Source organism: Clostridium sp. YIM B02500 (genome assembly GCF_022324665.1).
GTDB lineage: Bacteria > Bacillota > Clostridia > Clostridiales > Clostridiaceae > Clostridium > Clostridium beijerinckii.
Genome location: NZ_JAKGTE010000001.1, coordinates 173,015 through 230,685, shown reverse-complemented (window position 1 = coordinate 230,685; position 57,671 = coordinate 173,015). Strand labels below are relative to the sequence as shown.

Annotated in this window: 35 protein-coding genes and 1 riboswitch (2 of these 36 running past the window's edge); of the genes, 24 read left to right on the top strand and 11 right to left on the bottom strand. The window is 29.7% G+C overall.

What is annotated here, in order from left to right; translation table 11 throughout:
- Nucleotides 1–662, bottom strand: partial view of a DUF4097 family beta strand repeat-containing protein gene (locus tag L1S46_RS00795; protein ID WP_012060943.1) — the 5' portion only. 265 nt of this gene lie to the left of the window's left edge; the window shows 662 of its 927 coding nt (coding positions 1–662); the start codon lies at nt 660–662; the stop codon falls past the left edge of the window.
- Entirely contained in the window at nt 659–1,654 is a 996-nt protein-coding gene (locus L1S46_RS00790) for a DUF1700 domain-containing protein (protein ID WP_238898850.1), read from the bottom strand. Before L1S46_RS00790 ends, L1S46_RS00795 begins: the two co-directional genes overlap by 4 nt.
- Nucleotides 1,655–2,501: 847 nt before the next feature.
- Here L1S46_RS00790 and L1S46_RS00785 point away from each other — a divergent pair.
- The 10 genes from L1S46_RS00785 (at nt 2,502) to L1S46_RS00740 (ending at nt 15,467) form a co-directional block, all read left to right on the top strand.
- A complete protein-coding gene (locus tag L1S46_RS00785; protein WP_012060941.1) occupies nt 2,502–3,176 on the top strand; it encodes a hydrolase in 675 nt (224 codons plus the stop codon).
- Nucleotides 3,177–3,354: 178 nt separating this feature from the next.
- Nucleotides 3,355–3,525: riboswitch (Lysine riboswitch) on the top strand.
- Nucleotides 3,526–3,840: 315 nt separating this feature from the next.
- Nucleotides 3,841–5,136, top strand: a complete 1,296-nt coding sequence (gene lysA / locus L1S46_RS00780) for a diaminopimelate decarboxylase (protein WP_077309753.1) — start codon at nt 3,841–3,843, stop codon at nt 5,134–5,136.
- 265 nt (nt 5,137–5,401) lie between these two features.
- A complete protein-coding gene (gene lepB, locus L1S46_RS00775) occupies nt 5,402–5,986 on the top strand; it encodes a signal peptidase I (RefSeq protein WP_051144800.1) in 585 nt (194 codons plus the stop codon).
- 207 nt (nt 5,987–6,193) lie between these two features.
- Nucleotides 6,194–6,736 carry a signal peptidase I gene (gene lepB, locus L1S46_RS00770; RefSeq protein ID WP_343217235.1) on the top strand — a complete coding sequence of 181 codons (543 nt, stop codon included), beginning with the start codon at nt 6,194–6,196 and terminating at the stop codon, nt 6,734–6,736.
- 207 nt (nt 6,737–6,943) lie between these two features.
- Nucleotides 6,944–7,168 carry a DUF3006 domain-containing protein gene (locus L1S46_RS00765; protein ID WP_238898846.1) on the top strand — a complete coding sequence of 75 codons (225 nt, stop codon included), beginning with the start codon at nt 6,944–6,946 and terminating at the stop codon, nt 7,166–7,168.
- A gap of 209 nt (nt 7,169–7,377) precedes the next feature.
- Nucleotides 7,378–9,510 carry an ATP-dependent zinc metalloprotease FtsH gene (gene ftsH, locus L1S46_RS00760; RefSeq protein WP_238898845.1) on the top strand — a complete coding sequence of 711 codons (2,133 nt, stop codon included), beginning with the start codon at nt 7,378–7,380 and terminating at the stop codon, nt 9,508–9,510.
- A gap of 267 nt (nt 9,511–9,777) precedes the next feature.
- Nucleotides 9,778–11,952: an RNA polymerase recycling motor HelD gene (helD, locus tag L1S46_RS00755; RefSeq protein WP_238898844.1), complete on the top strand. Its 2,175-nt coding sequence runs from the start codon at nt 9,778–9,780 to the stop codon at nt 11,950–11,952.
- A 548-nt stretch (nt 11,953–12,500) separates the two neighbouring features.
- On the top strand, nt 12,501–13,337 hold the full coding sequence (locus L1S46_RS00750) for an ABC transporter substrate-binding protein (protein ID WP_238898843.1): 837 nt from the start codon (nt 12,501–12,503) through the stop codon (nt 13,335–13,337).
- Between the two features lie 761 nt (nt 13,338–14,098).
- Nucleotides 14,099–14,758 (top strand): amino acid ABC transporter permease, encoded by a 660-nt coding sequence (locus tag L1S46_RS00745; protein ID WP_017212139.1) that lies wholly within the window; start codon nt 14,099–14,101, stop codon nt 14,756–14,758.
- Nucleotides 14,745–15,467 (top strand): amino acid ABC transporter ATP-binding protein, encoded by a 723-nt coding sequence (locus tag L1S46_RS00740; RefSeq protein ID WP_039770789.1) that lies wholly within the window; start codon nt 14,745–14,747, stop codon nt 15,465–15,467. The genes L1S46_RS00745 and L1S46_RS00740 overlap by 14 nt, the downstream gene beginning before the upstream one ends.
- 395 nt (nt 15,468–15,862) lie before the next feature.
- On the opposite strand, the gene L1S46_RS00735 is transcribed toward L1S46_RS00740, so the two are convergent.
- Together L1S46_RS00735 and L1S46_RS00730 are read right to left on the bottom strand one after the other, a co-directional pair.
- Nucleotides 15,863–16,669: a DUF2628 domain-containing protein gene (locus L1S46_RS00735; RefSeq protein WP_238898842.1), complete on the bottom strand. Its 807-nt coding sequence runs from the start codon at nt 16,667–16,669 to the stop codon at nt 15,863–15,865.
- 256 nt (nt 16,670–16,925) lie between these two features.
- Nucleotides 16,926–18,101, bottom strand: coding sequence for a cation diffusion facilitator family transporter (locus L1S46_RS00730; protein ID WP_077831797.1), 1,176 nt, complete (start codon nt 18,099–18,101; stop codon nt 16,926–16,928).
- A gap of 218 nt (nt 18,102–18,319) precedes the next feature.
- Here L1S46_RS00730 and dapA point away from each other — a divergent pair, with 218 nt between their 5' ends.
- From dapA to L1S46_RS00695, 7 genes are all read left to right on the top strand, one after another.
- Nucleotides 18,320–19,192: a 4-hydroxy-tetrahydrodipicolinate synthase gene (gene dapA, locus L1S46_RS00725; RefSeq protein ID WP_196774640.1), complete on the top strand. Its 873-nt coding sequence runs from the start codon at nt 18,320–18,322 to the stop codon at nt 19,190–19,192.
- 413 nt (nt 19,193–19,605) lie between these two features.
- Nucleotides 19,606–20,670 carry a phage replisome organizer N-terminal domain-containing protein gene (locus L1S46_RS00720; RefSeq protein ID WP_238898840.1) on the top strand — a complete coding sequence of 355 codons (1,065 nt, stop codon included), beginning with the start codon at nt 19,606–19,608 and terminating at the stop codon, nt 20,668–20,670.
- A 148-nt stretch (nt 20,671–20,818) separates the two neighbouring features.
- Nucleotides 20,819–22,105 carry a M18 family aminopeptidase gene (locus tag L1S46_RS00715; RefSeq protein WP_238898838.1) on the top strand — a complete coding sequence of 429 codons (1,287 nt, stop codon included), beginning with the start codon at nt 20,819–20,821 and terminating at the stop codon, nt 22,103–22,105.
- A gap of 1,075 nt (nt 22,106–23,180) precedes the next feature.
- On the top strand, nt 23,181–26,549 hold the full coding sequence (locus L1S46_RS00710; RefSeq protein WP_238898836.1) for an Ig-like domain-containing protein: 3,369 nt from the start codon (nt 23,181–23,183) through the stop codon (nt 26,547–26,549).
- Nucleotides 26,550–26,950: 401 nt separating this feature from the next.
- A complete protein-coding gene (locus tag L1S46_RS00705) occupies nt 26,951–36,196 on the top strand; it encodes a glucoamylase family protein (RefSeq protein ID WP_238898834.1) in 9,246 nt (3,081 codons plus the stop codon).
- Nucleotides 36,197–37,119: 923 nt separating this feature from the next.
- The gene (locus L1S46_RS00700; protein WP_103698805.1) at nt 37,120–39,237 is read left to right on the top strand and encodes a methyl-accepting chemotaxis protein; all 2,118 of its coding nucleotides are present in this window, start codon (nt 37,120–37,122) and stop codon (nt 39,235–39,237) included.
- Between the two features lie 217 nt (nt 39,238–39,454).
- Entirely contained in the window at nt 39,455–40,315 is an 861-nt protein-coding gene (locus tag L1S46_RS00695) for a YitT family protein (RefSeq protein ID WP_077854975.1), read from the top strand.
- A 199-nt stretch (nt 40,316–40,514) separates the two neighbouring features.
- Here L1S46_RS00695 and L1S46_RS00690 read toward each other — a convergent pair whose 3' ends face one another.
- From L1S46_RS00690 to L1S46_RS00670, 5 genes are all read right to left on the bottom strand, one after another.
- Nucleotides 40,515–40,781, bottom strand: coding sequence for a hypothetical protein (locus L1S46_RS00690; RefSeq protein ID WP_171787430.1), 267 nt, complete (start codon nt 40,779–40,781; stop codon nt 40,515–40,517).
- 325 nt (nt 40,782–41,106) lie between these two features.
- A complete protein-coding gene (locus tag L1S46_RS00685) occupies nt 41,107–41,250 on the bottom strand; it encodes a hypothetical protein (RefSeq protein WP_238898832.1) in 144 nt (47 codons plus the stop codon).
- Nucleotides 41,251–41,295: 45 nt separating this feature from the next.
- On the bottom strand, nt 41,296–41,547 hold the full coding sequence (locus tag L1S46_RS00680) for a hypothetical protein (protein ID WP_238898830.1): 252 nt from the start codon (nt 41,545–41,547) through the stop codon (nt 41,296–41,298).
- A 98-nt stretch (nt 41,548–41,645) separates the two neighbouring features.
- Nucleotides 41,646–41,867 (bottom strand): hypothetical protein, encoded by a 222-nt coding sequence (locus L1S46_RS00675; protein WP_023974352.1) that lies wholly within the window; start codon nt 41,865–41,867, stop codon nt 41,646–41,648.
- 20 nt (nt 41,868–41,887) lie between these two features.
- Nucleotides 41,888–42,145 (bottom strand): hypothetical protein, encoded by a 258-nt coding sequence (locus L1S46_RS00670; RefSeq protein WP_238898828.1) that lies wholly within the window; start codon nt 42,143–42,145, stop codon nt 41,888–41,890.
- A 233-nt stretch (nt 42,146–42,378) separates the two neighbouring features.
- On the opposite strand from L1S46_RS00670, the gene L1S46_RS00665 reads away from it, so the two are divergent.
- The 7 genes from L1S46_RS00665 to L1S46_RS00630 all read left to right on the top strand — a co-directional run bounded on the left by L1S46_RS00665 (nt 42,379) and on the right by L1S46_RS00630 (nt 54,384).
- Nucleotides 42,379–44,106, top strand: coding sequence for a cadherin-like beta sandwich domain-containing protein (locus tag L1S46_RS00665; RefSeq protein ID WP_238898826.1), 1,728 nt, complete (start codon nt 42,379–42,381; stop codon nt 44,104–44,106).
- 467 nt (nt 44,107–44,573) lie between these two features.
- The gene (locus L1S46_RS26250; RefSeq protein ID WP_275298943.1) at nt 44,574–45,875 is read left to right on the top strand and encodes a cadherin-like beta sandwich domain-containing protein; all 1,302 of its coding nucleotides are present in this window, start codon (nt 44,574–44,576) and stop codon (nt 45,873–45,875) included.
- Nucleotides 45,876–46,031: 156 nt separating this feature from the next.
- Complete coding sequence (locus L1S46_RS00650) at nt 46,032–47,306, top strand: cadherin-like beta sandwich domain-containing protein (protein ID WP_238898824.1); 1,275 nt, start codon at nt 46,032–46,034, stop codon at nt 47,304–47,306.
- Nucleotides 47,307–47,535: 229 nt separating this feature from the next.
- On the top strand, nt 47,536–49,083 hold the full coding sequence (locus L1S46_RS00645) for a cadherin-like beta sandwich domain-containing protein (protein ID WP_238898822.1): 1,548 nt from the start codon (nt 47,536–47,538) through the stop codon (nt 49,081–49,083).
- Between the two features lie 50 nt (nt 49,084–49,133).
- Nucleotides 49,134–50,378 (top strand): cadherin-like beta sandwich domain-containing protein, encoded by a 1,245-nt coding sequence (locus L1S46_RS00640; RefSeq protein WP_238898820.1) that lies wholly within the window; start codon nt 49,134–49,136, stop codon nt 50,376–50,378.
- Between the two features lie 143 nt (nt 50,379–50,521).
- Nucleotides 50,522–51,739: a cadherin-like beta sandwich domain-containing protein gene (locus tag L1S46_RS00635; RefSeq protein WP_236895888.1), complete on the top strand. Its 1,218-nt coding sequence runs from the start codon at nt 50,522–50,524 to the stop codon at nt 51,737–51,739.
- A gap of 845 nt (nt 51,740–52,584) precedes the next feature.
- Nucleotides 52,585–54,384, top strand: a complete 1,800-nt coding sequence (locus L1S46_RS00630) for an N-acetylmuramoyl-L-alanine amidase family protein (protein ID WP_238898819.1) — start codon at nt 52,585–52,587, stop codon at nt 54,382–54,384.
- A 996-nt stretch (nt 54,385–55,380) separates the two neighbouring features.
- On the opposite strand, the gene L1S46_RS00625 is transcribed toward L1S46_RS00630, so the two are convergent.
- Both L1S46_RS00625 and L1S46_RS00620 read right to left on the bottom strand, forming a co-directional pair.
- Nucleotides 55,381–57,225, bottom strand: coding sequence for an O-antigen ligase family protein (locus L1S46_RS00625; RefSeq protein WP_238898818.1), 1,845 nt, complete (start codon nt 57,223–57,225; stop codon nt 55,381–55,383).
- Nucleotides 57,226–57,489: 264 nt separating this feature from the next.
- On the bottom strand, nt 57,490–57,671 hold the end of the coding sequence (locus L1S46_RS00620) for an undecaprenyl-phosphate glucose phosphotransferase (protein WP_238898817.1). Its footprint extends 1,240 nt past the window's final position; 182 of the gene's 1,422 nt are visible here — the last part of the coding sequence; its start codon lies off the right edge, out of view; its stop codon occupies nt 57,490–57,492.

Genomic DNA, 57,671 nt, shown 5'->3' with positions numbered 1-57,671 from the left:
ATATCACCAGAAGAAGAAGATAGTTTGGTTTCAGTTGATGTTTCTATATTATCAAAGGTTATATTTCCGTTGGAACTATTTAAGTCTAAATAATTTAAAAATGAATCTGAAAGAGCTATAGATCCACTAGTAGATGAAAGATTAAGTGTATTTAATGATAAGCTAGAAATATTTATATCGCCGCTGCTTGTGGTTATTTTTAAAGTGCTCTTATCTTTAAAATTATAAGGTATACTTACTGAAATACTTGCGTCACTGGGAGTATCATATCTAGCGTTGAAAGCTAATCTATTACCACTTTGAATTTCATACAAGTCATTAGAAATATTATTGTTGCTTTTGATTTGAATTTTTAAATCATCACCATCATAATCAACGACTTTAATATCTTGCGAGTTTAAGCTGAAGTCAATCTCATTGACATTATCATTTAGGACATAATCTTTAGACAGATATGAAGTATTAAAATCCAAGTTGAAATTGTTAAAATTCAAATTATGTTCCAAGGCACTGGGGCTTAGATGAAGTTCATCGGCGTAGTTAGAAAGTTTGTAGCCACTTTGAACTAGAGCAATGCATCCAGAAGTATAAAATGTAATGGATAGAAGTAATAGTATTAACATAAATATCTTCATATTAGAAGAAATGAATTTCTTTTTCATAGCGACTCCCCACCTTTAAACTTTAAGAACTTATATGTTTTAGCCAAAATTAATATGAGAAATTTGCAGAGATAGAAAAATATAATCATTAAAAGCAGTGATAATGAGAGTGAACCTAAAGAAAATAGTACTATTACCGGGTATGGAAAATTCGAGACAAATGCTGGAATATTAGGTAGCGTAAAAAAGTTTGTAAAAGTTCCACCAATTAGTACTCCAATACTAGCGATAAAAATACTTATTGCTATTCCCAAGAGTCCGATAAAGCAGCCAATAACACCAGTTATAACTGGAAAGAATATTACTAAAGATAAGATTACAATAAAAAATTTTAAGATAATATTTATGTTGAAGTTAGAAATCTTATTTTTAGATTTATTATTAAAAATACTCATTATTTGACGCATATTAAAATTAAATTCTGAGATGAAGGAAATATGATTACTGCGTTTAAAGTTATTCTCATTATTGATATTATATTTTGATTCTTTTAATTCAGCACATTTATAATTGCTTTTTTGAATATCAAGTGATATATTTTCATTATGAAGGTCATAAAAACAATCATTTGAAGCATAAGAATTATTAGACTTAAAATCATTAAAGTTGGAATCAGTTTTTAAATCATTCTTGTTTTCTGAATAGATATTACTGAACTTTTTATTAGTTTTAAAATTGTGACATGCATTGATATGTTTATTATCAGTGCTAACATCAGTGGCATCTATGTTAGAAATCTCGTCGCTAGTTTCAGTGCTAGCATTATTAGTTAAATTATCTAAGGTAATGGTAATATGCAAATGTTCATTTCTAAGTTTATTAACTATTAAATTAGGATCACCTAATTCCTTTACTATATCGTCTTCTGTTCTTCCAACAGTTAATCTAGTTTTAAAGTAATTTTCATAATAAGAAATAATATCTTGCAGCTTTATTTCAGGAAAGTCTTTTAAACCATCCATTAAAATGTTAAAAAATTCATTTTGGGTCATTGCAATAAATCTCCTTTTACCTAACTTCAGAATATATTTCCTGATTAAAAGTATATGATAGGAATGAAAAGACCACAAGATATTACTTTATACTTTAATGTTTTATTAAGGTGTTGTAACTTAGAAATTAACAAAGTATTAAGAAATTCTTAAGTATGCCCATAGTATTTTATTGGTAGTGCTATTATTATCCACATAAATATGATTAATTATAAAATCGAATTTTGTAATTATACGCTTCAACAAGAAGTTTTGTGAATAAACTTGTGGACAAACTTAAATGATATAAAATAAAACTAAGGCTTAGCCTTGTAAATACAAGGCTTGTTTATACTGTTGATAATAGTATAAAATCTGTGGATAACTTAATTGTCAAATATGATATTCAATTAGTTCTTTATGAATGTTTTAAAATTAATTATGGACTTGATTTCAATAAATGTGGAGATAATTGATTATAGAGAGAGAAATTTGTAGAAAGTCTTTCCTGACAATTTTTCGTTGAGAAATTTAATGATATGTATTTATAAACAATATGCACATATTTGTGGATAAAAACTGTGGATATTGTGGATAAATAAAATTTAACTTTAAGAAATACGAGAAAGTAGTATAATATAAATAGTAATTAATGGAATTTAACATATTGTATGAAGATAAGTGATTTATTTTAAAAATATTATAATTATAAGTATATATGCGAAAGATAATTTTAATTTAGAAAATTTTTAATAGAGGTTTAATTTATAGGAAAGTATAACTATAAAGACAATAAAAGAAAAATGTATAACTAGAGAAATTTATTATAAAAATCTAACCGATAGTTAATGGGGAGGGGATAAAAATTATGACCAATAAAGATGTTAAATATGTTCCTCAAATAAAGGGTACGCTTAGGAATCATGTAATTGAGGTTCCGGCAGTTATAAGAAATTGTGGTGGAATTAAAATTTTTGGGAAGAGAATAAAATCATTGCTATTTAGTACAGATGTAGCATTAATAAGAAATAGCAATGCTGATGCAATTATTGCGGTATATCCATTTACGCCACAGCCTGTAATAACACAGGCACTTGTTATGGCCGCTGATGTTCCGGTTTTTTGTGGCGTAGGCGGAGGAATAACACAAGGAAAAAGAGTTGTGAATTTAGCTATGGATGCAGAATTCAAAGGTGCTATGGGAGTTGTTGTAAATGCACCTACGAGTAATGAAATTGTTAATAAGATTAGGTCAACAATAGATATACCAGTAATAGTAACGGTCATTTCTGAAGATGAAGATATTGCTAAAAGGATTGAAGCTGGAGCTACAATACTTAATGTTTCAGGTGGAAGAAATACCGCTAATATAGTCAGAAATATCAGAAAGAGATTTCCAGAGTTTCCGATAATAGCAACTGGAGGACCAACTGAAGAGTCAATTAAAGAGACAATTCAAGCTGGAGCAAATGCTATAACTTTTACACCACCAACATCAGCAAGTATTATGGGAGATCTTATGGATGAGTATAGGAAAGAATAGGAACTTAATAAGCTTGGGTTTTATACCATTAATTTAAAGTTAAAAAAGTATTGCTTTAAGTTTAATTTATGGTATCATATTTGTAACAGTTTAATAAAATGATATTGTGCAGATAATGATTTATAATGTCATTAATATTAAAATATTAATGAATTCTAATAATATAATATATAACATGACCTGGGGTAGAGGTGCTGCAATAAATAGTAGGTATGAGGAGTTGGCAAACGTTGATTTATACTAAAAGGTATTACAGCCGAAGAAAATAGATTATTATGCGATAATCTTTTTCTGGGTATTCATAGAATATGTGAATAACTGTCACGAAGAGTGTTGAGCTACAAGGTACTTTTTTCAGTTATAAATTAACAGTTTGAAAAGAATAATAATGATTTTGTTAGTATAGACGTTCAAATTCATTTATTAATCTTTTGCGAAGAATTGATAATTAATGAAAATATTGTGCATAAATTTAGCGTAAAGATCTACCACTCGTCACAGATATACTCTGTGGCGTTTGTTTTTTATTATAATTATTAGTTAATACAACAGCAATAATCCGGAGTTAATGCAAAAAACGGATATTTTTTATTGAAATTGGTGTTGTGATTTATTTTAATCAATGAAGCAATAGCTAATAAAATATAATTTGGGGGTTAATCAAATGAAGTTGTTTGGAACAATGAAAGTAGAAGACAATCAATTAATGATTGGAGGCATCAGTGCTAAAAATTTAGTGAGAGAATATGGGAGTCCGTTATATGTATTTGATGAAGATTTAATAAGAGAATACTGTAGGGATTATAGAAAATATTTCAAGTGCGAAGAGAATAATAATAGAGTAGCTTTTGCAGGAAAAGCATTTTTGACACTTCAAATGTGTAAATTATTGAAGGAAGAGAATATGTGTCTTGATGTTGTATCTGGGGGGGAATTATACACTGCATATAAGTCTGAATTTCCACTTGAAAAAGTTATGTTCCATGGAAATAATAAGACTCTATCTGAGATTGAACTTGGCGTAAGACTAGGTGTAGGTAATTTTGTAGTAGATAATTATTACGAAATAGACGCATTAAATGATATAGCTAAAGAATATAATAAGGTACAAAATGTTTATTTAAGAATAACACCAGGTATTGAAGCGCATACTCATGATTATATAAAGACTGGACAAATAGATTCAAAATTTGGCTTTGCTCCAGTTGGTACTGTAATAGAAGATGCTATTAAAAAAGCTATAAGTTTAGAGAATATAAATCTTGCAGGAATACATTGTCATATAGGTTCGCAAATATTTGACTTAGAGCCATATGAAGATGCTGTTGAAATAATGTTAGAACTTGTGAGAAATACAAAGGAAAACCTAGGTTACCTAATAAATGAAGTAGATTTTGGCGGAGGCTTTGGTATATACTATACTGAGGGAGACGAGCCAAGAAGTACTGAAGAATATTGCAGCACAATAATTAATAAAGTTGATGAAGTGTGTGCGAGAACAGGTCAAGAAAGGCCAATTCTTACAATAGAGCCAGGAAGAAGTATTGTAGCTAATGCAGGAACAACTTTATATACTGTAGGATCAGTCAAGGAAATTCCGAGTGTTAGAAAATATGTATCAGTAGACGGTGGAATGACTGATAATATAAGACCGGCTCTTTATAATGCGGAATATGAATGTATTCTTGCAAGTGGAGTTGAAGGAGATAGAGAAGAAACAGTTACAATATCAGGAAAATGTTGTGAATCGGGAGATATATTATTAGAAAATATTAAAATCCCAGAAGTTAAAAGCGGAGATATTCTAGCAATAATGACTACAGGAGCATATGGTTATTCTATGTCAAGCAATTATAATAGAATACCAAAGCCAGCGGTTGTAATGGTTAAAGATAATGAAACAAGACTTATTTGCAAAAGAGAATCTTATGATGATCTATTAAAGAATGATGTTGAATAGATATAAGTATTTGAATATGTTTAAGTAAGAATTTAAATTATATAGATTTCCTAAAAGGATTATGCACTAATTTTTAAGATTGGTGCATATTTTTGTTATAAAATTAACATCTTATAAATATTTTAGATAGTAAAATATGTTATACTAATATAGCATATTAAAATATGCACATTAGAAAAAAGCGCGAAGCGCAACTAAGAACTTTTTAAGTGAAATGATTTATATAATTAAGGATTATGAAAAAATGGGGTATTAATGAAAAATTATGTGTAATATGGGACATGGAGGTAATATTGTGGCAGAAAATAACGAAGATGAAATTGTAGCAGATAAAAAAGAAAAAAAGAAGTCCATATTAAATGAATGGATAATTGATATTGCAGTTGTTCTTTGCATAGCGCTTCTCGTATGGAATTTTGTGGGGTACGGTGTTTGGATTACAAGTGGATCTATGATTCCAACATTAGAAGTTAAAGATAGATTGCTAGTAACTAGGGTGCATAATCCTAAAAATTTAAAAGAAGGAGATATTGTATTATTTAAAAATGACGAATTTAAGGGTGAGATTTTAATAAAAAGATTAATAGGACTTCCAGGAGATACAATAGAAATTAAAAATGGTGTTGTTTATAGAAACGGTCAGGAGCTCAAGGAAGACTATGTGAAAAATAATGAGATATACAATGGAAGTTTTAAGGTACCAGATAATAAGTATTTCTTCTTAGGTGATAATAGAGCTAACTCAGATGATTCTAGGTATTGGAAAGATCCTTACGTTGATGAATCATATATAGAAGGAAAGGCTCAAGTAAAGTATTATCCTATAAAAGATTTTGAAATATTAAAATAATATGAGTTAAATTTTTTACAAAGTGTGAATAATACTTAGTATGTGGTATAAGATAAACGAATCTTGCAAAAGGGAGAACATTTAATGAATGAAAATGATTATGTAATGGAATCAAAGGACATAGATTTAAATTGTTCTGATAACATCACTAATAGGTCAGATAACGATTTTCTAAAGAAAAAATTAGACAAAAAAAAGAATAAAGAATTGCTATCTAATAAAAATATTATAGGAAGTTTTTCGTTTGAAAGCACTTTCTTTAGAGAGTGGATAATTCCTATAATAGCAGCTATAGGAATGGCTTTTTTAATAAATAAATTTTTGATTTACACCGTATATATACCTAGTGAATCAATGGTTCCTACTTTAAATATTGGTGATAAATTAATAGTAACTAGAATTTATGACACTAGTAGGATTAATAAAGGAGATATAGCAGTATTCTATTCAAAGGAACTTGATGAGGTTCTTATAAAAAGAGTTATAGGTCTTCCGGGAGATCACATCGAAATACACGGAGGTACTGTTACTGTAAATGGATCAGATATTAAAGAAGATTATGTAAAAAATAACGAAAATTTTGATGGTGTTTTCGATGTACCTGAAAATAAATTTTTCTTTTTGGGAGATAATAGGAACCGATCAAATGATGCGAGAAGATGGATTAATCCATATATAGATGGCTCAAATATACAAGGAAGAGCTGTATTAAAATTCTATCCATTTAAAGATTTTGGAAGCTTAAATTAATAGTAAGATTTAGGAATATAATATGGTGCAAGATAGACTAGCGTGCTCACTTGTTATTTTTTAGTGGTTACTAAGAGTTATTGGTGATATTTTCATAGATATACTGTATAATTTAGGTGATTAGAGGAAAACTTACTTGCGTTCGCTCTCTAAGTAAGCTATTCACTATTCTTGGAATTAATTTATACTGTGAAAAGAGGATGCTAAGTGAGTGAAAAGTATATAATAAATAGAGTAGAAGGAGATTATGTTATAATTGAAAATGAAAATGGGGATATAGATAAAATATCTATTAGTAATGTTACAGGGGATTTTAAAGATGGAGATATTTTAATTAATATAGATAGTAAATATTTTAAAGTAGATAAAAAATCCACAGAAATTCGCAAAAAACAAATACATAATAAGATGAAAGATATGTGGGAAGAATGAGCTAATTTATGAATATTAATAAATTATAAATTTAAAATCAATTCAGATATAAGTAAGTTTGAGCTTTAGACTAACTTGTAACAAAGGTCAAAAAGTAAATGAAATGCTATATTGTCTGAAATTGTGTTACTTATATAGGAAGTTGATGAATATAAAAGTATTGCAGTATTGGACATAATGATTAATAAATATAATGGGAAGGTGATTAGATGCAGAATAATAATAATGGTAATAAAAAGAATAATAAAAATAAGAATTCTTTTACTATAGCAATTACTTATTTTTTAATAGCTTTTGCATTTTTGATGGCATTTAACTATGCAAGAGAAGAAGCTACAATGAAAGAAATTAACTATAATGAGTTTTTAACTTTATTAGACAATAAGGAAATTTCAAAAGTAGTTATAACTAGTGAAAACTTATTAATAACACCAAGCGAAGATAATGAAGAATACAAAGGTAAAACTTTGTATACAGCAAATATGAAGGATGAAGCATTAATAACTAAGCTTAATGCAGCTGGAATTGATTTTACAGGTAAAAATCCTAAAGAATCACCAATGATGAATATTCTGCTTACTTGGATATTGCCTATGATTCTTATATTCTTCATGTGGAGATTTTTATTCTCTAAGATGGGCGGAGGCGGAGGCGGTGTCATGGGCATCGGTAAAAATAACGCTAAGGTCTACATGGAAAGTGAAATAAAAGTGACTTTTGATGATGTGGCAGGTCAGGAAGAAGCTAAAGAATCCTTAAAAGAAGTAATAGACTTCTTAAATGCGCCAGCCAAATATACTGAAATTGGAGCTAAATTACCTAAAGGTGTTTTACTTGTAGGACCTCCGGGAACAGGAAAAACTCTTATTGCAAAAGCAGTTGCAGGAGAAGCAAGAGTTCCATTCTTCTCGCTTTCAGGTTCAAGTTTTGTTGAAATGTTCGTTGGAGTTGGAGCATCAAGAGTAAGAGAATTATTCAAAGATGCAGTGGCTAAAGCTCCATGTATTATTTTTATAGATGAAATTGATGCAATTGGTAAGAGCAGAGATAATCAGATGCAAAGTAATGATGAAAGAGAACAAACTTTAAATCAATTACTTTCTGAAATGGATGGATTTGATTCATCTAAAGGTGTAGTTTTACTTGGAGCTACAAATAGACCAGAAATACTTGATAAGGCTCTTTTAAGACCAGGTAGATTTGATAGAAGAGTTATAGTTGATAGACCAGACTTTAAAGGAAGAGAAGCTATACTTCATGTTCATGCAAAGAATGTAATGCTAGGACCTGATGTGGATTTAGCTGAAATAGCTAAGAGTACTCCAGGAGCTGTAGGAGCCGATCTTGCGAATATTATTAATGAAGGTGCTTTAAGAGCTGTAAGAAGAAGAAGAAAAACAGTTCTTCAAGAGGACTTAAGAGAAGCAGTTGAGGTTATAATTGCAGGTAAAGAAAAGAAAGATAGAATTCTATCACCTAAAGAAAGAGAAGTTGTTGCATTCCATGAAGTTGGGCATGCACTTGTTGCAGCGCTGCTTAAAGGAGCAGATCCTGTACATAAAATAACTATAGTCCCTAGAACTATGGGAGCATTAGGTTATACTATGCAATTACCAGAAGAAGAAAAATATTTGACATCTAGAGAAGAATTGATAAATCAAATTACTGTAATGCTTGGTGGTAGATCTGCTGAAGAGGAAGTATTTGATTTAGTTTCTACAGGAGCTTCAAATGATATAGAAAGAGCTACTCAACAGGCTAGAAGCATGGTTTCTATTTACGGAATGAGTGATAGATTTGATATGATGGCTTTAGAATCAGTGCAAAATAGATATCTAGATGGTAGAGCTGTCAGAAACTGTAGTGAAGAGACTTCTACTATTTTAGATGAAGAAACACTAAGAATAATAAAGCATACTCATGCAAATGCTAGACAGATTCTTAGGGATAATAGAGATTTATTAGATAAAATTTCGGAAGTACTTTTAGAGAAAGAAACAATATTTGGAGAAGAATTCTTTGATTTAGTCTATGAAAAATATCCTGAAATGAAGGAAGAAAAAGAAAAGGAAAAATCAGAGAACGAAAAGAGAGTAAAAGAGTTAGCAGAAAGAAGAGCTAAAAAGCATGCTTTAGATATCGTTATAGATGATAAGTCTGAAAAGTCACAAAGAGATTTTCAAGATTTAGGGAAATCAGAATTAATAACAAGTAATCAAACATCTATAATTATGGAAAGTGACGCTAAGGCAGAGGGCGCAGCTGAAAATATTAATGATGATAAATTTATATCTAAAGAAGAGGAATCTGATAAAAAGGATTCTGAAACTGATAATATTTAAAGAGACAAATTGACATGTAAATATAGTATTTAATGCACAGTGGAGGAATGAAACCTAAAAAGAGTTTTTAGCCATACATTGTGCATTTTATAGTTTAAATGTATAATTAACAATACAAAATTCATGGAATTTGTGTGAAAATATTGGCATAAGGGTATAATAATATTTCACAGGAAGAAATAAAAGATTAGTTATTGGTAGTTAATGCCTTATATGGTACTTAAAGGTAATGAATTAACTGCCTATTGATCTAAGGGGGTCACAATATTGAGCAAACAAGTAGATTTTATAAGAGAAGAGGAAAAGTTAAGTGAAATTTTAGAAATTCTAAATAAAGAAATTTTAAAGTATTTAGAAAAAAGAAAGAATGTCACAAACTATATCCTTGAGGCTAGAAAAAAATACGTTGAGGAATATAAAGATGATGAAGACCAGATTATAGATTATTTTGATCACGAAAATTATGTGAAGGAAGAAGCCTATAGAACAATTGACAAAAGGCTTATGGAATATACAAAGCTTAAGGAAATACCTTATTTCGGAAAGGTTTCATTTAAAGAAGGAGAAGACATTCCAGAAGATATGTATGTGGGTAGATATGGATTGACGCTTGAAAATAGTTTTGAACCATTAATTGTTGATTGGAGAGCACCTATTGCATCACTTTTTTATAAAGGAACTCTTGGTAAATCAAGTTATAATCCACCTTCAGGAGAAATAGAAGTAGACATATTATCAAGAAAGCAACTTGTAATTAAGAAAGGTCAGTTAAAAGGAGTATTTGATTCAGCTATAGATGTTAAAGATGAAATACTACAAATGGTTTTAACAGATAATTCATCCGATAAATTAAAAGATATAGTAATGACTATTCAAAAGGAACAAGATGAGATTATAAGAGAGGATAGAAATAAAATAGTCGTTGTAAATGGGGTTGCCGGTTCAGGAAAGACAACTATCGCACTTCATAGAATATCCTATTTACTATACAATTTTAGAAAACAATTTGGAGATAAGGTATTAATCTTTGGACCTAATGATATTTTTATGGATTATATAGCTCAAGTATTGCCTTCGCTTGGAGAAAGTAATATTAAACAAACAACCTTTGAAAATTTTGCGAAGAAAGAAATTAATTTAAAATATGAAAATATAAAGAGCTTCGGTAGCTATATTGAAGATGCTATGAATGGAAAAGAAGATACTTTAGAAGAATATAGATATAAGAGTTCTAAGGCATTTGTTGATTTATTAAATTCTAACTTAGAAATTTTAAATAAAGAATATTTTAAGATACAACCAATTAGATTTAAGAAAGAAGAGATTGTTACAGCTAAAGAGATAGAAGAACTATTTACAAATTATTATAAAGATATGCCTTTGTTTAGAAGAAGTGAGAAAATAAAAAGAATATTAATATCTAAAATAAAAGATAAGAGAGATGAAGAAGTTTATAAGATAAATACTGAGTTTAAAGAAAAGATTAGCAGCTTATCAGAGAAGGAACTTGAAATAGAAAAAAATAATCTAGAATATTTAAAAAGAATTAAGATAAGAGAAATTGTAAGAGCGGTTATGAAATCTCGTGATGAATTAGATACTTGGATTAAGTACGAACCAGTAATAGATATTTATAAGAAAATTGTTAATTTAGATACTGATAAAAACTATATTAATGACTTAGAGAATCTTAATAATGAAGACTTAGGTGAGAATAAAGAAAGACTAAGCTATATGGATTTATCTGGCATACTTTATTTAATGATTAAGTTAAAAGGTATAAAAGTAAAAAATGAGATAAAGCATATTGTAATTGATGAGGCACAGGATTATAGTTTTATTCAATTTGAAATAATTAAAGAAATAACAGGTTGCAAGAGCTATACAATTGTTGGTGATTCAAACCAGAGATTAATAACAACTAGCGAAGAACCTGCAATGCTTCACTTTGACGATGTATTTAAAGATCTTAATGTGGAAATTACAAAGTATGAGTTAAATAAGAGTTATAGGTCAACTCAAGAGATAATGGAATATTCAAATAAATTCTTGGATAAAGACAAGATTGTTCCGTTGGTTAGAAAAGGAGAACCTGTTATTGAAGAAGAAGTTTCTAATAATGAGGAATTTGCGGATACAATAATATCATTAATTGAGGATTATGAAGAAGATGGATACGAGAATGTTGCAGTAATCTTTAAGGATAAAAATGAATTGAATAAATTCTCTCATGTTATTAAAGAAAAGATCAATATTCAAAGTTTAGATAATGATGATATTATGTATAAGGGTGGAAAAGTAATTCTACCAGCTTATTTGGCAAAAGGATTAGAATTTGATGGAGTTATAATAGTAGAAAGTGAAGAGATCGAACCGTTAGTTAAATATATAATGTGTACCAGAGCATTACACAGGTTGTCTGCAGTTAAGTATTTAATATAGTTATATTATAAACTTAACTCTCAGGCCTTATTATCTTAAAAGCTATACGGCTATATAAAATAAAGAATTTTATATAGAATGAGCTATGCTATCTGAAATTTATATATACTAAGCTAGATAATCAATTTTAAATAATAAGTAGGCGGCACCGATAATATGATATTTATGATGGTGCCGCTTTTATTTTTTATTATGTGAATAATTTTTCATAAAGTATGCAAAGTGAAAAATTATAATATAAATTTAATGAGAATAAAATTTCATGATTTTTTGTGAATTTTAAATTATAGAAATACTAAATAAAATTTTTTTATGATTTTAAAATGATTAAAAAACGCTTAAAGCAAGCTTGAAAGCCTTATAATACTAATATATATAACTATTTCCAATACATAAAATATATATTTAAATATATAATAAGTAATGAGGATAAATTTAATTTTAATGAATAATAATTAAACTTTTTATCATATTTCTATTGAGTAAATATAAAAAAGTGTGTATAATTATGCTATCGTTAGTAGAGTAAAGTTTTGGAGGTATTAATAATGAAAGTTGGTATAGTAAAAAAAATAGTTGCTATTGCAGCGGCATCAGCTATTGCAATAGGTATGGTAGGCTGTGGAAACAGCACTAAAGGAAACAAAGAAAACACAAGCAGTAATGCTTCTGCATTACAGGCAATAAAATCAAAAGGTAAGCTTGTAATAGGAACAAGCGCAGATTATCCACCATATGAATTCCATAAAGAAATAGATGGAAAAGATCAAATAGTTGGATTTGATATTGAAATTGCAAAAGAAATGGCAAAAGATTTAGGAGTAGAACTTGAAATAAAAGATATGGCTTTTGATGGATTGCTAGTAGCACTTCAATCAGATAAAATAGATATGGTATTTGCAGGTATGACTCCAACAGACGAAAGAAAACAAAATGCAGATTTCTCAGACATATATTATAATGCAACACATAGATTTGTACTTAGATCAGGTGATGAATCTGGAATAACTAAAATTGAAGATTTAAAAGGAAAGAAAATTGGAGTACAAAAAGGTTCAATACAAGAAGGTATAGCAAAGGATAACTTTGATGCAGCAAATATTAAGTCATTAGACAAAGTTACTGATTTAATGTTAGATTTAAAGAACAATAAAGTTGATGCGGTTTTAGCTGAACAGCCAGTTGCAAAAATAAATGTTGAAAAGAACCAGGGTATAGCAATTGCAGATAAATTAGAGGTTACAGATCCAAACGGCGGATCCGCTGTAGCTATGAAAAAAGGTTCAACTGATTTATTAGAGCAAGTTAATAAGACAATAAAGAGATTAAAAGATGAAGATAAGATAAACCAATTTGTAGTAGATGTAAATAAATTAGTAGACTAATCCTATTTGGCACTAAAAAGTACGATAGAAAATAACGAGTTAGAGATGTAGTATATATTTTGTTATTGACAAGGTGAATTTAGATAATATGATTTATTCCTTCATGAAAGTTATTTAAAATTTCAGAAGTTATATTGGGATTATTTAAAATCACTTTGTACCCGTTGTGGGTATAAGTTTGACTGAAACCGGGTGATAAAGAGAGCTTCACCTGAGAAGTTTTACCTTGTACTAAGTAATGAAAGTTTTTAGCATATAGAAACTATAAGGTAATACATACCAGTATAGTAGAATGCAAAATATACTGACATCATAGTTTGTTATTTTTTTGAGTATTAGATATATGTTGTAAATTTACAATGCACGTTTCACAATTCACAATTGTGGCTAAAATTCTTGTAATATTTTTAGAATTATGATGAAGGATTATTTTTTAAATATATATATTTAAAATTATTTTTATATTGGAAATTAACAACAGTTGAAAATTATCAGATAATGTCTTATAATTAAAAATTAGTGACTATTTTATTATATGTGTATTATTAAGTGAAGCTTGATTCAGATGGGGGGGAGTCCTTAGCTGGAGATTAGTTGAACTTATTTAGGGTCGTGTTACTGCATATATTACTTAAGCAGGTAGCCTAAATATATGATTCAGTGTGAATCGGTTACTCATCTGACTTTAGGAGGAGGAGTTTCATATATTGTGAGAGTATTACAGTGGCTAGACATCAGATAAAGAACTAGGAGGGAAAATATTGAATTTTACATTTTTAGGAAAATACTCTGAATATTATTTAAAAGGTGCAGAAATCACTATTGTATTAGCATTTTTTGCAGTGCTATGTGGTACAATCTTGGGTCTTGCATTAACTCTTTTAAGGCGTTCAAAATTTAAACCAATAAGCTATATAGCAACAGCTTATGTAGAATTTGTAAGAGGTACTCCACTTCTAGTTCAAATCTATATAATCTATATAGGATTACCTAAGCTTATAGGAATAGATATGCCTGATATGACTGTTGGATCAATAGCTTTAGCATTAAACTCAGCAGCATATATATCTGAAATAATAAGAGCTGGAATCGAAGCAGTGGACAAAGGTCAAATGGAAGCAGCTAGAAGTTTAGGAATGAATCAAGGGTTAGCAATGGTTCATGTTATAATTCCACAAGCATTTAAGAATATATTACCTGCTCTTGGAAATGAATTTATTTCTGTAATAAAAGAATCATCAATGGTTTCTGTTATAGGTGTCGCAGAACTTATGTACAATGCAAGTATTGTAAGAGGAAATACAGCTTTAGGATTAGAACCAATAATTGTAGCAGCAGTAGTTTACTTTGTTTTAACTTTCACTTTGACAAGATGTTTAGGTTATGTTGAAAGGAGGATGAAAGCAAGTGATATACGTTAAAGATTTACATAAAAGCTTTGGAAAAAATAATGTGTTAAAAGGAATAGATGAGCATATCAGCAAAGGTGAAGTTGTAGTTGTAATTGGGCCTTCTGGGTCAGGAAAAAGTACATTTTTAAGATGTCTTAACTTATTGGAAACTCCTACATCTGGGCAAATTACTTTTGAAGATAAGGATATAACATCAAAAGCAACTAATATAGATAAGATGAGAGAAAAAATGGGGATGGTATTCCAACAATTTAATTTATTTCCTCATAAAACAGTCTGTGAAAATATATGCCTAGCTCCTATTAAAGTAAAAGGAATTTCTAAAGATGAAGCTAAAAATATAGCAGAAAGCTTATTAAATAAGGTTGGTTTGATAGATAAAATAAATGCTTACCCATCATCATTATCAGGTGGACAAAAGCAAAGAATTGCAATAGCTAGAGCTTTAGCTATGCAGCCAGATGTTATGTTATTCGATGAACCAACATCTGCTTTAGACCCTGAAATGGTTGGAGAAGTTCTAAATGTTATGAAAGATCTTGCAAAGGAAGGTATGACAATGGTAGTTGTTACACACGAAATGGGATTTGCAAGAGAAGTTGGAGATAGAATATTATTTATGGATGAAGGAAAAATATTAGAATCTGGGACTCCAGAGGAAGTATTTAAGAATCCTAAAAATCCACGTACAATAGACTTTTTATCTAAAGTTTTATAATTAACTATACAACAAGGCGTTCACCATAATAACTATTTTTATTAGTTATTATGGTGAACGCCTAAAATTTTAATATAGGGTTCCGCAGTAAAAATGAAATTTATGTGGATACCAGCCGAAATTGAATACATATTTGTTCCATACGACTATGAAAATTTCGCTGGAAGGTTCTAAATGGTAGGTTGCACCCATCACCGCATGCTCCCACTTTCAGTGTGACAAGCAGTGAATAGAACAACCTGCCATTAAGAACCTAGGCAGCTTATTTTCAAATGCCTATTTAACAAATATGTATCCAATTTCTCTGCTTGAGATATTTCAAATTTTCAATGAGGAACCCTATATCCAACTAAGATGCATACTTTTGGATATACTCAAACTTTTAGTTTAATAAGCTAAAAGTAATACGAAGGAGAAGAAAATTTATGTGGTGCAATCCTAGTTGAAAGCCACATGCCAAGTGAAATTACTATAAACATAATATGGAGAGCTAATACAATTAATGGTGCGGCTAAATTAACTCCGCCTTTTTTACGTAATTTATTTATATATTCAGTATTGCTAAGATTTTGTATATTGATAACATTCATTTTGAAGTTTTTAATCTTACGTTCGCAATTGTTAAGATAAATAAAATTTGCATATAAAGTCACTATAATTCTTATGAGCAGTAGCAAAGATAAGTGTATTCCCTTTGGAAAAATCGCTGAAGATACTAAGGTTAAGAGTATCAAAGCAGCTCCTGGAACATAAAGTTTTCTGTATAATAACCAATAGTAACCGAAGAAAAAACATGGCCAGTTCCAAGATAAAAACTTATGTTTATCGTTATATTTGTTGAGGTGTTTAATATAGAAACCGCTATTATTACCGATAAAGATAGCTAGTTCGTCTTGAGAAATGTTGTTGCTTTTGTTGTAAGGAATAGAATATATATTTTTAAATCTGTTTGTATTATGATTATTATCATAGTTATTTCTATTATGATAGACTTTGTTTTGATTAAAGTTATCATTAGATTTGGAGTTGTTTTCAACATGATCTACTTTAATATCAGCATTAACTCTACTATTTAAGTTTTTTTCAGTATGATCTATATTAGTTTTTTCAGTATTTTTAATTGTAGTACCGAAATAAGAACACATAGGATTTATACACACATCATTTATTCCTAGTTCTTCTGAACAATGTGGACATTTCAAAATTATATCCTCCTTTTAATAGCACTTAATACTAAAAGAATATCACAAATTTATCCAATTAACAATGAAAAGGACAGCAAATAGGATACGGCAAAAAGGAATAATGAATTGAAAAAATTTAGGTGGGGGTTCAGCTTTATTTACACCTATAGTTTTAAGGATAAGAATATGTATTAAATGGGATTCAGCAATATAGAAAAAGTACAGCCATTATTTCAAACTAGAAGTTTCTTGGTTTGAAATAATGGCTGTATTTTTATGTGTAGTGTTTGTCTATAGTAATGACACAGTTATAGGAAGGATGATATTTCTTTACTCCTTCAGATATTATATTTATAAGTTCAGTATCAGTTATAGAGAGTTCTTTTGATGGTTCAATAACAACGTCAAAAATTAAGTTCTTAATATCACCTTCACCGACTACTCTAAAATCATGTATTGACTCTATATAATCATATTTTTCAATTATGGATAGAATTTCATCATAAGCTTCTTTGACTTCGCCTTCAATAATGCAGATAGGATCGATGTGAATAACTAAGTAAATCTTAAGTGCTTTTGAAATTTCTCTTTCAGCTTTATCAATCACTTCGTGAATATCTACAACGTTAATATTTCCAGGAATTTCAGCATGAATAGATGCCATACATTTACCAGGACCATAATTGTGAACTATTAAATCATGTGAGCCGAGGATGTTATCATAAGACAAAACCATTCTTTCTATGGATTCAACAAGTTCTGGATCTGGCGCTTCTCCTAAAAGTGGATTTATAGTATCTTTAACTAAATTGAAACCGGCATAAACAATGAATAATGCAACAAACATTCCTATATATCCGTCTATAGGGAAAGAAGTGAATTTTGAAGCTAAAAATGAAATAGCCACACAAGTAGTGGTAAATACATCCCCTAGAGCATCTGTAGAAGCAGCTTTTAGAGCAGAGGAATTAATCTTTTCACCAATAAATTTATTAAATTTAGAAAGCCAAATCTTAAAAAAGATAGATATAATAAGCAAAATAAAAGAAGTCATCTCAAAGGTAATAGGCTCTGGTTTAATTATTTTTTCAAAGGAAGATTTAATAAATTGAAAACCAACCAACATTACCATAAAAGCTACAATTAAAGCTGAAAGGTACTCAATTCTTCCGTGTCCAAAAGGATGCTCTCTATCTGCGGGTTTGCTTGAAAGTTTAAACCCTAAAATGGTTATTAATGACGATGCAGCATCAGAAAGGTTATTAAAGGCATCAGCCATAATAGCAATACTGGAAACAACAATTCCTACAGAAAGCTTTATAACAAACAACATAACATTCGCTAATATCCCAATAATTCCACCGAGTATACCGTAAGAACTTCTAACTGTGTCATCTTTAACATTAGAATTATCCTTAACAAATTTATTAACTATAAGTTCAAAAAACATGAAATACACTCCAATCATAAGAAATTACCAATAAGTATTACATCTATTATATTAAATATTTTTAGTTAAGCAAGTATTTTTTTACCAGAAGTTAAGCAATCTAACACTAATAAATATATATTTCATATTTTAAATATATTCTAAGTTTATAGTAGCACTTTACTGTGTTATAATTTATATAGAAAATATTCGAGGGGGCAATTTTTATGAAGGATATTATATTTACTGGTGCGGCAGTTGCAATTGTTACACCTTTTACAGAAGATGGAATTAATTTCTCTGAATTAAAAAAACTAATTGATTTTAATATAGAGAATGGTACAGATGCAATTGTAATTGCAGGAACTACGGGTGAGTCTTCAACTATGACTGATGAAGAACACAGGGAAGTTATTAGATTTACAGTAGAATATGTAAATAAAAGAGTACCAGTTATTGCGGGCACAGGGTCTAATGATACAGTTTATGCTGTTGAATTATCAAAATACGCTGAAAGCGTTGGTGCAGATGCACTTTTATTAGTAACACCATATTACAATAAAACTACTCAAACTGGTTTAATAAAACATTACAATTATATTGCGGATAGAGTTAATATCCCAATAATTCTATATAATGTACCATCAAGAACAGGAGTTAATATAACACCTGAAACATATGCAGAATTAGCTAAGCATCCACGTATAGTTGCAACAAAAGAAGCTAGTGGGGATCTTTCGGCGATTGCAAAGATAAAAGCGATATGTAAAGATGAACTTAATATATATTCTGGAAATGATGATCAAATAGTTCCGATCTTATCACTTGGGGGAAAAGGCGTTATTTCAGTCTTTTCAAATATTATGCCAAAAGAGTCTCATGAAATTTGTAGTTTATATTTTGAAGGAAAAGTTGAAGAAAGCTGTAACCTTCAAACAAAATATTTAGATCTTATTAATACATTATTTATAGAAGTAAACCCAATCCCAGTAAAGACTGCATTAGGAATTATGGGATATAACGTAGGACCACTTAGAATGCCATTATTTCCAATGGAAGGCAAGAATCTAGAAAAATTACGTGAAGAACTTGCTAAAAATAATCTTATATAAGTTTTAGTGTGTATTTTAAGTATAGATAAATAATATTTAATTTAGATTTACAAAATAATTCACATAAATAAGCAATGTATTAATGAACGCTTGGATATTATAAATTCGGGCGTTCATTTTCGTTCTTTTATAAAGAAAGTATAAAAAGTTAAATCTATAGATAATTATTGAAAACGTAAGAAATATATGTTTTGCGAGGCAGATGCATAAGAATTTTTTGTCCACGATTATCTACCATTTTACTATATCAAAATATTTTATGTATTAGATCCAAATTAAAATTTAGATGTATTTTACCCATGGAATAAAATTATTTCTAAAAAATATAAAAAATTTTAGAGAAATTATGTAATTGTTCATTTTTATACATATATTCCATATAGAAGACTAATTTAAATGGGAGAGTGTTAAAGATGAAAGAAAGAAAATTTGTTAAATTAAGAGTTGATATGTATGATGATACTAAATCTAAAATAATAGATACAATGAATGAAAGGGACCTTATTCAGTATATTTGGATTAGACTTATTGTCTTAGCTGGGAAGGTAAATTTAGAAGGAGAATTATTTTTGTCTAGAAATATTCCATACACAATGGAAACCCTTGCTATAGAATTCAATAGAGATATTGAACGAGTGAAATTAGCTATGAAAGTTCTAATGGATTTAGAAATGATTGAGTTTACTGAAGATAAAATCTATAAAGTAAAAAACTTTGCTAAGCATCAAAATATTAAAATAAATAAGAATATTGAAATTAAAGATAATGTAGTAAAAGAAAATGATTCTAGTCACAAAATGGATGAGCCTAAAATTAAAGATAGAGAAAATCTAATGGGTGTTGATTCAAAAAGTAGTGGATATAAAAGCATTGATGAAATTGTTAGAAATAAAACTGCTAAGATTGAAGATAAGAGTATTGTGATTCCTAAGGAAGAGATAAATGAAAAGAATAATAATGATAATAATAGTAACAATTGTAATACATATAATAAAGATTCTACCAGTGTGGATTCTGAATTTGTGGTTAAAGGTAATGCAGAAAATGAAAGCTTTGCAAATAGTAATAAAAATACTAGTAATATCATAATTGCTGAAAGAACTCAGAATAGTGATACTATAAATGCTAGTATAGATTATATCAATAATAAAGATAACAATAAAAACATAGAATGTATAGATAATACTAGAAATGTAGATGTGATAAATAGTAATATTACTTGCATAAACAACAATGCTAATATGAATATAAGCTTAGAAACTGAAAAAGGTTCTTGCGAAAGTAATGTAAATAATGCAAAGTCAAGTATACCAATCTATGTGAAAAAGAAGAATAGTAAGGGCAGAAAAAAATCCAATAATAAAAGCGACATTAACGAGATAAATTTAAGTGACGATGATGAAGAAATAGTTGAACTTTGTTCAGGAGATGTGACGCTTGGAAAAGATGAAAAAGTAGTTATGGCATTTACTATGTAGGTATTATCTAATATAAAATTTTCTAGATAATCACACATATAAAATATGCATTATTTTCTAAAAAGGTATATAATATTAAAAGTGAATTTAATATTGTTTAATGTTTTACGAGAAAAATTTAATTTATGTAGGGAGAGATAATAACTATATGAATAATGCGCAAGAATTATTAGATTTTATAAATAAGGGTAAGACGGCTTTTCAAAGTACTTATGAAATTAAAAATATCTTAGATAAGCAAGGTTATACAGAAATTAAAGAAGAAGATAAATGGGAGTTAAAAAAAGGTAGTAAACACTATATTATAAAAAATAACTCTGCATTAATTGCCTTTGAAATAGGAAATGGTGATATTGAAAAAGATGGGTTCAGATTAATAGGGGCACATACTGATTCACCAGGATTTAGAATAAAGCCAAATCCAGAAATGAAAGTTGAAGGACATTATGTGAAATTAAATACTGAAGTATATGGAGGGCCAATACTAAGTACTTGGTTTGATAGACCTTTAAGCATAGCAGGAAGAGTAACTTTAAAGGGAGAAAATCCATTCAGTCCAAGAGTTGAATTATTGGATGTAAATAAGCCAGTTTTAATTATTCCTAACTTAGCAATACATATGAATAGAAGCGTGAATGAGGGTTATGAATATAATAAGCAAAAAGATACTTTACCAATGCTTACAATAGTTGAAGATAAGCTAGAAGAGGATAATTATTTAATTAATTTAATAGCAGAAACTTTAAAGGTAGATTCTAGCGATATATTAGATTTCGATTTGTTTTTATATGAGTATGCAGAAGGTATGCTAATTGGCTTAAATGATGAATTTATATCATGCGGAAGACTAGATGATTTATGGATGGTATTTGCAGGATTAAAAGCTTTAATAAGCAGTAATGAAATTAAAGCAACGAAGGTATTAGTAGCTTTAGATAATGAGGAAATAGGAAGCTTAACATCCCAAGGTGCAAATTCATCAATTTTAGAAAATATTTTAGAGAGAATAACTTTGGGTCTTGAAAAAGATAGAGAAAGTTTCAAGAGAGCATTAAGCAACTCAATAATGATATCAGCAGACTTAGCTCATGCAATACATCCAAACTATGTTGAAAAATGTGATCCTACAAATAAGCCTATGCTTGGAAAAGGGCCTGTACTTAAAATTGCAGCAGGTGGAAGTTATTCAACTGATAGTTATGCAAGTGCTGTCTTCAAAGGAATCTGTGAAAAAGCTGAAGTTCCATGTCAGGTATTTGTAAATAGATCGGATTTAAGAGGGGGAACAACCATTGGACCTATTACTGCATCAAAATTAAATATACCAGTAATAGATATGGGAGCGCCACTACTAAGTATGCATTCAATAAGAGAATTAGCTACTGTAAAGGATAATGAATATACAATTAAAGCATTTACTGAGTTTTTTAATTAGTAGAATTTTTTTAAATAGAGCCTTACTCAATAAAACATAATTTGAGTAGGACTCTATTTTTTGTTATTTACAATTAGTTTAAATTAATAACTCAATAATATGAAAGTGATTGGTACAATGGGTGTTATATCCTATTAGATAAAGGTTCAAATGAATTGAAAAGAATATTGAAGATTTTATAGGTGCAACACTATAGCTAAGTTTTTAGATGAAAATATAGTTATTGGAGATGAAGAAAAATTGATAGAGGGTCTTAATGATCTTTTTGTTATTTACAGTTTTAAAACAAAAAAAATTAAATTATTGGGTAATATTTATATATATTGCGTAAAGAAAAGCCAATTATTAGTAATTAAAAGTTAAAAGAGAACTTTTTAATATGAAATTCACAATTTATTTAAAATGATTGTATTTGTATCTAAAAATATATAAAATAAATAAAGCGATATTTGTTTGAAATGTTGAAATTAGGTAATATTATGTAGTATAATGGCAATAATTAAATGATTAGGGCGTATCTAAAAATATAGTACTCTATACTATTTACAAGAATGCTTATATATACCGTTTTCCATAAACCAAAGCGTTCTGGTCAGTTAAACGATTCGGATTTGCTTGGTGCAACCGATAAAATTTCGTTAAACATCACCATATTGTTCATCCAAGGATATCCAGCTTTTGTACTGGGAATAAACCTCTTATTTGACTCTGATATTAATCAGATATTTCGTAATGCTTGTGTGCCATAATAGTCATCTCTAAGTTTTTTTCTTATTCTATATGGAATTTAGAATTTACTGAATTTCAATTTTTGGACAAACTGTAAATGATTAAGTATTCAAAATCCGGCATTGGGACCATGATATTAACTCTAGTTAGTAAGGATATCTATCAGTAAAATTAGATTTTTTCTCATAGAATTCAAATTTTAGTGATAAAGATTCTTCAAAAATAAATTTTAAAGGCGTATAAAATTTATTGCTTTAACGCTTTAAAAAAATTAAAACCAATTTAATGAGGAGGTATATTTATTAAATTCAAAAAAATGAAGCTAATTTATAGGGAGGGGTATTCATTGAAACAAAAAAGGATTTTAAGTTGGGTGATTGTCTTTGTAATGATTTTCACAATATTATTACCAATAAAAAAAGTTTATGCATTATCATCATATGTAATTGGGGGTCAAACAAGTAACGGATCTTTGAGAGTTACAATTGATGGTAATGGAGGAATTAATGTAGAAAAATATAATGGAAGTAGCTTTCAACAGCAATACTATGCACCATCTGGAGCAGTGTTAAATGTTGATGGTCAATTGTATACTTTGGGAGAATACTATTATATTGAAGATAGACAGATTAAAGCTACAATTAAAACTCAAATGGCAGACGGTAATTCAGTTACTACTGTTTGGGATGCGGGATCAATTGAAGTAACTCAAAAAGTAACATTGCCTTCTATAAATTCTCAGTACATAAAACTTGATTGGTCATTTAATAATATGAGTGGATCATCAATAAATAATATACACTTTTTACGAGGAGAAGATACTTATCTTAATGGTGGTGATAATGGAGCAGGATTTTGGGACGCTTCCACTCATACTATTGGTGTAACTAAAACAGATAATGGTGTTACTCAAAGATTAGGAATGCAAGGAATAACCACGCCTAATTCTTATACATCTCAAGAATATGATCTTGTAGCTAACGAAGTTTGTGGTGGTGAGACACTTAGTAATACTATTGATGATAATGTAAACACAGACAATGGCTATGCATTGGAATGGAATACTAGCTCATTAGCTGCGAACTCAATATGGAAAGTAAGTGCAATTGAAAGTTTTATAGCTTCTTCAATAACAGCATCAGCTGATAACAAGACAACGGCAGGGGACCCTGTTACTTTAACATTTAATGTAACCAATTCTAGTAATAGTTCACAAGATGTTACTTATTCTATATCTAATCCTGATGGATGGAGAGCTCAGTTACAAAAAGAAAGTGATACAATTGCATCTTATGCAACAAATTCATTAAGTGTAGTGGTCACACCTAGCGGGAGTATAAATAATGGAGTGTATGAAATACTATTAAATATATCATCAGATGGAGTTGAGACCCAAGCGGTTGGGACTGTGGCTGTAAATATAACGCAAGCAATAAATAGTGTTTCAGTAAATCCGGAAACTGTAAGCGTAGTACAAGGACAAACAAAACAATTAGGAGCAACAGTAAATGCAGTAGGTGGAGCAGCTCAAGCTGTAACTTGGTCGAGCAGTGATACAAATAATAAAGTAACAGTAGATTCAAATGGTTTAGTAACTGTAGCATCAGATGCAACACCAGGAGATTATACAATAACAGCAACATCAACAGTAGATACAAGTAAGGCAGGAACAGCAACAATAACAGTAACTGCAGCCCCAGTGGCACCAGCAGTAAACAGTGTTACAGTAAATCCAACAACTGCAAGCGTAGTACAAGGGCAAACTAAACAATTAGAGTCAACAGTAAATGCAGTAGGTGGAGCAGCCCAAGCAGTAACGTGGTCGAGCAGTGATACAAGCAGAAAAGTAACAGTAGATGAAGCAGGATTAGTAACTGTAGCATCAGATGCAACACCAGGAGATTATACAATAACAGCAACATCAACAGTAGATACAAGTAAGACAGGAACAGCAACAATAACAGTAATGACATCAGCAGCAGTAACATACACTCTTAACTACACAGCAGAAGCAGGTGGAACAATTGAAGGAGATTCAGCGCAGATAGTAGATGAAGGATCTGATGGAACTACAGTTACAGCAGTACCTGATACAGGTTATCATTTCGTAAACTGGAGTGATGGAAAAGCTAATGCAAGTAGAATGGATACTAATGTACATGAGGATATGAACGTAAGTGCAGAATTTGAAATGGATTTACCTAATAATACGGATATAACAACACCAGCAGCTGTAAGAATTAGCGGAAATCAAAAAGTAGATAATACTTTAGAAGCTCAGTTAATAGATGAAAATGGCCTAAGTGTAACAACATCTTCAGCAGTAACATATAAATGGTATAGAATATCAGGTAACGATGTTGATAATGGAACACTAGTTGGTGAAGGATCAACTTATAAGCTGATTAGCAGTGATATAGGTAAATATATTAAATTAGTAGTATCTTATATAGATAAAACTTTTGAAAAGATTACATCAAAGATTTCGGGGAATTCATCAAGTAGTAGCTCAGGTTCATCGGGTCATAGTAGTTCATCCAAAACTAGTAGTTCAAGTTCAACGGAAAAGATTACAGTAAAGGTTACAGATGGAAAAAGTGATACTTCGGTATCGCAAACTATAATAGAAAGAACTACATCAAGTGATGGAACTAAAAAGGATACAGTAACGTATACACTTGATAAGGCAAAAGAAACAATAGCAGCGCTAGCAAGCTCAGGAAAAGATACTGCAAGAATAGTTGCAGTAGATGGAGATACTTCTGTATCTGAAACAAGGGTTAATATTCCAAATGATACATTGAACGTACTTTCAAGTGGAAATGTAAATTTACAAATAGAAACAGGTAGTGCAATGGTTTCGTTGCCAAAAGAGTCTATACAAGGATTGGTTCAAAATGGAGAATTAAATGGGGATTTATATTTTAGATTAGTACCAATAAAAGATCAGACAAAGCAGACAGCAATTAAGGAAACAGCAAATCAACAAGCTGTAATAAGAGCTATATCAGGAAATAATGGAGTACAAGTATTAGGAACACCGATGACTATTGAAACAAACATGAGTCAAAGAGCTGTAGAAATTGTATTACCATTAAAGGGAATTAATCTTCCAAATGATCCAACTGAAAGACAAGCTTTTTTAAGTGATCTTGGAGTGTTCATTGAACATAGTGATGGAGAAAAGGTTCTTGAAAAGGGTCAAGTGGTTGAATATGCGGCTGGAGTCTTTGGAATTAAATTCACAGTAAATAAGTTCAGCGATTTCACCATAGTGAAATTAAACAAATCAAATCAAACTGGTTGGAAGAAGGACAATGGATATTGGTATTTCTTCAACAATACTGGAACTATGATAACTGGATGGTATAAGTCAGAAAGTGGAGATTGGGTATATGATGGAAAAGATACAGTAGGACAATGGTTCCACTTAGGCATAGATGGAAAAATGGACACAGGCTGGTTTAAAGATAGTGATGGTACATGGTATTTCTTATGCGATGGTGAAAACTATGGCGCTTTAGGCTATATGGAAACAGGATGGAAATTCATTGATGGTAAATGGTATTTCTTAAAAAGCAATGGAGCTATGGCAACAGGTTGGGCATATGTAGATGGAAATTGGTACTATTTATATACTGACGGTAGCATGGCAAGTAACACTGCAATTGATGGTTATAGATTAGATACAAATGGAGCTTGGATTAACAATTAAAACTATATATTCGTCAAAGTGTTTTTAAAACATGCTATTTAAATTTAAGGATGACTTCTGCATTAAGCAGAAGTCATTTTTTTCCTATTTATAAAATAAAAATGAGGTCTAATATCTTACAATTTTTTTATTCTGGCAGATAACATTTGAATATAAGAATACTTTTTATAATTTTGGTAAAAATATCTCCGTTGGGTAATTGTTATTAATGTTAGGTATATGAAAGAAAATAATAATCGATAATGCAAAATGTTGTATTTATCTTTAGATAAGAAAATATGATTTCCTTATAGCGAGGTACTTTTGGGAAGTTATGTTTATAAAGTATAAAGATAAATAGACTATCATATTAACCTATTATTTTTTTTGAATATACCAATAGTAAGAAGGGAGTTTTTTACTTGAGGAGAAATAATTCTTATGGAGTAAGAAAGAATGTTTTAAAAGAGTTAGCTGATGGATTTTCTTGCATCCATGAAAATTTTAGGTACTTTAGCAAATTATCTAAGAACGGATATAAAGTGCTTGGGGCATCTGAATGGCTTCTTGATAATATATACTTAATAGAAAAAGAGTACAAAGCGATAAAGATTGAGATGCCTATAGATTATTTTAAGGGACTATCTTCTATAGGTAATGTTAATTACAATAGAAATAAAGATAACAATACAGATGAAGATAATGAAAATAGGGAACTTATTCCACGCATTTTTGTAGTGGCAAAGGACTATATAAATAACGGGAATGAGATTGATTGTGATAAACTTATATCATATATAAACGGACTTCAAGGCGATATTGAAAGCGGAAATTTTAATAATAAAGAGAAAATTTTCACTACAGGAGAATTGTGGGCATTCCCATTAATGCTTAAAATAGCTATAATAATAAATTTATCTAAGTATACTAACGAACTTGTTGATATTCAAAAAGAAATCATAAGAGGAAGAGATATAGCTGAAAAGATAATAGATGCAATTAATAACAATAAGTTCGAAGAAAAAATAGGAAATATTAATGTTGGGAAAAATATTGGACCTTTATTTTTAAGAGAATTTTTTAGTGTATTAAGAGATAATTCTATAGAAGATCCAAGAATAAATGATCTTGTAGAGTCTAAATGGAAAGTAAATTCGGATTTAGATAAAAATAATATTAGAAGTGATTTAAGAGAAGAAGTTTTAGAAAGAAATATTGGAGAATACATAACATTTATTAGAAAGATTGAGGGAATAAGCTGGAGAAGATTCTTTGAAGAAACTTCTTTTGTTGAAAAAATACTTAAAAATGATCCTGCGAATATTTATGATAGCATGGATTTTGAATCTAAGGATTATTATAGGCATAAGCTCGAAAAGATGGCTAGAATATCAAACGCAGATGAAATTACTTTAGCTAGCAATATTTTAGAGCTTGCAAGAAATAGTAAAACTAATAAAGAAGAAAATTATAAATGCCATATTGGATATTACTTAATTGATGAGGGAATAAACGAGTTAAAGAAATATGGAAATAATATAAAAACAACTATATCTGCAAATACGTATGTAGCATGCAATATCTTTGGAACACTTTTAATAAGTTTTCTTATTTTATTAATAAGCAGCTTATTAGGTGTTAGATACACTTTGGTACAGTACGTAATTTCGTTCCTTATAATATTAATTCCAGTCAATGAAATAATAATTGGACTTACGAATTATACTGTGGGTAAAGTTGTTGATATTAGATTAATTCCAAAATTAAATTTTAGTTCAGGAATTCCTAAAGAAAATAAAACTGTAGTTGTAATACCGGCTATAGTAAATTCTAAAGATAAAGTTAAAGAACTTATGAATAAATTAGAAGTAGCATATTGCGGAAATAAGGATAAGAATATTTATTTTGCGTTGCTAAGTGATTTTCATGATTCTGAGCATGAGACTTCTCAGCAAGATGTTGAGATAATTAAATCTGGAGTTCAATATGCTAGAGATTTAAATGAGAAATATTCCGATGACTTTAAAAACGATCAAGGTGTTAGTGAAAATAGATTCTTTTTCTTTAGTAGAAAGAGAATCTATAATAAGAAGCAAAATGTATTCATGGGCAGGGAACGAAAACGTGGAAAGTTAATGGAATTTATGGCTCTTATTAGAGGAAGTAAGAATCATACTTATAATGTTTTTAGTTCGGATATTGAAGAGCTAAAACAAGTTAAGTATCTAATTACATTAGATGAAGATACTTTCATGCCTAGAGAAAGTGCATTTAAACTTGTAGGGGCTATGAGTCATATTCTTAATATTCCTCATATAAAAGATAATAGAGTCGTAAGAGGATATGGGATAATGCAGCCTAAGGTGAGCATTAGCCTAGAAGCTAAGAATCAAACTTATTTTTCAAAAGTATTTGGAGGAGAAGAAGGAGTTGATGGATATTCCGTTGCTTATTCTGACACTTATCAAGATTTATTTGGAGAAGGGTCTTTTACTGGTAAAGGTATAATATGTATAGATGAATTTTATAAAGTGTTAAGTAATTCAATAAAAGATGATACAGTCTTAAGTCATGATTTGCTTGAGGGTGGTATTGCAAGATGCGGATTATTAAGCGATGTGGAATTTATTGATGGATATCCAGCATTTTATGAATCTAGCTGCAAAAGATTGCATAGATGGGTTAGAGGTGACTGGCAGCTAATAGGATGGTTATTTTCTAATAAAATAAATTTATTATATAAGTGGAAGATATTTGATAATCTAAGAAGAAGTTTATTAGCACCTAATTTACTTCTCGCTCTTATATTATCTCTCACTGTTTTATTTGGAAGAAGTCAAGTTGCACTTCTTGCCTTTTTAGCTTTAATAACTCCATTAGTATTTGTGGTAACAGATTTTGTTGTAACACCTAAAAATAAATTAATGGGAGCATTTAAAACGCTAGAGCAGATAGTGCTAATAGTAAGCTTTATTCCTTATCAAGCTTTTTTGATGCTTGATGCAATAATAGTAACACTATATAGAGTGATGTTTTCTAAGAAAAATCTTTTAGAATGGCAGTCAGCAGAACTTGTAGAAAAAAACTCAAGGAATAATTTTATTAATTATTTGAAGAGAATGTGGATTGCTCCTATAATGGGTCTGCTTGTACTATACTTATCATTTTATAGCTCGTTAGGAGTAGTTACTTATAGTGTAGTGGTTGCGGCATTATGGATAGTTAGCCCTTATATGGCTTATACCATAAGTATTAAACGTCCAGAACACAAGAAGAATACTTTAAAGAATGAAGAAAAAACTTACTTAAGAAAAATTTCTAGAAGAATATATGCTTATTATGAGGATTTTGTTAATGAAGAAAACAACTACCTAGCTCCAGATAACTATCAGGAAAAACCATTTAAGGGAGTTGCACATAGAACCTCTCCAACTAATATAGGTATGGGAATTACTTCAAGCATTGCTGCATATGACTTGGGATATATAACCATGGCAGAGTTTGTTGACAGAATAGAACTTATATTAAATAGTATGAAAACTCTTCAAAAGGTAAATGGTCATTATCTAAATTGGTATGATACCAAAACAAAAGAACCTTTATGGCCTAGATATGTATCAACAGTTGATAGTGGAAATCTTCTAGGTAATTTGTGGGTGCTAAAGAAGTCCATGGAAGAGCTTAAGCATAATAAAGTTATAAGGGTAAAAGAAGTTACATCTTTAAATGATATTTATAAAATAATTGAAGATGAAGCTCCTAATCTGAAACTTAAATTTTCTTCACATATTAATATTGCAGAATATATAAAGGTATTAAATGAAATTTTATTTAAACTTCAAGATTTAAAGGAAACAGAGCAGATAATCAGTCTAAAGCAGAAACTTAAGTCGGAAAATAATAATATGAATAATGAAAATAACTTAAGTGATGAAGAACAAAATAGTATAGGCGAATTAAAACTTGAGAGCGAAGAAGCAAGATATTGGATTGATAAGCTTATAGGTGAGGTTAGAAAAAAGATTAACTATTATAGCTTTATTTTTGAAGGTATAGAAAAGTTATATAGTAAGGAATTTTTCGAAGGAGTGCCAGATATTGTTGAATTAATCCACAGATGCGAGAATTATAGAAGAAAAAATGGGGATAATTTCAGAGGCAAATTTAGAGAAAAGATAAATAATTTCAAAAATTACATAGATAAGATAGATAATATAATACAAGATATTGATAAAATAACAGAAGAAATGGATTTTACTTTTCTTTATGATAAAACTAGAGGACTATTCTCCATTGGATATAATGTAGAGGAAAATTCTCTTGGAAACTCCTATTATGATTTGCTTGCATCTGAGTCAAGAATAGCATCTTTTGTTGCGATAGCTAAAAATGATGTGCCTTCTTCTCATTGGTTTAAGTTAGGACGTTCCATGACTAATGCATTCCATACTCATTCACTAGTATCTTGGAGTGGAACTATGTTTGAGTATTTTATGCCATCATTAATAATGAGGAATTATCCTAAGACTTTACTTAGTCAAACTTATAAGTCCGTCATAAAGGCACAAAAAAGCTTTGCTAAGCAAAAGAAAGCTCCGTGGGGAATATCAGAATCTGCATTTTATGAATTTGATGCAGCTGAAAATTATCAATACAAGGCATTTGGGGTGCCTGGACTTGGTCTTAAACGAGGACTTGAAGATGATCTTGTAATATCTCCATATTCAACATTAATGGCTATTTCTTTTGATAAAGATTCTGGAATTAAAAATCTTAAAGAACTTGAAAAGTTAGGCGCATTAGGAAGATATGGTTTCATAGAAGCTGTAGATTATACTAAAGCTAGGAAAGATAAGTACATAATGACACTTTCTAAAAATGATCTTCTTGAGCAGAATATTTCAACAAATGGAAAAAATTATACACAAAATGTGGATAAGTATGAGGATTATGTGGATAACTACGAAAAAATAGTGGATAATACACAGGATAAAAATACAAGTTATATGAATGATAAGCATGTTGATAATGTGAATAATGTGAATAAAAATGATGAAAGCAGTAAGATTCACATGAATAATGGCGATGAGAGTAATTATGATAACTCAAGTTATCCACAGAAGGTTAATAAAGTTGCAACTTATATGGTACACCATTTAGGAATGTCACTTATGGCTTTGGATAATATCCTATGCAATGATATTTTAATAAATAGATTTCATGATCTTCCTGAGATAAAATCTACAGAACTTTTACTGAAAGAGAAAATTCCACAAAATGTTGTCTTTGAAAGAAATGAGGATTTTTCTGTTAAGAATAGATATTTTGAGGGAGAGGTTTTGATTCCAAGAGTATTTGAAAAAGTAAATCAGGATAGTCCACAAGTATTACTATTAAGCAATGGTGAATATTCATCTATGTTAACAGTAAACGGAAATGGATATTCAAAAAAGAATGATACTATGCTTTATAGATGGAAGGGAAACTCTACAAGTGATGATAGTGGAATGTTCTTCTATGTAAAGAACTTGAATTCAAATGAATATTGGAGTTCAACATTTGAGCCTTGTAAAGATCTTGGAGATAAATATTCAGTTGAGTTTAATTTAGATAAAGCTAAATTTAGTAGAAAAGATGGCAACATTGAAACTTCGATGGAAGTTTCAATATCATCAGAAGAAAATTTTGAAGTTAGAAAATTAACTTTAAATAACAAAGGAGATAAGGGAAGAAGTATTGAAATAACAAGCTACATGGAAGTGACTTTAGCTACATTCAGTGCTGACGTAGTTCACCCAACATTCTCTAATTTATTTGTTCAAACAGAATATGATGAAAAGGAAAGTGTTCTTATAGGAAGCAGAAGAGGTAGAGTTAAGAATGCAAAGATTCCATATATTTTCCATAAGGCGGTTGTTAATGGAGACTTAGAAGGAAGCATTTCATATGAAACTTCAAGAATAAACTTTATAGGAAGAAATAGAGAATTGAAGAATCCAAAAGCTATGGATAATGATAAAGCCTTAGATAATACGGTGGGAACAGTTTTAGATCCTATAATGAGTATAAGAACAAGAATTAGATTAGGGCCTAACTCTAAGAAGGAAATTTATTATATAACTGGAATATGTGAATCAAAAGAACAAATACTTGAAATATGCAGAAATAACAATGACAACAGTAAGCTAGAGAGAGTATTCAAAAATTATAGCATAAGTGCGCAGCTTGAACTAAAGACTTTAGGAATAAGAAGTGCCATAGCCAATATATTCCAAAGTGCTGCAAGCTCAATTTTCTTTCTAACTAACACTAGAAAAAATAGAGAAGAATATATTAGGAATATTTCAAGACATCAAAAGGATTTATGGGCATATGGAATCTCAGGAGATTTACCTATTATAATGTTATCTATAGAAAATGAGGAAGACATAAATTTAGTATATACTATGGTAAAATTCCACAATTACTTAAGAATTAAGGGAGTTAAGTTAGATTTAATTATATATAATAATGAAGAAGTTTCTTATGATGAACCACTCCAAAAAAATATAATGGAAGTAATAAGGTCATCCAATGTAGGTAATTACTTAAATAAAGCGGGTGGAATATTTATTCACAATAAGGCAACCATGGACGCTGAAATTAAGGATTTACTAATAGGAATTTCTAGAGTATATGTAGATAAGAATAATCCATTAAGTTCATATGCATATAATGAAAAGAATTTTAATAGATATGTGGACTTAGATGATGAGGGATTAGATTCGCGTATAGCTTTAAGAAATAATTCAAGGTTTAAGGATAAATATAAGGATGAAAATACTAACCAAGATACAGATGGTGAAAACATACCTTATGAAGTATATGATAATGATGAAGAAGTAATTAATATTCATGACTTGATAAAGAATATTAATGAGCCAGAAGATCAAGATGATATTGAAGATTTAGAAATAGATAAGAAATCTAATCAAAGTAAGAAGGAAAGAGAGTTAGTTTATAACTCGGAAATTTCAACTTTAGTTGATTTAGATTTGGATGTATCAAAAGATTCTAATAATTATGGTAAAGATGTGGATGAAGATCCAGATGTAAGTGATTTAGATTTCTTTAATGGTTATGGTGGATTTTGTAAGAAAGATAATAGTTATATAATAAAACTATCTAATTATAGAAATACACCAGCACCTTGGATTAATGTTATTTCAAATGATGACTTCGGATTTCATATATCAGAAGTAGGATCAGGATATACTTGGTGTGGAAATTCTAGAGAAAATAAAATAACGCCTTGGAGTAATGATTATATTAGAGATCCTATAGGAGAAGCATTATATATTAAAGATAATGACTCTGGTAAGTATTTTTCAATAACACCAAAACCCGTAAGAGATTCAGGTGATTACTTAATAAAACATAGCTTTGGATACTCTGAATACAGACATACAGCATATAATATAAAAGGAAAATTAGAAATTTTTGCTCCTAAAAATGAAAGATTAAAAATTCAGAGGGTTACGCTAGAAAACTTAAGTAATGAGGATAGAAGTGTTTCGCTATTCTATTATGCAAAACTTGTTTTGGGTGTTTATGAGTATGATAGTTCAAGATATATCTCAACATATATAGGTGGAGATGAATCAAACTATAAAGAAACAATGGATGTATTAAATAGAAGCAGCATTAAAAATAGTAATGAAGATTTTACATTCAAAAATAAATTTATAGGTGCTCATAATCCATACAGTGAATACTTTGGAAAATTAAATGCTTACTTAACCATTATAGGTGGGAAAGAATTGAGTTTTACTGGAGACAATAAAGAGTTTTTAGGTATTGGAGGAGAAACTTTTAGTCCTGAGGCTCTAAAACATAATAGATTAAGCAATAAGTCTGGTGGCATCTATGACCCTTGTTTAGCCGCACAAACAAGTGTTATGTTAAGAAAAGGTGAGAAAAAGGAGCTGCTAATCCTATTTGGTCAAGATGAAAAAGAAAAAATAGATGAATTAATAAGTAAATACAAGATTTTTGGAAATGCAGAAAATGAATTAGATAAAGTAAAACAATATTGGAGCAATTTCCTAGGAAATATACAAGTTAAGACACCAGATAAGTCATTAGATTATCTTTTGAATGGATGGCTTTTATATCAAACTTTAAGTTGTCGATATTTAAGCAGAAGTGCATTTTATCAAAGCGGTGGTGCTTATGGATTCAGAGATCAGCTTCAAGATTCTATGTCGCTTGGGTTTGTAAATCCAGAAATAACAAAGGCGCAGATACTAAGAAGTGCTTCAAGACAGTATGTAGAAGGTGATGTTCAACATTGGTGGCATCCTGTTGTTAATTCGGGAATAAGAACTAGATTTAGCGATGATTTATTATGGCTGCCTTATGTAACTGCCGAGTATATTAATTCCACAGGAGATTATGATATTTTAAATGCTACTGCTCCGTACTTAGAAGATGAACCTTTAAGAGAAGGTGAAGATGAAAGATATACAATAGTAAATCAATCATCAAAAGAAGGAACTATATATGAACATTGTTTAAAAGCTATAGAAAAGAGCTTGAAATTTGGTATTCATAATATTCCTTTAATGGGTAGTGGAGACTGGAATGATGGAATGAGTACTGTTGGAAACGAGGGAAAAGGAGAAAGCGTATGGCTTGGTTGGTTCCTATATTCAATATTAGAAAGCTTTATTGAAATTGCAGGTAAACAAAACGATAAGAAAACAAAAGAACATTTTGAAGAAAGAAGAGAGTTTATACGAGATAATCTAGAGAAAAACGCTTGGGATGGCGGTTGGTACAGAAGAGCATACTTTGATGATGGTACACCTCTTGGTTCAAGAGAAAATCCAGAATGCAGAATTGACTCGTTAGCTCAAAGCTGGGCAATTATATCAGGTGCAGGACAGAAGGAACGTAGTATTGAAGCAATGGAAGCCGTGGATAATAACCTTGTAAAGAAAGATAAGGGAATGATCTTATTGCTTGCACCACCATTTAGTAATTCTAAGTTAGAACCAGGTTATATAAAAGGATATGTACCAGGTGTAAGAGAAAATGGAGGTCAATATACTCATGCTGCAGTTTGGGTAATACTTGCTTTAACTAAACTTGGGCTTGGTGATAAAGCAGTAAGCTATTTTAATATGATAAATCCTATAAATCACGCAAAAACAGAGTTAGAGTGTATGACATATAAAGTAGAACCTTATGTGATGGCAGCGGACGTGTATATAAAAGAGCCTCATGCAGGAAGAGGAGGCTGGAGTTGGTATACAGGAGCTTCAGGATGGATGTACAGAGTTGGCGTTGAAAATATCTTGGGACTTAGAAAGGTTCAAGATAAGGGATATGCTATAAATCCTTGTATACCAAAATCTTGGAACGAATTTGAAATAAAAATTACAAATGAAAAAGAAGATTACACTATAAAAGTCTCTAGAGCAAATGATGAAAATGGATTAAACGTAAATACTAAGAATAATGAGCAAAATAATAATTATCAAAGTGATGTAACATCCATACCTTATAGCTCAGAAAATAGTGATAATCAAGTTGTTACAAAGGTAGTTGTAAATGGAGAAGTAATGAAAGATAACTTAATTCCAAGAAACAGCGGTAAGCTAGAAGTTTTTGTATACTTGAAATGAGTATATAGATGAACATATTTACAAAGTTGATAAAAAATCAAGTTCATATCTTCACTAGAAATCATAAATATATTTGTGAAGAAAACATTTGAAAATGAGCTACTAAGACTCTTAGTTGTAGGTTGTTCCGATTTAGCTTGTCACACTGAAAGTGGGAGCATGCTAAAGTGGTGAAACCTGCAACTTAGAATCTTTAGCGATATTTTCATAGCTTTTCGGAACAAAATATTTATGATTTCAGTAAGTTACCACATGAATTTAGTTTTAGATTTGGATATCTATAGATATCTAAATTTAAAACTGGAATTTAAATTTTCCACTAAAGCTAAGTTTTCAGTTGATGATCATATAAACTTAATTTAAAAGTCGTATATATAATATTGTTAGGAACTTAGAGTAAATTAATTTAAGCTGTATAAGATGATTTTATAATTATCTTATACGGCTTTTTGTTTTTTATAAAAGTATAGAGATTTCCATTCATATATGTTGCAATTCACAATACATATTTCATAATTCACAGTTACGGCTAAAATTCTTGTAATATTTTTAGAATTATGATGAGGGATTATTTTTGCAATATATATAACTAGAGATTTTAATGATCTAAGCAGTATGAAAAGTTAAGAGTGTTACCATGAAATTGTTATTACGTATCCGCAGTAAATCTATTCATAAAATTAAGTCTAAGACTAACTTTTCTTTAGAATTTTATTAAATATGTACTTTATTATATAAAAAACATTATAAATGTTGATAATAGCTAGTAATATGTTATAATTTATCAATAATGCATGAAAAATAAGCATAACTTGTAAAAGAATAAGTATATTTATTGTAATAAACATAATTTTTATAGTGTAAAAAATAATTCTAAAACTACTACTTATTTTATAAGAAATATTGATAAGGGGAGAAAATAAATGGGATTGATTAGAAAACAATATGAAAAGACAATGGACAAGCAAACAAATAATAAAGATAAAAATAGCTCTGTGAAAATAAAGAGCATAAAAAGCGAACTCCTAATCACAATGTTATCAATATCCGTTGTACTGACTCTTGGAATTATTTTATGTGTAAGCACTATTTTATCGAAATATTATGATAATGAAATAAATAGTAAGAATGAAATGTTATCTAAGCTTATATCAAAAAATGTTTCTTCTTTTATGGATACGGCATATAAAGTGACAGAAGATCTGGCATATAATTCAGAAGTAAGAGAAGGAAGTAAAGATACAAAGGAAAAAGTACTTAAAGAAACTAAAGACAGAAATCCATATTTTGAATTATTGTATATGCAGGATGAAAAAGGAATGCAGACTGGGAGATCATCAGGGGATCTTGCTGACAGATCAGACAGATGGTGGTTTGCGCAAGCAAAAAGTTCTTTATCATCGTTTGTATCAAAATCATATTACTCAGTTTCTTCTAAGAATCCAGTAACTTCAATATTTGTTCCTTTGGTTGAAGATAACAAGTTTGTTGGAGTAATGGGATCTGATATTAATTTAGAAAAATTGCAGGAAGTAGTAAGTGAATATTCAGATGAAGCATCAGGAAGATATTCTTTCATAATAGATGGAGAGGGTGTTGTTGTTGCACATCCTAATACCGAAGTGATTGAAGAATTATATAATTATAAAAACCAAACTAGAACAACTGGAGTCAAAGAGGGAAATCCTAAGGAAGAACCGATAGAAGTGTCGGATGGGTTAAAAGAAATTATAGCTCAGTTGATGGCTGGGAATGATGGTAGCCTTAAGTATAAAGAAAATGGTCAAAATTACTATGCATCTTATACGAACATAAAATTAGATGGGAATTCATTTAATTGGTCAGTCATAACAGTTCAAAAGGAATCCAGTGCAAAAGCTATTATAAATAAAATAACAAAAATTTCATTAATTGCAGGCTTAATAATATTACTTGCAGCAGCTGCAGTAATCATGTATGTATCGAAAAGAATTTCAATGCCTATAATAGAAATATCAAACTTATTATCTATAGCATCAACTGGTGATTTTACAGTAAAATCTTCTACTAGAGCGAAAAATGAAATTAAATTATTAGGTGAAAGCTTCAATGAGATGATGAGTAAGGTTTCTGCTTTATTAATCAAAACAAAAGATTTGACTCATGATATGAAAGAGAGTTCTGCAATTTTGGCTGAAAAGTCTCAGGAAACAACTAATGTGGCAAGGGATATAAATATTACATCACAAGAAATAGCGCAAGGAGCATCTAATCAAGCTAGTGGAGCAGAAGAGAGTGCAAGACTTGGAGAAGACATGAGGGGAGAATTTAATCAGTTAGAGGAAAAGACTAATCTAATGATTAATGAATCAATCAATTCATCTAAAGCAATTGCAAATGGAATTAACAAGGTTCAAGATTTAAAAGAAAAGGCACAAACAACAATTTCCATTGTAGAAAAAACTCAAGGAAATATAGAAAGCTTAAGTGATAAATCTAAGAATATAGAAAATATACTTGGAGTTTTAAAGGGGATTGCAGAGCAGACTCAGTTACTTGCACTAAATGCATCTATAGAAGCGGCAAGAGCAGGGGAAGCTGGCAAAGGTTTTGCAGTAGTTGCAACAGAGATTCAAAAATTATCACAAAATTCAGCAGTATCAACTAAAAATATAGCAGAGATAATTTTAAATATAAAGCAAGATATATTAAGCAGTGTAAGTGATATGAAAAAAGTAAAAGAAGTATCTATGGATCAATTCGTTTCAGTAAATGAAGTGAATGAAGCCTTTAATAATATTACACAGGCGACTGACACAATAACAACTGCAATAGATTATATGGGAAGCTTTGTTGAAGAAATGAATGACAAAAATGAACAAGTAGTTAATTCAATAAATAATATTGCAGCAATATCAGAGGAAACAGCAGCGTGTTCACAGGAAGTAACGGCATCAATTCAAACTCAAACGGAAGCTATTTTAGAAGTATCACAAGAAGTGGAAAAACTGAAAGAAAAAGCTGAGCGTTTAGAAATGGAAGTTGATAAGTTTAAAATTTAATAAATTCTCAATGTAAATAGATATCATGTTACTATTCTGGTAGTAATATTGATATTTATTTGCTATATCACATAAATTATTAATAATTACTTGATAAATAGTAAAAACTTTTTGTAGAAACTGTAAAAAATCTGTTGAAAATACTAAAGATTGAATATAGAATAATATCTGAAAAATGAAATGAAACCCAAATAACCATTTTGCAAGGAGTATACGAATGAGTTTATATTATAAGTTCAAGCATAATATAGTTGATGTGTTTTTCATATTTTTAGGCTGCATGATTGCATCGCTAGGGGTAAATCTATTTTTAGTACATGCAAAACTTTTAAGTGGTGGTGCCACTGGTATTGCACTGATTTTAGAGTACACTCTTAAAGTTCCATCGGGAGTAGTAATCTTAATAATTAATTTACCACTACTTGTATTGAGTTATAAAAAACTCGATAGATCATTTACGATTTATACAACAATAGGGATGCTTAGTCTTTCAGCTTCTCTGCTTATAACAAAACCACTTTCGCGCCTAATTGATATGAATGGTGATTTACTTATCTTTTGTATATATGGTGGGGTTTTATGTGGTATTGGTTATGGAATGGTATTTTTAAGACATGGTTCCACGGGAGGAACAGATATTATAACCATGCTTATTAGAAAAAAATATTCAAATTTTAATATAGGAAGTTTGGGATTTTCTCTAAACTTAATAATAGTTATTATAGGAGCATTAATATTTGGTATTCCACAAGCATTGTATACTCTTATTTCTTTGTTTATTCAAAGTACAGTTCTTGACAGAGTATTAAAAGGATTTAGCAGTAAAAAACTTCTTCTTATTCTAACAAGAAAAGAAAAAGAAATTATTGATTATGTAATAAAGGATCTTAACCGTGGAGTTACATCTTTGTTCGCGGAAGGTGAGTATACTCATGATAAAAAGAAAATGCTTTACTGTATTGTAAGCTCACACCAAATGGTTGAACTAAAGAGCATTGTGCATCAGATAGATCCGGGAGCGTTTATAACAATAATTGATATATCTGAAGTTAGAGGTAAGGGCTTTTTGACAATTTAAAATAATATGAAAGTCCACCATAAAAATTTAATTTATGGTGGACTTTTTGGAAATAAGCACTAAATTAAAATGATAAACTTTAGTGCCTGAGTATTATGGGGTACGAATATTATTCTTACCAACAGCGGGAAATTTATTCAACAACATAATAAATTTTTTATAATACTTATTACTGGATTTTCTATAAGTACTTATAAAATTATTCATCTCCATCTATTTCATAATTATCGGGAGAAAGCATATCTTGTGTGTAATCAAATTCTTGATTAGCTATATTATTTACAACAATAGGGTCAACTGCTGGATTAGGCATATTTATAGGAAAATCTACACCAGTTGCACTTTCAACATCATCTCTGCTTGGATGATAATTAGTTCTCATTTTTGGCAAGTAGGAATTAGTAAAGTCTTTTTTACTACCATCTCTCACATCAGAAGTATGAGATACTTTCTTTTCTTTACTCATATAAAATCACTCCTAACTTAATTACTTTTATTATATATTTTCCAAGAGATCCAATTTGTAGAAATTAATCGTAAACTATCAAGTTTTATCTCCCAATAATTTTATTAATAATGAACTATGTTATTTGGGGGCATATAGATTGTAATTGGATTTCTTAGGCTTTAGTAGGTTTTAAACGCTCGGTTAGTAAAATCTCAAATGTAAATTTATCGTTGAAATATATAAACTATGCTAAAGATTTATAGTTTTAATAACTATCATAGCTAAGAACATTTGATGAACAAATTTTACATTTGAGTTCATGGTATAATATTTTTGCTTAAACTTAAGAATTTTTCTTAGTTGAGTTAGAGTTTCTGTTATCATTTTTATTACTAGAATTTTTTGATTCTGGTGAAGAAATATAGCTTAGGTCTGGAGCAGGAACATCTTCTGGAGTTGGAACATATGGATATTTACCTTTACTCATATAAAATCACTCCTAATCTAACTAAATTATTTCATGTTAATTTATTTATATTAAATCACTATACTTTGATTCATCAGAGTCGCCGTCAGCATTTAGATCAATAAGCTCTGTGTCTAGATTAGTTCTAGATATGTTTGCATTATTTAAGCTTTTGGCATTTCTTTCACTCGAGTCAGTAGTTTTTCCTACATTTTCAGAATCAGAAGCCTTTGACTTGGGTGAACTTTCCTTACTATACTCTTCCATTGGATAATCATCGCCAGGGTTTATACTAAATGGAATTTTTGATTGACTCATAAAAATCACTCCTATCTTTTGCTCAATATTATTCACAATATGAATATAGATTTAGAACAGATTTTGACTTGTTATAGATAAAGTTATATTCATGCTATTTATATTAGTGATTTTGGTTTGACTGGCTCAGGATGCTCCAATCCATTAGCATCTTCAATGCTTTTTTCACTTGGAGCATGGTCGGCTTTCGAATCTGGAAGATACATACTTTTTATTTTTTTTAGTTCAGAATCATTTGGGTCTGATGGATGTGAATCAGTTAATTCTTCTCCAGAATAATATTTTTCATTTTCATTAGATGACATTTTTTCTTTACTCATTAATAATCACTCCTAACTTCTCAAATATTATGATTTTTATATTCAAAAGCATCTTCATGATTCATAGCAATAGGTACTGTTACTGGATGCGGTTTAGAAGATGTTGAACTCGTTATATTTTTATTAGGGCCGTCAGTCGAAAGGGGATTTAAACTTCTAGTTGGTGCAATGTTATCTCGTCCTTCTTGCCTATTAGAAGATTCAGGCCTTGTACCAGATAACTTCTCAACATCATAGTCTCCTGGAGTAGGACTATATGGTGTTCTTTCTTTGCTCATTGTAATCACTCCTCACATATTAAATTTTGAAATTTATTTATAGTACATAATGTCTAAAATTTTGCGATAACTAAAGTAAATAAAACTTAGTTATATCTTATTATCTGAAAAAAGAGTCGTATTAATGCTAGAAATATTTAGATTTTATATAAAAAACATGGTAAAATTATGTTAAGTGATTTTTTTTTGTTATTTTTAAAAAATTCACTTTATAATGGATGAGGAGGAATTTTATGAATAAAAATATAAAAAGAATAATTGCGATCACAGTTGCTGTCAATACAATTTCAACGATTTCACCTACGACATTAAATACATATTTTGTAGGAGCAAAACCTGTTTATGCGTCTTCATATTCTCCAGACGATGAACAATTAAAAACTCTAAAGATAAAATCTTTGGATGGAGAAACTCTTGATTTACGTGATGGGTATAATGGAGATACAGTAAAATTAAGCGATGAAACAGAATACTATACAAAGCTTACTGATGATAGTGATGGAATTAAGATAACCGCTGACGCTGAAGGTGATGATTATGTAGTTAAAATTTTTACATCTGATGCAGAAAATGCTACAGCTTATGATCCAGGAGATGAGATCTTACTTGGAAAAGGTGATACAACTCTATATATAAGAACGTATGAGTCTAAATCAGCATTTAATAAAGTAAAGAACAATGTATCAAATTGTGAAGAAGAATATACATTAAATGTAAGAAAAACTACAGAAAGTTCTTATGAGGACGATTCTCAAGATCCAATATATCTCGATAATATTGACTTAAGCAAAGGAGATATAGATTTCATAAAGGGAAAGACAAGCTATGACATAAAAGTTGATGAAAATGTTGATAGCATGTGGATCAAAGCAATTCCAGAAAATAATAGCGACAGAGTCAGAGTAGATGGATCTTTAGTAGATTCTAGCGATAATTATAAAGAAACTGTATCTTTAGATAAAGGTAAAAATGAGATTAAAATAAAAGTTACAGATAGTAAGGATAATCAAAGAACATATACATTAAATGTTACTAGAGGAGACGATTCTGATAACGAAGATGATATATATTTAGATCATATAACTTTAAGTGAAGGTGATATTGACTTTTCGAAAGATGATAATTCATACAACGTTGATTTAGATGAGTCCGTAAGTAAAATAACTATAGGTGCAGAGCCAGAAGATAGCGATTATTCAGTTACAATTGATGGAGATGAAGTAAGATCAAGTGATGATTATGAAAAGAAAGTATCATTAGATAAAGGGGAAAATGTCATAAAGGTAAATGTTGAAGATGAGTTAAATGATAAAAAGAGAACTTATACTTTGACTATAAATAGAGGTAAGGAAGCAGATGATAGCAAGGACAATAATACTGAGGATACATCAGATAAGAAATCTCAATGGGTTCAAACAACTGATGGTTGGAAGTATTATGATGAAAATGGAAAAGTATTAAAAAGTTCATGGCTTTATGATAAAGATCAAAAAGTATACTGTTACTTAGATAAAGACGGTCTAAGAGTTACAGGCTGGCATAAAGATAATGAAAAATGGTACTTGCTAGATAGTAAGGGAGCAATGCTTACAGGTTGGCAAAAAGATAATGAAAAGTGGTATTTATTGGGGTCGGATGGAGCAATGGTTACAGGCTGGCATAAAGAAACAGTAGATGATCAAAATAAGAACACTGATGCATCAACTAATTCAGGAGATAATGATACTAAAAAAGTTGACAATTGGTATTATTTAAATCAAGATGGCTCAATGAGGACAGGCTGGTTATCAGATGGTGGAAAGTGGTACTTCTTTAATGCAGATGGAACAATGCAAAAAGGATGGTTAATTGACTATAATTCAAAATACTATTTAACTGAAGATGGTAGCATGGCAACTGGAACAAGAACTATTAATGGAAAAGAGTATAAATTCAATAATAGTGGAGCTTTAATACTTTAGGAAAATATTATGAACATTAATTTAATTGTACATTTAATTTAGTTTTTAGATTAAGTTACTAATAATGAAACAAGAACTCGCTTTGTTTGCATAAGTGAGTTCTTGTTTTATGAATTAAATTATTATCTAACCCAAAGATAAAATTAAGTTTTCAATTACTAACATATACATTGCAGAAATAATTCTTCATCATAAGTCTGAAAATGTTGCAAGAATTTTAGTAGAAATTTTGAAATATGCATTGTGCATTGTAACATATATAAGTTAATTATTTATAAAAAATTAATATTTATATAATAGAATTTTTAGAACTATGTAGTATACTTGGAATAGTATAGGATTATAGTTCTATATTTATAATTAAATTAAGTTATGTTATTATAACTATATAATGTTTATTTATATAATAAGTAAGTTATGTAAAAGTAAATAGATTAATTTTATAAATAAAAATAGGGAGGAAGTTTATGCATAAAAAAATTAAATATATAATTGCAGCAACTCTTGTTGTTGCAGCTGTTTCAGGATTTGCACCAAGTAACAATTTTCTATTAGGAAGCGTTGAAGCTTATGCATCAACATATAATGATGCGAGTAATGGAGAATTAAAATCGTTAGATTTGACTTGGGGTAGCGGAAGCAAAATTAAATTGCTTGATAGTTATTCTGGAGATGAAGTAGATTTGTCAAGCGATACTGACTATTATGTGCAGCTTAAAGGTGTAAGTGACTTTAATATAGCAGCAGAAGTAAAAGGAAGCGGATATGTAGTTAAGATGTTCACTTCATCAAGCAGATCTGAAAAAGGTGAAGATGTTGGACAAGATGTTAATATCGGTTCAGGCTATAAAGATATTTATTTAAGAACATATAAGAGTGAGGAAGCATATAAGGAAGCTTATAATGACGGAGATGTAAGTGATTGTGAAAAGACTTATATTATTCATGCGAGAAAAGAAAGTAGTACATCAGAAGCAGAAGAAGATAGAGAATATGCTTATTTAGATGGAATTTACTTAAGTGATGGAAGTGTTGATTTCTCAAAAAATAAAACTTCTTATGATGTGAATGTTGGTGAAGATGTTGATAAATTAACTGTTAGAGCTAACCCCGACGACGATGATGATTACATAGAAATTAACGGAAACTCAGTATATGAAGATGACAATTTCGAAAAGACAGTTAATTTAGATAAAGGAAATAATACTATAACAATATATGTTGAGCATGAGGATGAAGATACAACTTATACTTTGAATGTATATAGGGGGAAAGCAGCAAATAAAACTGATTCTTCAAACGGCCAAAACTTTGCAATTCAAACTCAAGAAGGCAGCCTTAATGCATGGCAAAGAGTAGATGGAAAATGGAGATATGTAGATGGTACAGGCTCAGTTTTAAAAAATAAGTGGTGGTTTGATAAGGATACTGGAAAGAATTATTATTTAGGACAAGATGGCTTTAGGACCACAGGATGGTTTAGTGATAATAACAACTGGTATTATTTCAACGAAAATGGTGAAATGCAGACAGGATGGGTAAATACAAATAAAAATTGGTATTATCTAAATAAAAGTGGAGCCATGCAAATGGGATGGCTAGAAGATTCAACTGGAAACTGGTACTATCTTGATGGCAGTGGAGCTATGGAGACAGGATGGATTGAAGATTCAACTGGGAAATGGTATTACTTGGATTCTACAGGCAAAATGATAAAAGATTCTGCAATAGGTGCTTATAAATTAGGCACTGATGGAGCATTAGAATAATAATACTTCTGTAAATAAATTGTAAACTTGGATGTATCAAGTGCACGATAGTGAAATAAGTGGTAAAATAATTATAATATGTAATTAAGGCACAATTAATAAGATTATAGACTTCTATTATTTTCTTTCATGTGTCTAAAGTGGGGGGAGAACATTATGAATAAAAATTTAAAAAAAATAGTTGCAATTGCATTAGCAATAGGAGCTATCTCAGCAGTAGCGCCTGCAACAAATATAAATTTCTTAACTACAAAAGCTTATGCATCATCTGATGATGATACAAATGATGAAACTGAACTTGAAAGTCTACAGTTGCTTACTGAAAGTGGAAGCAAAATAAAGCTTTACGAAAGCAGCAGCTATGATAGTGATGATAAAGTCGATGCAGATGATGTAGAACCTGATGGAAAATATTATGCTAAGACGTCAGCAGATACTATAAGTATAGATATAGATGGACCAAGTTCGAAATATGTCAGAGTTTTTAAGGGAACTTCTGATTCAACTAAAGGTAAAAAAATAAGCAGTGATATAAGTTTAGATGGAGATTCAACTACTACTCTTACTGTAAGAGTGTATGATGAAGAACCAGATGATGATGTAAGATATGAAGATGACGATTATTCAAGTGAATATACAATAAAGGTTAAATGTACAGCTGATTCTTCTGATTCAGATGATGAGGATTCAAGTGACAGTTCAGATGATTACGATGATATCTACCTAGATAGACTTAGTGTAGATGGTCAAAGTATAAGTTTATCTAAATCAAAAGTTGAATATACTTATAATGTAAGCAGCGACACAGATGAAGTAACAATTAAAGCAACTCCAGAAGATGAAGATTATGACGTTACAATAGATGGCGATAGTGTAGATGATGATGATAAGTACAAATCAGATGTAGATTTGGATAAGGGCGAAAATAAAATTAAAATTGAACTTGAAGATGGTGATGATGAAAGAGTATATACATTGATCATAAATAGAGGCGGTACATCATCAACTACAGGAAGTACAACAAATACAGCTTCAGGTTCACCAAGCAGTGCAACTGATGTTTCAGCAACTGTTAAAAATAAATGGGTACAAGTTGGAGGAAACTGGCAGTATAAAGATGCAGCAGGAAATACAGTGAAAAATACATGGGTACAAAATTATTTTGTACAAGCCGACGGAAATATGGCTACTGGTTGGTTAAACTATAGTGGAAAGTGGTACTATCTAGGTTCTGATGGAGCAAGAAAAACAGGATGGCAACAAGCAGGTGGGAAATGGTACTACCTAGACTCAGAAGGTGCAATGCAAACTGGATGGGTTAGGGATCTAGGTAGTGGAAAGTATTACTATTTAAATAGTGATGGATCTATGGCTTATAATACAATGATTGGTAAATATAAGTTAGGATCAGATGGAGCTTGGATTAACTAAGAATATAAATATTATAATAACTAAAAAAGCAAAAGAACGTTTATTTAATAGACGTTTCTTTTGCTTTAAATAAATATATTCAAAAGCTTCAAATATATTTACAATATTTTATATTAGTGGTAATATTACTAAAAACTCAAAAAGCCTACTTTAATTGTTAATCCTGATATATAATTAATTAAGGATGCATTTACTAATTAAATATATAAGTAGAAACGGGGGAAATAAAATGAAGAAAAATATGATTAAAATAGTTTCAATAGCATTAGCTTTTGGAATTGTTTCAGCAGCAGCGCCTGCTACAAATATAAATGTATTGACTACAAAAGCTTATGCAGCAACTGATAACGATGATGATTATTTGGATCGCTTAGAATTAAATGATGAAGACGGTAATAATATAAAACTATATAGTGATAGTGATTATGACAGCAAAGTAAATGCTAGCGATGTAGAAGAGGGAGAAACTTATTACGCAAAAACTTCATCAGATACTGTAAGTATTGATATTGATGGGCCTGATGAAAAATATGTTAGAGTATTTAATGGGACATCATCTTCTTCAAAAGGAAAAGAGATGGGGGAGGACGTTGATTTATCAGATGATTCTTCAACTACGACTCTTACAATAAAGGTATATGGCAAAGAACCAGATGATGATATGAGATACAAAGATAATGATGATTATAATGTCTTAAGTACATATAGGATTAAAGTAGAGAACGCAAATTATAATCAAAATAAGGATAATGATAATATTTATTTAGAAAGACTCAGCGTAAATAATAATAAGGTTGAGTTGTCAAAATCTGAATTAACTTATACTTATAATGTTGCCAGTGATGTAAAGAGAGTAACAATTAAAGCAACACCAGAAGATGATGATTATGATGTTACTATAGATAATAAAAATGTTCAAAGTGCCGATAACTATAAAAAAGAGGTAGATTTAGATGAAGGCACAAATGAGTTTGAAATAGAACTTGAAGATGGTGATAAAGATAGAGTATATACTTTGATAATAAATAGAGGAAATCCTTCATCAAATGGTACAAGCTCGCAAGATACAGCAGAGACAGAGCATCAAGATAGTATTTACCTAGATAAACTAAGCATTGATGGCAGACTTTTCTCATTATCACAATCACAAGTAAATTATAGTTCTAATGTCCCTAGTGATGTAAACAAAGTAACAATTAAGGCTGAACCAGAAAAAGATTTTTATACAGTTAAGGTTAACGGTGATGAAGTATTTGAAGATGATGATTACAAATCAACAGTTAATCTAAAAGATGGTGAAAATAAAATTAAGGTAGATGTTAAAAATGAAAATAGTGGTGAAGAAAGAGTTTATACTTTGACTGTAATTAGAGGAAGTGTGACTTCAACACAAAATAACACCACTGGAGGAGAAACTAATGCGAATAAATGGGTACAAGTAAATGGAGCATGGAAGTATAATGATGCATCAGGAAATTTTGTTAAGAATACTTGGGTAGGAAATTATTACTTACTTGATAGCGGAAATATGGCTACTGGATGGTTGAATTATAACGGAAGCTGGTACTATTTAGGAAGTGATGGAGCTAGAAAAACAGGATGGCAGTTAGTAGATGGAGCTTGGTATTATATGGATTCACAAGGTAAGATACAAACAGGCTGGATTAAAGATTCAAACGGAAAGTATTATTATTTAAATAGCAATGGTGCCATGGCATATAATACAACAGTAGGCGGATATAAATTAGGGTATGATGGTGCTTGGATACAAAAATAGAAATCACCAGATTAGAATGAGAATGCATAATAAAAGTGGAGGTATAGACTATGAATAAAAATATAAAGAGAGTGATTGCAATTGTACTAGCTATAGGAACAATTTCAGCGGCAACACCAGTTTCGAAGATAAATCTATTAACTACAAGGGCTTATGCTTCGACTACTAATGATGAAAGTACATTGGATAGTTTATCATTAGATGATAGTGATGGTAATAATGTAAAACTGTATGATGATAATGATTATAAGAATAGAGTTAAGGAAGAAGATGTTCATGAAGATGAAACATATTATGCCAAAACTTCATCAAAAACTGTAAGTGTGGATATAAGCGGGCCAGATGATAACTTTGTCAGAGTATTTAGAGATAGTTCAGATTCTACTAAAGGTAAAGAAGTAGGAGATGATATTCAGTTAACAGATAAATCAGTTGTTACTGATATTATTATAAAGGTATATGGGAAAGATCTAGACGGTGAAAGTGTAAGAAATAATGAGCATGATGATAATGAGTATGATCTGCTAAATACATATGAAGTAAAAGTGAGACATGTAGACGAAGCTGATTCAGATAAAACAGATTTTGATGATATTTATTTGGAGAGACTTAGTATAGCTGGAAGTACTATAAATTTATCAAATTCAATAACTAAGTATACTTATAATGTAGATAGTGATGTAAACCAAGTAGCAATAAAAGCAACACCAGAAAATGATAACTACGATGTTACTATAGATGGTGAAGATGCTGATTATGATGATAATTATAAGAGAACTGTTAATTTGGAAAAAGGTCAAAATATCATAAAAGTAGAAATTGAACATAATAATAAAGATAGAGTATATACTTTAATTATAAATAGAGGAAATGTTTCTTCAAGTAATACAAATAATAGTTCAACTAATACTAATACAAATACAGGAAGTAAAGATGTTAAAGCTAATCAATGGGTACAAACAAATGGAATATGGCAGTATAATGATGCCGAAGGAAAAGTAGTAAAGAATAGTTGGATACAAAATTATTATTTAAACTCTGATGGAAATATGGTTACAGGGTGGTTAAATCTTAATGGAACCTGGTATTACTTTGGAACAGATGGAGCTAAGAAAGTTGGATGGCAACAATCAAGTGGAAAATGGTATTATCTAGATTCAGAAGGAAGAATGCAGACTGGATGGGTAAAAGATAGGAACGGAAAATATTATTATTTAAATAGTGATGGGTCTATGGCTTATAACACTAAAATTGGTGTATACAGATTAGGCGCTGATGGGGCTTGGATTAAATAAATTTAATTTTAATCAGGTTAAAAATAAAGAACGCTTATGAAATAGGCGTTCTTTATATTATTTTATATAAGGCATAATAAAAAATAATCATGGCATTTTGAACTTGTTATTTTATTTCATATGCCTAAAAGGAGAGAGAATATATGAACAAAAATTTGAAAAAAATAATAGCCATAATATTAGCTGTAAACACTGTTAGTACAATTGCACCAGCAGCTAATTTGGGTCTACTAACTACTAAAGCTTATGCAGCTAATAAAATAACTAATTTAACAGTAGAAGATTCAAACGGAGATAATATGTCTCTTTATAGTGAGAGTGATTGTACAGATAAGCATAGGGTAGACAGTGATGATGTACAGCCTGGAAAGACTTACTATACCAGAAAAACTTCAGCAGATGAAATAAATATAGATGCAGATGGGGTGGATTCAGATAATATAAGGGTATTTGAAGAAACATCATCAGATACTGAAGGAAAAGATATTGGAGAGGATGTTGACTTATTATCTGGAACAAATGTTATTACTGTAAGAGTATATAACGGGGACCCAGGAACAGTAAAATATAGTGATAATTCTTATGTAAATGAATATAAGATTAGAGTAAAATACTCCGAATCAAATGATGATGACGATGAGGATTCAGATAATGTATACTTAAGCAGTATTACGTTAATGGGAGGAAATATAGACTTCTCAAAAAAAGTTTATACTTATGATGTGCAAGTTCCAGAAGATTTAAGTAAAATTACAATACGTGCAAGGCCTGATTGCGATAGCGGTAAATATGACGATTATAAGGTAAAAATAAATGGAGTAAAAGTTGATAAAGATGATAAATTTAAGGATGATGTATCCTTAAATAAAGGGAAGAATGTAATAGATATAAAAGTTGAAGATGATGATGATAATGAAAGAGTATATACTTTAAATATTACTAGAGGTAAAGATAATTCAAATAATAACTCTAAAAGCAGTGAACAAGCAGAAGTTACCAAAACAAGTCAATGGGTTCAAGTTGATGGGAAATGGCAATACAAAGATTCAACAGGTAACTCAGTAAAGAATACTTGGGTGCAAAACTATTTTGTACAAGCAGATGGGAATATGGCGACAGGTTGGCTAAATAATAATGGAAAGTGGTACTATCTAGGCGATGATGGAGCTAGAAAAACAGGCTGGCAATTAGTAAATGGAAATTGGTATTATTTAGACTCGCAAGGAACAATGCAGGTTGGATGGATTAGAGATGCAAATAATGGAAAATATTATTATCTAAATAATGATGGATCTATGGCATATAATACAACAATTGGTGAATATAAATTAGGACCAGATGGAGCTTGGTATAATAGATAATTAGGAAGAAAATTTTGAATTAGTAGATAGTGTTGCGTAGTGAGAATCCTAGCCGAAATTGGATGCATATTTGTTCCATAGGATTATGAAAATTTCGCTGAAAGGTTCTAAATGGCAGGTTGTGCCCATTACTGCATGTTCCCACTTTCAGTGTGACAAGCATTGAATGGAACAACCTCCCATTAAGAACCTAAGCAGCTTATTTTCAAATGCCTATTTTACAAATATGTATCCAATTTCTCTGTTGTGATATTTCAAATTCTCAATATTGAACATTATATGGATAAATGGTATGTAATTAATAATGAAAAAATTAAATTTATACAAAAAAAGGTACCAAAATGAATTTAAGTAGTTGTATTGTATAATGAAAGTTTATTTGGATAGTTATAGAATATATTCATTTAAAATGAATTATAACCAAGTAGATCAAGATTATAAAGATAGAACTATATAAAACTTAATAATACAATTTTACTTGTATATATTAGTTAACTTAGAATTTAATAAATTTATTTTCTAATATTAACTAAAAAAATATATTTATATATTTTTTTAAAAAAAGTACCCAAAATGAATTTTGGCATTGTATTATTTAGTGATATTACAGTAAATACTAGGAAGAACAGTAAATTATGAAAGTTAATAGCATTTTATGTACAAGCATTATGTAATGTGGTATCATGTTATAGTTAATGTAAATGTGTAATAAATTACATGTGATTTATTTGATTACTAAGAAATTTATACAAAAATATACATTAGTAGTTATTATATAACTTTACATAGTTGTACAATAATGCTATAATTTATCTGAATTTTAAAATTTAGGAGGAAAAGAAATTATGTTTAAAAGAGCAAACAAAATTACATCTTTATTAGTAGCTGCTGCTTCAGTTATGGCTTTAGTGCCTGCTTATGCTGCAGACGTAAAGAAAGTTGATTCAGAAGACGGTACTGTATACAATGCAGTAGCATACAAAGACGGTAAATTCTTTGTTGATGGAGAAATCAACGATGATGAAGAAGCTTACTATGTAGCTGACGGAAAATTCAACAAATTAGATGATGTTGATTCAGGAGATGAAGCAAATCTATTTGGAGAAAAATACTTAGATGTATCAGACGGAGACTACACTGTTGATTTAGATAAAGGTAGTGTAACTGATGATGACGTAGTTGGAGATACTGCAGATGATGCTGCAGCAGCTTTAAGAAAAAAAATCAAAGATGACACAGATGATAGATATGATGAAGCTCAATCTGATGACATAAAGAAGGAAGAAAATTTAACTTTAATTCCAGGAGCAAAATACGGAAAAGTTTGGTATTCGACAACTTATGCTGCAACTAAGAATTCTGACGGAACTTATAAAGATGCTAATGATAAGGCACATGAATTCAACGTTTTCACTGACACAGAAGGTAACTATATAGATGCAGATTATAACTTAGGTAAATTAAAAGTTACAACAACTGCTGATGGTGCAAGTGGAGATAAGACAGTAACTATCGAAAATACAAATGATACTTACGATACTCAATCAAGTACATCAAAAAATATTGCTGGTAAAGATGGATTAAGTGCTAGTGTTGAACAAAAGGCAGTGTTAACACAAGATGCAGATTATATCTACAGACTTGTAAAAGTAACAGTTAAAACAACTAACGGTGCTGGAATAACAGAAATCAATGATGTTAAATTAGCTGATATAAAAGATAAAACAGTATTTACTCCTGATACTAATGGTTCAGTTAATACTGTATCATTCTCAGCTATTCAAAAAATATCAAAAGCACAAAATTCTGATGATGTAGATGGAGCTAAATATGCTAAAACAGTAACTACTTATGCTTTATCTAATGATTCAGGAAGCAAATTAGATGAAGAAAGTTTATTCATAGATAATAATGGAGCTGCTGTTACTACAACTAAGTATACTGTAGCTAATGGAAAGCTTATAGCTTACAATACTGCTAATGATGCTAATAAAAAAGTAACTGTTGATGCATATACATTAAAGACAAAAGGTGGATACTACTACGCTGATGAAGAAGATAAGAGTTCAGAAGATTGTGAAGTAAGTGCTCAAGATAGCAACGTTGCAGCTGTTCAAACAGACGTTGATGGAAATCTTTGGAGATTAGATGGTGGATATATCTACAAATTCGATAACACTGATGACTGGGATAAAGTTTACAAAGTAGACGGATCTTTCGATGAATTATCAGTTTATGACAAAGATAACATGGTTGCTTGGAGCGAAGATGATGATGTATATTCATTAATCGGAGGAAAGAGCGATGATAACAACGGTGGAGAAACAACAACTCCTGTAACTACAGCTGGATGGACTCAAACTTCAGCAGGATGGACTTACACTAAAGCTGATGGAACTAAAGCTACTGGATGGTTACAAGACGGTGGTGCTTGGTACTACTTAAAAGCTGATGGTACAATGGCTACAGGTTGGGTTCAAGATGGAGCAACTTGGTACTACTTAAACGGATCAGGTGCTATGCAAACTGGTTGGTTAAATGATAACGGAACTTGGTACTACTTAAATGGATCAGGTGCTATGTTAGCTAACACAACAACTCCTGATGGATACTATGTAGGAGCTAATGGAGCTTGGGTTAGATAAGTTTTAATCTAAACTTATTAGATGAATAGAAAAGGACAAGGCTAAGCCTTGTCCTTTTTTTGCGCTCATAAAATAGAAAAAACTTAATGTTTCCATACAATATCTGCGATAGTAAATTTATAATAGGTAGAAAAGATATGATAATAAGATTATATAATTGAGCATTTAGAGTGCTAGTGAAATTTAATAAAACTATAAGAATTTGAATTACTTAATAGTCTTAAGATTTTATAATTTTTAAAAAAAATTTCTATAAAATTATTATGAGTATATTATGAACAGAAGGAGAATATTTTATATCTGAAATCAAAAGAATGTCTAAAAACGATAATGTTGTATTATTAATTACTCTGTGTAAAAAATATATTTCTAAAGAATGTAGAGAAAGTTTAGAGTTTTATTTATAGCTCACATTCAGATAGCAAGAAACTATATGTGGTAAACTGTTTAGCTATATTAATATATGCCAATCACACAAGTTAATTATTTTATGATATACTTTAACAAAAAATGATACATAGTTTATAATCCATGAGTATTATAATGTATTAGAGAATCTGGATCGTTTAATAGATATTCTAAAGGCTTATTGCATCAGTTTCTAATATCTATTAAGATCTAGATGTACTTTAAATAATACTTTTATTTAAAGTTTTATAGTTAAGTATTTCGATTTGAAGAATATTAATTAGATATTAGATAAAAAATCTAATTTAGACTATAATATAAAGCTGTTTTTTGCTTCATAAAATAGTGCAGCTGATTGTAATGCTTATTTTTTATGATGATTTAGTAAATTTAGAGTCATAATCGTTATTTATGGTTTTAAAAAGTTTATAAAATAACTTTCTTTCTATAAGCGTCTTTTATTACATTAGCAGTTTACGTTATTTTTTACATTAGGTTATTTATATTACAGGAGAAAAATATCCATAAGGTAGATTCTTTGAACTTCTATCTTATGGATATTTTGAAGTTTTTATAATTAACGATTCATTAGTTGCTATGATCTTTTTGTAAGGTTTTTCTGTTAATAGAATTGATTGCAACACCAACTCCTAATATTATCCAGAATATTGGAGCAACACTTACAACTGAATCATTAAATAATCCTGCGCATAAGTATCCAGTTACACCCAAACAAGTAATAGCGCCTAATATTTGAGATTTATCTTTATAAGTATCTTTAAAGCCATAGAGCCTTATGCTATCAGAAATATAAATCAGTATGATAAATATAAAGCCTATCAATGCGATTACACCATAATTAATAGCTATTTGTAGATAAAGGTTATGAGCTTTGTCTACAACCATATTTGGAGTATCATAAGCATAGTATTTGCCGATCAAATCTTCTTGTGGAAAATCGAAAGCAAAAGTATCTGGACCTGTTCCCAAGATTATAGTGTTTTTGATAAGAGGAAGAGATCTTGACCAAATATAACCTCTGGCAGAGCCTAATTTTTCTTTTCCCTTAAAGCCTATAGTTTCAGGATATTCTAAATCAATAAATTTCTTTGTACTCATATCTATTAGGTGAAAAATTTTATTGCTATCTAATTTAAATAAAAATATTGGTTTGTTATCAATTCTTAAAAGAAGGCTATCAGAAATAATAGAGTTCTTATCAAGTTTTCCAAAGGCAAAAGTAACATTTTTGAAATTATCAGAATCAGTTACTAGCACTTTATCTTTTAATACAAATGAAACAATTTCATCTTGCGAATTTCTGAATACAGGTAAACCATTTTCATAAGTTATCTTTAAAGTATCTTTTGGGAATATAACCTCAGTGGTTTTATTATTATACTTTATATCTTTAATAGGAGTATAATCAGCATAATTGAAGTTGCTCGTATCTTTAGTTATACTAGACACATCAGTAAGTAAACTAGGAACCCTCCTCAAGATGCTTCCTTTACTCGCAAAATTCAGGCCAACAATCATTATTGCGAAAGTAGTCACTATAATTAAGATACCTTTCCAATGTTTGAAAATAGGTTTGTAAAAAATAACACAACCTAATATAATCGAACCTAAAACACCAATTATTCCTGAACGGGCTGAGCTACCAAATAGTAACCATAAAGAAAGAAGTGTGCCTATAAAAGACATTATTTTATAAGTGATATCATCTTCAACAATAGTGTAACAAAATAATATTGGTAAAGTCATACAAATAAAGCTACCCATATAATTAAAATTAGCAAAAGTTCCGTAGATCGTTCCTTGCTCTTTTAATAAATCAATTTGAGAATTAGCAGTTTGATATTGTGAAGGAACAACTATAGAAGTACCTAACGAAGTTTTAATTAAATCTTGACCAATATATTGAAAAATACCTAAAAATGAGTTTATAAATACTAGAATGAGAATTGGAACAATAATGTATTTATAATTATTTGTAGTTTTGAAGGTATAAATTGAATATACGAAAAGAATAATATAACAGGCTATAGTAATGAAACCTTCAGCTCTGTCAAATATTCCCCAAAAAGATACTGTTTTGTATTTTGAAAATATTGATGATAGTAGCGTAAAAAATGTAAATATACCGCAAGCAACTAATATGTAATTAGTATGCCTATCTTTTTTACTAAAAATTTTCTTGAAGAAGGCAATACTAATAAGAATCAAAATAATAGAAAAGAGCATTAAAAGAAAAGCTTTTTTTTGAGAAAACAAATCTGTTTTAGTAGTAGCACCCCATATATTAAATGTATTCTCATCAACATGAAGCACTGTCATCCGAACTATTGATGGCACAATTGTTAATATAAGCGCAATGGGAAAGAAAAAGTTAAAAGATTTTTCTCTAGAACCGTTTCTTAAATCATTCATTTTTACACATCCTAATAACTTTATTTTTGTAATTTACACATACAAATATGTAATATTATAGCATCACGGACAAGTTATTTCAAGAAATCAGAAAGCTGATGTTTTTTTTGAAGTTGTTTCCACAGCACATATTAGAAAGAGAGATTTATAAGATTAATGGTGAAACTAATTAAGATCAGAAATAAAAAATCATACCATAGACAAATGATTATCTATGATATGATTTTTTTACCTGATTATCATTAAATTTTATAATTTAAGAGATCAAAATGTTAAGCTATCATCTTTTGAAATCTTTGTAGCAGAGTTTATAATTTGTTCGTTATTTTTAATTCCTTTAAAAAGTGTCTTGAATAATATATTTATATCAATTAATATATTCCAATTTTCAATGTAGTATATGTCATATTCAATTCTTTTTATAATTGATGTATCACCTCTATAAC

Coding starts and splice junctions, on each gene's coding strand:
- L1S46_RS00790 (WP_238898850.1), bottom strand. CDS start 1,654: ATGACCCAAAATGAATTTTTTAACATTTTAATGGATGGTTTAAAAGAC.
- L1S46_RS00785 (WP_012060941.1), top strand. CDS start 2,502: ATGACCAATAAAGATGTTAAATATGTTCCTCAAATAAAGGGTACGCTT.
- lysA (WP_077309753.1), top strand. CDS start 3,841: ATGAAGTTGTTTGGAACAATGAAAGTAGAAGACAATCAATTAATGATT.
- lepB (WP_051144800.1), top strand. CDS start 5,402: ATGTGTAATATGGGACATGGAGGTAATATTGTGGCAGAAAATAACGAA.
- ftsH (WP_238898845.1), top strand. CDS start 7,378: ATGCAGAATAATAATAATGGTAATAAAAAGAATAATAAAAATAAGAAT.
- L1S46_RS00750 (WP_238898843.1), top strand. CDS start 12,501: ATGAAAGTTGGTATAGTAAAAAAAATAGTTGCTATTGCAGCGGCATCA.
- L1S46_RS00730 (WP_077831797.1), bottom strand. CDS start 18,101: ATGTTTTTTGAACTTATAGTTAATAAATTTGTTAAGGATAATTCTAAT.
- L1S46_RS00720 (WP_238898840.1), top strand. CDS start 19,606: ATGAAAGAAAGAAAATTTGTTAAATTAAGAGTTGATATGTATGATGAT.
- L1S46_RS00715 (WP_238898838.1), top strand. CDS start 20,819: ATGAATAATGCGCAAGAATTATTAGATTTTATAAATAAGGGTAAGACG.
- L1S46_RS00700 (WP_103698805.1), top strand. CDS start 37,120: ATGGGATTGATTAGAAAACAATATGAAAAGACAATGGACAAGCAAACA.
- L1S46_RS00695 (WP_077854975.1), top strand. CDS start 39,455: ATGAGTTTATATTATAAGTTCAAGCATAATATAGTTGATGTGTTTTTC.
- L1S46_RS00690 (WP_171787430.1), bottom strand. CDS start 40,781: ATGAGTAAAGAAAAGAAAGTATCTCATACTTCTGATGTGAGAGATGGT.
- L1S46_RS00685 (WP_238898832.1), bottom strand. CDS start 41,250: ATGAGTAAAGGTAAATATCCATATGTTCCAACTCCAGAAGATGTTCCT.
- L1S46_RS00680 (WP_238898830.1), bottom strand. CDS start 41,547: ATGAGTCAATCAAAAATTCCATTTAGTATAAACCCTGGCGATGATTAT.
- L1S46_RS00675 (WP_023974352.1), bottom strand. CDS start 41,867: ATGAGTAAAGAAAAAATGTCATCTAATGAAAATGAAAAATATTATTCT.
- L1S46_RS00670 (WP_238898828.1), bottom strand. CDS start 42,145: ATGAGCAAAGAAAGAACACCATATAGTCCTACTCCAGGAGACTATGAT.
- L1S46_RS00665 (WP_238898826.1), top strand. CDS start 42,379: ATGAATAAAAATATAAAAAGAATAATTGCGATCACAGTTGCTGTCAAT.
- L1S46_RS26250 (WP_275298943.1), top strand. CDS start 44,574: ATGCATAAAAAAATTAAATATATAATTGCAGCAACTCTTGTTGTTGCA.
- L1S46_RS00650 (WP_238898824.1), top strand. CDS start 46,032: ATGAATAAAAATTTAAAAAAAATAGTTGCAATTGCATTAGCAATAGGA.
- L1S46_RS00645 (WP_238898822.1), top strand. CDS start 47,536: ATGAAGAAAAATATGATTAAAATAGTTTCAATAGCATTAGCTTTTGGA.
- L1S46_RS00640 (WP_238898820.1), top strand. CDS start 49,134: ATGAATAAAAATATAAAGAGAGTGATTGCAATTGTACTAGCTATAGGA.
- L1S46_RS00635 (WP_236895888.1), top strand. CDS start 50,522: ATGAACAAAAATTTGAAAAAAATAATAGCCATAATATTAGCTGTAAAC.
- L1S46_RS00630 (WP_238898819.1), top strand. CDS start 52,585: ATGTTTAAAAGAGCAAACAAAATTACATCTTTATTAGTAGCTGCTGCT.
- L1S46_RS00625 (WP_238898818.1), bottom strand. CDS start 57,225: ATGAATGATTTAAGAAACGGTTCTAGAGAAAAATCTTTTAACTTTTTC.